54 protein-coding genes, 1 tRNA gene and 1 pseudogene (2 of these 56 running past the window's edge) are annotated in these 55,758 nt (G+C 67.2%); 22 read left to right on the top strand and 34 right to left on the bottom strand.

From position 1 onward, the window contains the following. Positions 1 to 567, top strand: partial view of an NAD(P)/FAD-dependent oxidoreductase gene (locus tag J3367_RS16825; protein ID WP_024351144.1) — the 3' portion only. The gene continues 555 nt to the left of window position 1, outside the view; only the last 567 of its 1,122 coding nucleotides appear in the window; the start codon falls outside the window, past its left edge; its stop codon occupies positions 565 to 567. Positions 568 to 671: 104 nt separating this feature from the next. Here the strand turns inward: J3367_RS16825 and J3367_RS16820 are convergent, their stop codons facing one another. The 12 genes from J3367_RS16820 to J3367_RS16765 form a co-directional block, all read right to left on the bottom strand. Continuing rightward, complete coding sequence (locus tag J3367_RS16820; RefSeq protein WP_024351143.1) at positions 672 to 1,772, bottom strand: YeeE/YedE family protein; 1,101 nt, start codon at positions 1,770 to 1,772, stop codon at positions 672 to 674. 219 nt (positions 1,773 to 1,991) lie between these two features. Next, positions 1,992 to 2,513, bottom strand: a complete 522-nt coding sequence (locus J3367_RS16815) for a hypothetical protein (RefSeq protein WP_051141601.1) — start codon at positions 2,511 to 2,513, stop codon at positions 1,992 to 1,994. 14 nt (positions 2,514 to 2,527) lie between these two features. Further along, positions 2,528 to 3,061 carry a DsrE family protein gene (locus tag J3367_RS16810; protein ID WP_024351141.1) on the bottom strand — a complete coding sequence of 178 codons (534 nt, stop codon included), beginning with the start codon at positions 3,059 to 3,061 and terminating at the stop codon, positions 2,528 to 2,530. A 68-nt stretch (positions 3,062 to 3,129) separates the two neighbouring features. Further along, positions 3,130 to 4,284 carry a c-type cytochrome gene (locus J3367_RS16805; protein ID WP_024351140.1) on the bottom strand — a complete coding sequence of 385 codons (1,155 nt, stop codon included), beginning with the start codon at positions 4,282 to 4,284 and terminating at the stop codon, positions 3,130 to 3,132. Then, positions 4,268 to 5,563, bottom strand: a complete 1,296-nt coding sequence (soxC, locus tag J3367_RS16800; RefSeq protein WP_024351139.1) for a sulfite dehydrogenase — start codon at positions 5,561 to 5,563, stop codon at positions 4,268 to 4,270. Before soxC ends, J3367_RS16805 begins: the two co-directional genes overlap by 17 nt. A gap of 76 nt (positions 5,564 to 5,639) precedes the next feature. Then, entirely contained in the window at positions 5,640 to 7,334 is a 1,695-nt protein-coding gene (soxB, locus tag J3367_RS16795; RefSeq protein ID WP_024351138.1) for a thiosulfohydrolase SoxB, read from the bottom strand. 101 nt (positions 7,335 to 7,435) lie between these two features. Then, positions 7,436 to 8,317 (bottom strand): sulfur oxidation c-type cytochrome SoxA, encoded by an 882-nt coding sequence (soxA, locus tag J3367_RS16790; protein ID WP_029703299.1) that lies wholly within the window; start codon positions 8,315 to 8,317, stop codon positions 7,436 to 7,438. Between the two features lie 48 nt (positions 8,318 to 8,365). Then, positions 8,366 to 8,692, bottom strand: coding sequence for a thiosulfate oxidation carrier complex protein SoxZ (gene soxZ / locus J3367_RS16785; protein ID WP_009209820.1), 327 nt, complete (start codon positions 8,690 to 8,692; stop codon positions 8,366 to 8,368). Positions 8,693 to 8,774: 82 nt separating this feature from the next. Continuing rightward, positions 8,775 to 9,230: a thiosulfate oxidation carrier protein SoxY gene (soxY, locus tag J3367_RS16780; protein WP_024351136.1), complete on the bottom strand. Its 456-nt coding sequence runs from the start codon at positions 9,228 to 9,230 to the stop codon at positions 8,775 to 8,777. Between the two features lie 12 nt (positions 9,231 to 9,242). Next, positions 9,243 to 9,701: a sulfur oxidation c-type cytochrome SoxX gene (soxX, locus tag J3367_RS16775; RefSeq protein ID WP_029703298.1), complete on the bottom strand. Its 459-nt coding sequence runs from the start codon at positions 9,699 to 9,701 to the stop codon at positions 9,243 to 9,245. A gap of 152 nt (positions 9,702 to 9,853) precedes the next feature. Further along, positions 9,854 to 10,438: a thioredoxin family protein gene (locus J3367_RS16770; protein ID WP_024351134.1), complete on the bottom strand. Its 585-nt coding sequence runs from the start codon at positions 10,436 to 10,438 to the stop codon at positions 9,854 to 9,856. A gap of 96 nt (positions 10,439 to 10,534) precedes the next feature. Continuing rightward, complete coding sequence (locus J3367_RS16765; RefSeq protein WP_024351133.1) at positions 10,535 to 11,269, bottom strand: cytochrome c biogenesis CcdA family protein; 735 nt, start codon at positions 11,267 to 11,269, stop codon at positions 10,535 to 10,537. A gap of 162 nt (positions 11,270 to 11,431) precedes the next feature. Between J3367_RS16765 and J3367_RS16760 the strand changes: the two genes are divergently transcribed. From J3367_RS16760 to J3367_RS16750, 3 genes are all read left to right on the top strand, one after another. Then, positions 11,432 to 11,815 carry a hypothetical protein gene (locus J3367_RS16760; RefSeq protein ID WP_024351132.1) on the top strand — a complete coding sequence of 128 codons (384 nt, stop codon included), beginning with the start codon at positions 11,432 to 11,434 and terminating at the stop codon, positions 11,813 to 11,815. 1 nt (position 11,816) lies between these two features. Beyond that, a complete protein-coding gene (locus J3367_RS16755; protein ID WP_024351131.1) occupies positions 11,817 to 12,194 on the top strand; it encodes an ArsR/SmtB family transcription factor in 378 nt (125 codons plus the stop codon). Positions 12,195 to 12,274: 80 nt separating this feature from the next. Then, complete coding sequence (locus J3367_RS16750) at positions 12,275 to 13,408, top strand: YeeE/YedE family protein (protein WP_029703294.1); 1,134 nt, start codon at positions 12,275 to 12,277, stop codon at positions 13,406 to 13,408. A gap of 1 nt (position 13,409) precedes the next feature. On the opposite strand, the gene J3367_RS16745 is transcribed toward J3367_RS16750, so the two are convergent. From J3367_RS16745 to J3367_RS16725, 5 genes are all read right to left on the bottom strand, one after another. Then, positions 13,410 to 14,312, bottom strand: coding sequence for an MBL fold metallo-hydrolase (locus tag J3367_RS16745; RefSeq protein WP_024351129.1), 903 nt, complete (start codon positions 14,310 to 14,312; stop codon positions 13,410 to 13,412). Positions 14,313 to 14,544: 232 nt separating this feature from the next. Beyond that, positions 14,545 to 14,621, bottom strand: a tRNA-Pro gene (locus tag J3367_RS16740). A 137-nt stretch (positions 14,622 to 14,758) separates the two neighbouring features. After that, positions 14,759 to 15,172 (bottom strand): Fur family transcriptional regulator, encoded by a 414-nt coding sequence (locus tag J3367_RS16735; protein ID WP_024351128.1) that lies wholly within the window; start codon positions 15,170 to 15,172, stop codon positions 14,759 to 14,761. Next, positions 15,169 to 15,993, bottom strand: coding sequence for a metal ABC transporter permease (locus J3367_RS16730; RefSeq protein WP_024351127.1), 825 nt, complete (start codon positions 15,991 to 15,993; stop codon positions 15,169 to 15,171). Before J3367_RS16730 ends, J3367_RS16735 begins: the two co-directional genes overlap by 4 nt. Then, positions 15,983 to 16,900 (bottom strand): metal ABC transporter ATP-binding protein, encoded by a 918-nt coding sequence (locus J3367_RS16725; RefSeq protein WP_024351126.1) that lies wholly within the window; start codon positions 16,898 to 16,900, stop codon positions 15,983 to 15,985. The genes J3367_RS16730 and J3367_RS16725 overlap by 11 nt, the downstream gene beginning before the upstream one ends. A 113-nt stretch (positions 16,901 to 17,013) precedes the next feature. On the opposite strand from J3367_RS16725, the gene J3367_RS16720 reads away from it, so the two are divergent. Beyond that, on the top strand, positions 17,014 to 18,084 hold the full coding sequence (locus J3367_RS16720; protein WP_421461815.1) for a zinc ABC transporter substrate-binding protein: 1,071 nt from the start codon (positions 17,014 to 17,016) through the stop codon (positions 18,082 to 18,084). Positions 18,085 to 18,133: 49 nt separating this feature from the next. On the opposite strand, the gene J3367_RS16715 is transcribed toward J3367_RS16720, so the two are convergent. From J3367_RS16715 to J3367_RS16685, 7 genes are read right to left on the bottom strand one after another with little or no spacing between them, the layout of a single operon-like run. Continuing rightward, positions 18,134 to 18,916, bottom strand: a complete 783-nt coding sequence (locus tag J3367_RS16715) for a crotonase/enoyl-CoA hydratase family protein (RefSeq protein ID WP_024351124.1) — start codon at positions 18,914 to 18,916, stop codon at positions 18,134 to 18,136. Positions 18,917 to 18,949: 33 nt separating this feature from the next. Further along, positions 18,950 to 19,816: a hydroxymethylglutaryl-CoA lyase gene (locus tag J3367_RS16710; protein ID WP_421461812.1), complete on the bottom strand. Its 867-nt coding sequence runs from the start codon at positions 19,814 to 19,816 to the stop codon at positions 18,950 to 18,952. Next, positions 19,813 to 20,475 (bottom strand): glutathione S-transferase family protein, encoded by a 663-nt coding sequence (locus J3367_RS16705; protein WP_024351122.1) that lies wholly within the window; start codon positions 20,473 to 20,475, stop codon positions 19,813 to 19,815. The genes J3367_RS16710 and J3367_RS16705 overlap by 4 nt, the downstream gene beginning before the upstream one ends. Beyond that, a complete protein-coding gene (locus tag J3367_RS16700) occupies positions 20,472 to 22,490 on the bottom strand; it encodes an acetyl-CoA carboxylase biotin carboxylase subunit (RefSeq protein WP_202814815.1) in 2,019 nt (672 codons plus the stop codon). The genes J3367_RS16705 and J3367_RS16700 overlap by 4 nt, the downstream gene beginning before the upstream one ends. Beyond that, positions 22,487 to 22,654: a hypothetical protein gene (locus tag J3367_RS16695; protein ID WP_155898498.1), complete on the bottom strand. Its 168-nt coding sequence runs from the start codon at positions 22,652 to 22,654 to the stop codon at positions 22,487 to 22,489. Before J3367_RS16695 ends, J3367_RS16700 begins: the two co-directional genes overlap by 4 nt. Positions 22,655 to 22,673: 19 nt before the next feature. Beyond that, positions 22,674 to 24,281 (bottom strand): carboxyl transferase domain-containing protein, encoded by a 1,608-nt coding sequence (locus J3367_RS16690; protein WP_024351120.1) that lies wholly within the window; start codon positions 24,279 to 24,281, stop codon positions 22,674 to 22,676. Continuing rightward, positions 24,282 to 25,445, bottom strand: a complete 1,164-nt coding sequence (locus tag J3367_RS16685) for an isovaleryl-CoA dehydrogenase (protein ID WP_024351119.1) — start codon at positions 25,443 to 25,445, stop codon at positions 24,282 to 24,284. A 433-nt stretch (positions 25,446 to 25,878) separates the two neighbouring features. Here J3367_RS16685 and J3367_RS16680 point away from each other — a divergent pair, with 433 nt between their 5' ends. From J3367_RS16680 to J3367_RS16660, 5 genes are all read left to right on the top strand, one after another. Continuing rightward, positions 25,879 to 27,237 carry a substrate-binding protein gene (locus J3367_RS16680; protein WP_024351118.1) on the top strand — a complete coding sequence of 453 codons (1,359 nt, stop codon included), beginning with the start codon at positions 25,879 to 25,881 and terminating at the stop codon, positions 27,235 to 27,237. Between the two features lie 188 nt (positions 27,238 to 27,425). Then, positions 27,426 to 28,439, top strand: coding sequence for a branched-chain amino acid ABC transporter permease (locus tag J3367_RS16675; protein WP_024351117.1), 1,014 nt, complete (start codon positions 27,426 to 27,428; stop codon positions 28,437 to 28,439). A 96-nt stretch (positions 28,440 to 28,535) separates the two neighbouring features. Next, positions 28,536 to 29,669 carry a branched-chain amino acid ABC transporter permease gene (locus J3367_RS16670; RefSeq protein WP_035695048.1) on the top strand — a complete coding sequence of 378 codons (1,134 nt, stop codon included), beginning with the start codon at positions 28,536 to 28,538 and terminating at the stop codon, positions 29,667 to 29,669. Between the two features lie 11 nt (positions 29,670 to 29,680). Further along, the gene (locus J3367_RS16665) at positions 29,681 to 30,436 is read left to right on the top strand and encodes an ABC transporter ATP-binding protein (RefSeq protein WP_024351115.1); all 756 of its coding nucleotides are present in this window, start codon (positions 29,681 to 29,683) and stop codon (positions 30,434 to 30,436) included. Continuing rightward, positions 30,433 to 31,209, top strand: coding sequence for an ABC transporter ATP-binding protein (locus tag J3367_RS16660; RefSeq protein ID WP_024351114.1), 777 nt, complete (start codon positions 30,433 to 30,435; stop codon positions 31,207 to 31,209). Before J3367_RS16665 ends, J3367_RS16660 begins: the two co-directional genes overlap by 4 nt. An 84-nt stretch (positions 31,210 to 31,293) precedes the next feature. On the opposite strand, the gene J3367_RS16655 is transcribed toward J3367_RS16660, so the two are convergent. The 7 genes from J3367_RS16655 to dctP form a co-directional block, all read right to left on the bottom strand. Beyond that, positions 31,294 to 32,676, bottom strand: a complete 1,383-nt coding sequence (locus tag J3367_RS16655) for an aspartate aminotransferase family protein (RefSeq protein ID WP_024351113.1) — start codon at positions 32,674 to 32,676, stop codon at positions 31,294 to 31,296. A gap of 61 nt (positions 32,677 to 32,737) precedes the next feature. Continuing rightward, on the bottom strand, positions 32,738 to 34,225 hold the full coding sequence (locus J3367_RS16650) for an NAD-dependent succinate-semialdehyde dehydrogenase (RefSeq protein WP_024351112.1): 1,488 nt from the start codon (positions 34,223 to 34,225) through the stop codon (positions 32,738 to 32,740). Between the two features lie 127 nt (positions 34,226 to 34,352). Continuing rightward, positions 34,353 to 34,847: an Lrp/AsnC family transcriptional regulator gene (locus J3367_RS16645; RefSeq protein ID WP_024351111.1), complete on the bottom strand. Its 495-nt coding sequence runs from the start codon at positions 34,845 to 34,847 to the stop codon at positions 34,353 to 34,355. A 79-nt stretch (positions 34,848 to 34,926) separates the two neighbouring features. Next, a complete protein-coding gene (locus J3367_RS16640; protein WP_024351110.1) occupies positions 34,927 to 35,370 on the bottom strand; it encodes a universal stress protein in 444 nt (147 codons plus the stop codon). A gap of 55 nt (positions 35,371 to 35,425) precedes the next feature. Beyond that, positions 35,426 to 36,703: a TRAP transporter large permease gene (locus tag J3367_RS16635; RefSeq protein ID WP_024351109.1), complete on the bottom strand. Its 1,278-nt coding sequence runs from the start codon at positions 36,701 to 36,703 to the stop codon at positions 35,426 to 35,428. A gap of 63 nt (positions 36,704 to 36,766) precedes the next feature. Next, positions 36,767 to 37,426 (bottom strand): TRAP transporter small permease, encoded by a 660-nt coding sequence (locus tag J3367_RS16630; protein WP_024351108.1) that lies wholly within the window; start codon positions 37,424 to 37,426, stop codon positions 36,767 to 36,769. Between the two features lie 106 nt (positions 37,427 to 37,532). Further along, positions 37,533 to 38,585: a TRAP transporter substrate-binding protein DctP gene (dctP, locus tag J3367_RS16625; RefSeq protein ID WP_244495440.1), complete on the bottom strand. Its 1,053-nt coding sequence runs from the start codon at positions 38,583 to 38,585 to the stop codon at positions 37,533 to 37,535. Between the two features lie 617 nt (positions 38,586 to 39,202). Here dctP and eutA point away from each other — a divergent pair. From eutA to doeB, 5 genes are read left to right on the top strand one after another with little or no spacing between them, the layout of a single operon-like run. Further along, entirely contained in the window at positions 39,203 to 39,979 is a 777-nt protein-coding gene (gene eutA / locus J3367_RS16620) for an ectoine utilization protein EutA (protein ID WP_024351106.1), read from the top strand. 4 nt (positions 39,980 to 39,983) lie between these two features. Next, positions 39,984 to 40,970, top strand: a complete 987-nt coding sequence (gene eutB / locus J3367_RS16615) for a hydroxyectoine utilization dehydratase EutB (protein WP_421461807.1) — start codon at positions 39,984 to 39,986, stop codon at positions 40,968 to 40,970. Further along, positions 40,970 to 41,962, top strand: coding sequence for an ectoine utilization protein EutC (eutC, locus tag J3367_RS16610; protein ID WP_024351104.1), 993 nt, complete (start codon positions 40,970 to 40,972; stop codon positions 41,960 to 41,962). The genes eutB and eutC overlap by 1 nt, the downstream gene beginning before the upstream one ends. Before the next feature lie 23 nt (positions 41,963 to 41,985). Further along, the gene (gene doeA / locus J3367_RS16605) at positions 41,986 to 43,167 is read left to right on the top strand and encodes an ectoine hydrolase DoeA (protein WP_024351103.1); all 1,182 of its coding nucleotides are present in this window, start codon (positions 41,986 to 41,988) and stop codon (positions 43,165 to 43,167) included. A 3-nt stretch (positions 43,168 to 43,170) separates the two neighbouring features. Continuing rightward, positions 43,171 to 44,175 (top strand): N(2)-acetyl-L-2,4-diaminobutanoate deacetylase DoeB, encoded by a 1,005-nt coding sequence (doeB, locus tag J3367_RS16600; protein ID WP_024351102.1) that lies wholly within the window; start codon positions 43,171 to 43,173, stop codon positions 44,173 to 44,175. Between the two features lie 21 nt (positions 44,176 to 44,196). On the opposite strand, the gene J3367_RS16595 is transcribed toward doeB, so the two are convergent. Both J3367_RS16595 and J3367_RS16590 read right to left on the bottom strand, forming a co-directional pair. After that, entirely contained in the window at positions 44,197 to 44,931 is a 735-nt protein-coding gene (locus J3367_RS16595) for a response regulator transcription factor (RefSeq protein WP_024351101.1), read from the bottom strand. Between the two features lie 39 nt (positions 44,932 to 44,970). After that, positions 44,971 to 46,836 (bottom strand): PAS-domain containing protein, encoded by a 1,866-nt coding sequence (locus J3367_RS16590; protein WP_421461803.1) that lies wholly within the window; start codon positions 46,834 to 46,836, stop codon positions 44,971 to 44,973. Between the two features lie 272 nt (positions 46,837 to 47,108). On the opposite strand from J3367_RS16590, the gene J3367_RS16585 reads away from it, so the two are divergent. From J3367_RS16585 to J3367_RS16555, 7 genes and pseudogenes are all read left to right on the top strand, one after another. Next, positions 47,109 to 47,930: an ABC transporter ATP-binding protein gene (locus J3367_RS16585; RefSeq protein ID WP_421461801.1), complete on the top strand. Its 822-nt coding sequence runs from the start codon at positions 47,109 to 47,111 to the stop codon at positions 47,928 to 47,930. After that, complete coding sequence (locus J3367_RS16580) at positions 47,927 to 49,909, top strand: AMP-binding protein (RefSeq protein ID WP_421461799.1); 1,983 nt, start codon at positions 47,927 to 47,929, stop codon at positions 49,907 to 49,909. The genes J3367_RS16585 and J3367_RS16580 overlap by 4 nt, the downstream gene beginning before the upstream one ends. Beyond that, positions 49,906 to 50,799, top strand: a complete 894-nt coding sequence (locus J3367_RS16575; protein WP_024351097.1) for a branched-chain amino acid ABC transporter permease — start codon at positions 49,906 to 49,908, stop codon at positions 50,797 to 50,799. The genes J3367_RS16580 and J3367_RS16575 overlap by 4 nt, the downstream gene beginning before the upstream one ends. Beyond that, positions 50,799 to 51,860, top strand: a pseudogene (locus J3367_RS16570) (branched-chain amino acid ABC transporter permease). The gene J3367_RS16575 and the pseudogene J3367_RS16570 overlap by 1 nt, the downstream one beginning before the upstream one ends. Positions 51,861 to 51,968: 108 nt before the next feature. Then, on the top strand, positions 51,969 to 53,201 hold the full coding sequence (locus tag J3367_RS16565) for an ABC transporter substrate-binding protein (protein ID WP_421461796.1): 1,233 nt from the start codon (positions 51,969 to 51,971) through the stop codon (positions 53,199 to 53,201). Positions 53,202 to 53,273: 72 nt separating this feature from the next. Continuing rightward, a complete protein-coding gene (locus J3367_RS16560; protein WP_421461794.1) occupies positions 53,274 to 54,107 on the top strand; it encodes an ABC transporter ATP-binding protein in 834 nt (277 codons plus the stop codon). Between the two features lie 55 nt (positions 54,108 to 54,162). Then, the gene (locus J3367_RS16555) at positions 54,163 to 55,401 is read left to right on the top strand and encodes a phenylacetate--CoA ligase family protein (RefSeq protein WP_421461792.1); all 1,239 of its coding nucleotides are present in this window, start codon (positions 54,163 to 54,165) and stop codon (positions 55,399 to 55,401) included. A 26-nt stretch (positions 55,402 to 55,427) separates the two neighbouring features. On the opposite strand, the gene J3367_RS16550 is transcribed toward J3367_RS16555, so the two are convergent. After that, a protein-coding gene (locus J3367_RS16550; RefSeq protein WP_421461790.1) for a 2-dehydro-3-deoxy-6-phosphogalactonate aldolase crosses the window boundary here: on the bottom strand, positions 55,428 to 55,758 show its 3' portion. 317 nt of this gene lie beyond the right edge of the window; only the last 331 of its 648 coding nucleotides appear in the window; its start codon lies beyond the right edge, outside the window; the stop codon is at positions 55,428 to 55,430.

The following is a 55,758-nucleotide window of genomic DNA, read 5'->3' as shown; positions in this document are numbered from 1 at the left end:
ACCCGCGACCGGGCAAGCGGCGAGGAGACCGAGATCACCACCGATCTCCTGGTCAATGCCGCCGGTCTGCATGCCCAGCGTCTCGCCGGCGCCATCGACGGCTTTCCCGCGGATCACGTTCCGGCCGCCACCTATGCCAAGGGCAATTACTTCGCCGCACCGGGACGCACGCCATTCGAGCGGCTGATCTATCCGGTGCCCGAGGATGGCGGGCTGGGTGTCCACCTCACCTTCGATCTCGGCGGCCAGATGCGCTTCGGCCCCGATGTCGAGTGGATCGACGGCATCGACTATGGCGTCGATCCTGACCGGGCGGCGGGCTTCTATGCGGAGATCCGGCGCTACTGGCCGGGCCTGCCCGACGATTCGCTGACCCCGGCCTATAGCGGCATCCGCTCCAAGCTGTCGGGGCCGGGCCAGCCGGCGGCCGATTTCCGCATCGACGGGCCACAGGTCCACGGCGTCGATGCGATGGTCAATCTGTTCGGGATCGAGAGCCCAGGCCTGACCGCGAGCCTGGCCATCGCCGATCATGTGGCCGACTGCCTGGGTCTGCCGAAGCAATAGCCGCTAGACGAACTTGGGTGCGACGCAAATCGACCGCGGCGGGTGCCGCCTCGGCGCGCGTCATGCTGATGCTGCCAACCTGACATCTGGGCGTTCCGGCCGGACTATTCGGCCGGCGAGAGCGATGCGTCGTGCAGCGTGTCCGCGGCGGGCGCCCGCTCCCGGTCGATGAAGCGATCCGCCAAAGCGGCGCCCACCACCATCGCGGCAAGGCCGACCAGTGATGAGACCGCCAGCACCGCGCCGCCGGTGAAGCCCGCGCCGATGGTGCAGCCGACCGCCAGGATGCCGCCGAAACCCATCAGGACGGCGCCGATCGTATAGCGCAGCACAGACGGCGTGCCGGGCTCGGAGAAGGTCGCGATGCGGAAATTGCCGAACAGGATTGCCGCGAGGAACGCGCCGACAAGCGTGCCGATCAGGACACCCTGATCGAGGCCAAAGAAGCTGTCCGGGTCGGTGGCAAGCGCACCGGTGGTGGCCAGCGGCCGGATATAGGACAGGCTCTCGGCCTGGATCGGCTCGAACACCTGCAGCGACAGGGTGTAGGTGAAGTACCAGCCGGCGACGACGCTGGCGCCGACGCCGATGCCGCCGATGAAACGCCAGACGGACACCTTCGAGACCAGCGCGAGGGCCAGCGCCGAAACGGCAAGGATCGCACCAATGGCAATGCCCGCTTCCTGGCCGAGGCCGGCATGGGCGAGGAGGTCGTTGCCGCCGATCGCCGCCGTGCTCCACAGGCCGCCCGCAGCATCCCGCAAGGGGACGAGGACGCCGCTATAGGTTGCCAGACCGACGATCGCGACAATCACCGACGTATAGATCGCGCGCAGATTGCCCGATGCCGCCAAGACGATCATCCGGGAGACGCAGCCGCGCGACAGCACCATGCCGAGGCCGAAGACGAGGCCGCCGATGATGGCGCCGGACAGGCTCTGGGCGGTGGAGAAGAAGCGCGTCTCGCGCACGTCGACATAGCCGTAATTGAGCAGAAGCTGGATGCCGAGCACCGCGACCGCGAAGCCGCCGGCCCAGACCGCCAGCGCGGACAGGCCACGCCGCCGGGTGAGATCCAGAACGGCCGAGCGCGTGCAGAAGGCGCTGCGCTGGGCGAAGATGCCGAACAGGCCGCCGACGACGGCGCCGCCGATCAGCGCGGTGGCGTTCTCGCCGACGAGATCGATCAGGGGAACGAAATCCATCGCCATATGTCCCGGTGCCGTTGCAATAGCTGGAACATATGCGGAGTTCGCGATGTATTCGCGCTACAGGAATGCGGGCCGGGGCTGCAGGCGGAAACAGCTTTGCGGCAAACGCCCGCTGCGTGGATTCTCGTTCCCCCCGGCAGGTATCGGTCAGGTTAGGGCGTTCTGGACCGCGCAGCTGCCGGCTGCTGAAGCCTAAAGGGCTGCGCCGGGCGGCTACGGCTTGACGATGGTGTAGCCGGTCTCGTCGAGGCGGATCAGCTCGGCGACGCCGGCTTCCACCTCCTCGGCGAAGGAGACGATCTCTGGCCGCTCGCCCTCGGCCTGCTCGAGCGAATCGAGCGTGTTGCCGCAGGCCACGAAGCCGACATTCGGCATGCTCTGGTCGAAGGAGGTCAGCCGGTCCATCACCGGGGTGCGCTCCGGCCGCAGCATCTCGATACCGGGGCCGTAGACGACGATGCGGATCTCCACCTCCTCGGCCTTGGCCGTGTAGAAGCGCGAGACATTGGCGGCGATATCGAGCGCCGACCGCATCGCCGCCTCGTCCTTGTCGGAGACCTGCAGCGCCAGCTTGTGCGTGACGAAGCCGCCGTCATCCTCGGCCTCCTGCGCTGCGGCCACCGTCACGGCCTGACCGGCCGCCAGCATGGCGGCAAAGGCGAAAACCAGACCGGCCAGCGCCGCGGTCAGCCGGGTGCGCCGGTGCGCGATCGGTGCGGGGGCGTTGCTGGCCATGGTCTCGCCTTTCGTTACTGAAGCTCGAGCTCGGGATATTTCGCGATCACGTCGTCGCGGTTCATCCGCGGCGTGAGCGCCGGATACATGTAGCTGTAGCCGGCATTCTCGTATTTCGCGATGTCGATCACCGCGGCCGGGACGACGGTGAACAGGTCGTAGAATTCGTCCGGCGCGTAGCCCCGCCCCTTGGCGGCGTTGCGGCAGATATGGAACTCGACTCCTTCGTCGGCCAGTTCCTTGACTGCATCATATACGTCCGGGAAGGCCGCGCGGTTGAGGCGCGAGAAGCCATGCAGTTCGTTGCCATGGGCGACGACGACGAATTTCGAGCCCTCGAAATCGCCGAACTCCTTGGCGGCCTTGATGTGGTTGCGGATGAAGCCGAGCGCCCGCACGCCGTCGAGCGGGGCATCGAAATTGAAATCGTAGAGCACCTTCTGCGCCTCGTACTGCACGGGCTCGAAGGACGATTTGTCGTCCGGACCGGCCTTGGCGGCGAGCGACGACGCGATCAGCGCGGCGGCGGCTAGGAGGGCGATTTTCATGGCGATGCCTTTCACTCGGGTCTGATCCGGGCCCGCAGGCCCGGCGCGGACCCCACCGGCCCCGCGTCTCAGTCGACGTTACCACCCGCCGGCCCGTCGGCGCCACTGTCCGGCGTCACGTCGAGAACCTGCGCCCGCGAGGTGATCGACACCGGCCCCGGCTTGCAGTCCGACATGCAGGGATCGGCATCGGCCTTGTAATGGGCCTCCGACGCGCGGTCGTCGGGGATGAAGGCACCAGCATTCGGCATCTCGATAGAGGTGAAGTTCTTGTCGGACAGTTCGAACTCTTCGTCGGTCACCACATCGTTCAGATAGAGGACATAGGCCGTCAGCGCGTAGACGTCGTCGTCGCTGAGCGACCGCGCATTGCCGAAGGGCATGGCCCGCCGGATGTAGTCATAGGCGGTCGACAGATGCGGCCAATAGGAGCCGACGGTCTTTTCGGGCCGTTCGCGGGTGAGCGTGTCCCGCCCGCCGGCGAGCACCGGCCAGCGGCCCCTGCCCTCGCCGAAATCGCCGTGGCAGGAGGCGCATTGCTCGGTGAAGATCACCTCGCCGTCCGCGACCGTACCGCTGCCGACCGGCAGTCCCTTGCCGTCCGGCCGGATGTCGATGTCCCAGGCGGCGACTTCCGCGTCCGTCGCGGCGCGGCCGATACGCATCGGGCCCGTGGACGATTCGCTATGCTGCGTTGGCGCGGTCGCCGACGCGGCGCTGCCGTGCGGTGATGCCTGCGCCACCGCGTCCGGCTCCGGCTCCGCTTCGGCTTCGGGCTGGGCGGGAGCATCCTCGGCAGGGGCCGGTGCCGCCTCGGCGGCCTGTTCAGCCGAGAAGGTCGCGAGATAGGCCAGGAGATCGGTGACCTCCTTGTCCTTCTTCAGGCCGGGAAACGCCATCTTATTGCCCGGCAGCATACCGCGCGGATCAGCGAGATAGGCCGCCAGCGTCTCGTCGTTCCAGACGAGCCCTTCCGCCCCGGCGGTCTTCACGACCGGCGAGTAATTGTAGTTGTCGAGGCCACCGGCGGCGCGACCGTAGAGGTCGTTCAGATGCGGGCCGATCTTGTTCTTCGCCCCCTCGCCGACATCGTGGCAGGCGCGGCAGCGGTTGAAGACCTTCTTGCCGGCCGTGGCATCCCCCTCCTGCGCCAGCACGGGCGCGGCGGACAGGCCGGTCAGGATCAGGGCAACGGCGAGGATCGTCTCAGGACACTTCGACATTCTCGAGCCCTCCCTCGGCGTTCAGGTGCCAGGTCTGGATGCCGTTGTTGTGGTAGATCGAGTTCTCGCCCCGCGCGGCCCGCAGCGCGGACTTCGTCGGCTGGACGAAGCCCTCCTCGTCCATGGCACGGGACTGCAGCAGCAGTTCGGAGCCGTCCCAGTCGAAATCGTAGTAGAAACGGTGCAGCGCCATCGGCAGGCTCGGCCCGTCGATCCGCGCCGCATGCCAGTTGCGGCCGCCGTCGAGGGACACGTCCACCCGCTTGATCCGGCCATTTCCCGACCAGGCGAGCCCGGTCAGCACGGTGCGGCCGCGGCCATGGGTGATCGGCGCCTGGGGGCTCGGATTGGTGATGACCGACTTCACCTCCATGCCCCAGGTGAATTTGCGCGCCGTGCCGTTCGCCAGGAGATCGGTGTATTTGGAGGTTTCCTCGCGCTGCTCCCAGGGCTGGTCGCCGACTTCCAGCCGGCGCAGCCACTTGACCCACATATTGCCTTCCCAGCCGGGAACGACGAGCCGCACCGGGTAGCCCTGTTCGGGCCGCAGCGCTTCGCCATTCATCTTCCAGGCGACGAGGCAGTCGTCGAGAGCCTTCTCCATCGGGATCGAACGGGTCATCGCCGCGGCGTCGGCGCCCTCGGCAAGCAGCCATTTGCCGGCGGTCTTCACTCCGGCCTCCTCCAGCAGGTAGCGGAGCGGCGTGCCGGTATACATGACGCAATGGACCATGCCGTGGGTGAACTGACAGCCATTGAGCTGGGCACCGCGCCATTCCATGCCGCTATTGGCGGCGCATTCGAGGAAGTAGACGCGGTTCTCGCGGGGGAAGCGCTTGAGATCCTCCATGGTGAAGACCAGCGGACGATCGACGAGGCCGTTGATCATCAGGCGATGCTCGTCCGGCGGCACCTCGGCGATCCCGGCATGGTGGCGCTCGAAGCAGAGGCCGTTCGGGGTGATGATCCCCTCCAGCTCGTGCAGCGGCGTGAAACTCACCGAACTCGTCGCATCGGCCGTCAGCCAGGAGACGTCACGGCGCACCACATGGGCCTCGAAGGGCGACGGCGTGCCGTAGGGCCGCGCCACCACGCCTTCGCCGAGATAGCGATTCCAGTCCTGGATTTCGGTGATCGCCGGATCCCCGCCGGCCGGGGCGGCGGCTGCGCTTCGCAGGCCCGCCAGCCCCGCGGCCGCGGTTCCGCCGATCGCAAGACCACGCTTCAGGAGGTTGCGGCGGGAGAGGCCGCGTTCGCTCGTTCCGGGTCCGTCGCTCATCCGCATTCCTCCCGACATATAAATATATGATATTTTGCATATATCATGCGGCAAGGCGCCTGTCGAGGCGCGGCTGTCAGCCCCGCACGGTCACGCTGCGGTTTTCGCTCGGCGAAATCTCGGGGTGGCCCTTCAGATAGCTCTCCACCAGATCCCAGATCGCCGGTCCCTCGGTGCCTTCGTTCACCGACGCCCAGCCCGCCACGACATAGTCGCGCCCGGCTTCGATCGGCTCCTGCGTGGCGAGGATGGTCATGTCGGAGATCCGCGATCCGATCTCCTTCGTCGGATCGATGCCGTAGCCGAGACCGCCGACACGGACCATGTCGCCGCCCTGCTGGTAGTAGGGATCGACGTTGAAGAGATTGTCGGCGACATCCTCCAGCACCGCCTTCAGCGTCTCGCCGCTCATCATGTTGCGGTAGACCTCCGGATAGGTCATGGCGCAGACGGTGTGCAGATCCTCGACGGTGATGTCGCTGCCGGCGGGGACGGACGTGCCCCATCTGAAGCCCGGCGACAGCGCGATCTCGGCGTCGCGCTCGGCCAGAAGCGCGTCGCAGATGACGTCGTCCCAGGTGCCGTTGAAATTGCCGCGCCGATACAGAAGCCCGTCGGTGTGGCCGATGACCCGCTGGAGCTCGTCCGCATAGGGCGCGCGGACCTCGTCGATGACGGCGGCCATCTCCGCATCCGGGGTGATCACGTCGGAGAAGACCGGGATCAGCCGGTAGCGGAAATCCTTCAGGCGTCCGTCGGCGATGTCGAGATCGAGGCGGCTGAGGAACTTGCCGTTCGAGCCCGAGGCGATCAGCAGCGTGTTGCCGACCTGCACCGGCTCGGGCAGCGCGTCGTGGGTGTGGCCGGTCAGGATGATGTCGATGCCGTCGACGCGCGAGGCGAGCTTGCGGTCGACGTCGAAGCCGTTGTGGGACAGGAGCACGACGAGATCGGCCCCGGCCGCCCTCGCCTCTTCCACATGGGCGGCGATCTGTTCGTCGCGAATGCCGAAGGACCATCCGGGGATCAGCCATGACGGGTTGGCGATCGGCGTATAGGGGAAGGCCTGGCCGATCACCGCGACCTTGGAGCCGCCGCGCTCGAACATCTTCCATGCCTCGAAGGCCGGCTCGTCCCATTCGCGGTCGAAGATGTTGGAGCCGAGGAACGGGAACGGCAGAGCGGCGATCGCCTCTTCCACCCGCTCGGTGCCATAGGTGAATTCCCAATGGCCGGTCATGGCGTCGGGCGCGATGACGTTCATGGCCGTGATCATGTCGGCGCCGGCGGTCTTGTTGGCCGTGTAGCTGCCCTGCCAGGTGTCGCCGCCATCCAGGAGCAGCACGTTGTCGTCGCCGCGCTCGGCCCGCGCCCGACGGACGATGGTCGCGATCCGGTCGAGACCGCCCATCCGGCCGTAGCGCGAGGCCAGCGCCGAGAAGTCCTCGGAGGTCAGCGCATAGGCGTCCGGCGATCCCGGCGCGATGTCGTAGAGCTTCAGGAAGTCCGCGCCGCTGACATGGGGCGGCAGCCCTGCGACCTCGCCGATGCCGATATTGACGGCGGGCTCGCGAAAGAAGACCGGCTTGAGCTGGGCGTGGATGTCGGTGACGTGGAGCAGCGTCAGATTGCCGAAATCGGGCGCGCCGAGCAGGGCATCCTCGCTCAGCGCCTGCTGGGCGGCAGCGCGGGACCAGCGTCCCGACAGACCGGAACCGGTGAGCGCCGCCAGCGCGACGGTCGCGGTCAGAAACTCACGTCTGGAGAACATGGCTCACCCCCGGTCCGGATCGCATGGGCGGGCCGGACTTGATTCCGTATCGAATTGTCAGATGCGCGAGGGGCGACCGCAGTCGCCCTCGCCGCGACTGGCTACTGGCGAACGGCCGGCGTCTCGACCGACAGGCCGCCACCGCGCCAAGCGGTGTAGACTTCCAGCGCCATCAGCTCGTCGGAGAAGGCCTTCGGGAACTCGGCCCGGGTGTCGCGAATGCAGCCGCGAAAGCGGTTGTGCAGCGACACGAGATTGGCCTGCTTCAGACGATAGGTCGGGAAGCCGTTGGTGTTGCCCTGGCTGAGGTGGTCGGCGCGGATATAGCGACCGTTATTGTCCTCGTGGCAGGAGGCGCAGGACAGGTTGAGCTGGCCGGTGCGCAGGTAATAGCGCTCCTTGCCCCGCTCCCACCAGCTCATCATCTCGCCGGCGGCCAGATCCACCTCGACGGGCGTTCCCAGTGACTGGTGCTTGATGAAGGCGGTCAGGTCCTTCTGGTCCTGGGCGTCGAACTTGTAGGGCTCGGCCTGCATATGTTCGGTCCGGCAGGCATCGATCTGCAATTCGACGTTGATCGGCCTGCTGTTCGCCGCGTCCCATTTGGGATAGCTGGCGCCAACGCCGGCCATGCTCTCCGAGGCGTCCTCGTGGCAGGTGGCGCAGGACTTGCCGGCGGCGCCCTCGACCGTGTTCCAGATATCCTCGCCACGCTCGACATTCAGCATGCCGGGATTCTCGAAGCTGTCGGACTCGACCTGACGCGTCTCGGCCTCGCGGTAGAGCCAGCCGGAGCGCACTTCGTCGAAGGGATGTCCTTCAGGCTCGCTCGGCGCGGGCGCGACGGTGATCATCTCCTGGCCGTCAATGGACAGGCCCTCGTCGACCGGGTCGGCGAGAGCACTGGAAACGAGCGCGAGACTTCCCAGGCAGGACACACTCAACAGGGCGATAACAGTCTTCTTCACGCAATTTCCTCCCATTTCGAGGCTCGGCGCCGGACCGACCGATACCGCTCCCCCGTCCGGCGTCTACTTGACCTCGATGGTCTGTTCGTCGGTGTAGGTCTCACCGTTGTCGTCCACCCAAGTGAACTTGAACGTCCCGCTTTCGGGCACCTTGGCGGTGAACTCGAAATAGGGGTTGGCCGACACGGCCGGCTCGATATCGCACTCGAACACCTTGGTTCCGTTGAACTCGCAGGTGAACTTGTTGATGATCTGCCGCGGGATCGGATTGCCGTCCTTGTCCTTGCGCTGGCCGGATTCCATCTCGTGGCTGATCAGGGTCTTGATGGTGATGACTTCCCCGGCGCTGGCGCTCTTGGGAACCTTCACTCTCGGCTTCGGCGTTGCCATGTCTCGTTCTCCTGGGGTGACCATCCGCCTAAGCGGGCCGGGTCACGCATCGATCCTCGTGGGTGAAGCGGTCGCCTCGGCGTCAGCCGCCGCAGCCGCCGATCGTCACCTTGACTTCCTTGCGATCCGAATAGGTCGAACCATCGCTCATCTTCGCGACGGCGATGACGTTCTGGGTCTTGGCCAGCCGGATGCGCGTCGTCGCGGCGGCGGCGCCGCTCATCGGCGTGAAGTGGAAGGTCGCGACCTCGGGATTGGGATTGCCCTCGGCGAAGATCGTGACCGATTCCACGTAGCTGTCGTCGGTCATCGGGCTCTCGACATCGACGGAGATCGGCACGGTGTTGCCGTTCTCGGCGATCTCGGGCGCCGTCAGGGTGATCTTGCCGCTCTCCGGCGTCTTGCCGCCGGTGAAGTCCGACAGCGCCTTTTCGGTCGCCTCGACCGTGGCAAAGGCCCGGCCCGGCGCGAAGGCGAACATGCCCGCCGTGGCCGCTCCGGCGGACAGGGCGAAAAGCTTGCGTCTCGTCACGTACATGGAATGTCCTTCCTATTCGCCCTTGAGCGTCGCCAGATAGGCGACGACGTCTTCGACCTGCTGGGCCGAAAGGATCGTCTTGCCCTGAAATTTCTCGGCCACGTCCACGCCGACATCCAGCGTGTAGAAGCCCGGCATGATGGTCTGCTCGCCGAAGATTTCCTTGGCGTTCGCGACGATCGCGCGGATCTGGCCCGGCTCCCATCGTTCGGCGACGCCATCGAGCGCCGGTCCGACATTACCGTGGAAGAGCTCGCTTTCGAGGTCCTGCACCATGTGGCAGGCAAGGCAGTTGCCGAGCCCGCGATTGGCGAAGACCTTGCGCCCCTCGACCGGGTCGCCCGGCTGACCGGTCAGCGAATCCGCCACCGCCATGTCCGCGAAGGACACATCGGCCGGGGCGGTTTCTGCAGCGAGTGCCAGCGGCGTCAGGGCCACGGACAATGCAAGGCTCAGCGCGAACGAACGCATCATGGACAAGGCTTCCTCCCGAATGTCGGCTTTGGGTAGCCGATCTGCTTCGATCCTGTCGACCCAGTAAAGCAGGACGGCGACATCAATTCAAGTATTGTTATTTTCGAATGTATTGTAGCAGTGCAATAATCTTGCTGCACTGCAGCAAGTCATTCGGTCGTTTCCATCGCCCCGCCGTCGGCCGCCAGCTTGCGCGCATGGTATTTCTGGAAGTGCTCGTCGCCCTCATAGCCCTTCTTGCGAACCCACTGGAACATATGCAGGAACGTCGACTTGCCGAAGGCGCCGGGCATGGTCGCGACAGCCGCCTCCCCGACGGTTCCGTCCTCCGGGGCAATTTCCGGCATGAACAGGATGGTCGGGGTGAAGACGACGCTCCAGCGGCGGGCCGCGGTCTTCTCCGACAGCAACGATCCGTCCAGATCGGTGACCTCCTCGTCGCCGAACATGTTGTACTGCACCACGTTGAAATTCGCCGTGATGTAGTCGCGCACCTGCGGATCGGACAGCACCTCCTCGTGCATCTTGCGGCAGTAGATGCAGCCGCGCTGCTCGAAGACGATGGCGAGGCGCTTGCCCTCCTCGCGGGCGGTCTCGATGTCCTCGGCGACGTCCCGGAACGACAGCGAGAACCAGGGCTGCTTGTGCAGGCCATCGTCGCCGATCTCGGCGGCGTGAGACAGCGTCATCGCGGCCAGAAACGCCACCAGCGACAGCATGAAGATCCGTGCCATATCGTCCTCCTCGACGTGCGATCATCCTTGGCGAGACCGACTGGAGGCCCCGCCTGCCCTGCATGCGCCCGCCGCCCCGGAGCGGCCGGCTTCCTTCTAGCCGATCGTCGCGAAGACCGGAAAGGTCTCGAGCAGCCAGTAGGAGATGGTGGCCATCTGTCCGGTGACGAACAGGATACCGGTGAACACCAGCGCGCCGCCCATGATCTTCTCGACCGTCGCCATGTGCCGGCGCATCCGTGCCGCGAAGGCCAGGAACCTTGTGGCGAAGGCGGCGGCCAGCAGGAACGGCACGCCGATCCCGATGGAATAGGTGGCCAGCAGCCCGGCGCCGCGCAAGGCGGTGTCCTGCGACCCGGCGACGAACAGGATTGCCGCCAGCACCGGCCCGACGCAAGGCGTCCAGCCGAAGGCGAAGGCGAGGCCGATGACATAGGCGCCGAGCGGCCCGGCGGGCTTCTGGGCGACGTTCACCCGCGCCTCGCGGTAGAGCAGCGACAGCCGGAAGACGCCGAGAAAGTGCAGGCCCATGATGATGATGATAATGCCGGCAACGACCGACAGGACATCGAACCATTGGGCGATCACCTGCCCGACCAGGCTCGCCGTGGCGCCGAGCGCGACGAAGACCGTGGTGAAACCGGCCACGAAGGCCAGCGAGGCCAGCATGATCTGCCGCGCCACGGCCGGTTCGGTGCCGCGTTCGCGAACCTGGTCGAAGCTCAGCCCGGCCAGATAGGCGAGATAGGGCGGAACGATCGGCAACACGCAGGGCGAGACGAAGCTGAGAAGCCCCGCCAGCAGTGCGGCGCCATAGCCGACATCGAGCATTTGGACGTTTCCGATTGCGAACTTATCTGAGGCCAGCAACGGTCGCCGGCTTGCTCCGGCGGGATCCGGCCATTAGATAGAAGAATGCATATGTTATCATCTATTGCAATTCCACTGACCGGGCGCCCGCGCCGCCCCGTTGGGCGATTCGGACGGTCGATCGTGGCCGCGGTCTTCGCATGGACGCTGCTGGGTGTGACCGCAAGCCCGTCCCTTGCCGCCGAACTCCTAATGCTGGAGCGGCCCGGCTGCATCTGGTGCGCGCGCTTCGACGCCGAGATCGCGCCGGCCTATCCGAAGACCGAGGCCGGCCGCACCGCGCCGCTGCGCCGGGTCGATGTCAGCGAGCCGTGGCCGGACGATCTGCAGCATATTGCACCGGAGCGGGTGACACCGACCTTCATTCTGGTCGACAATGACCGGGAGATCGCGCGGCTGCGCGGCTATCCCGGGGAAGACTTCTTCTGGGGCCTTCTCGACGACATGCTGGCCGACCTGCCGGCCAGGACCGCGGCTTCGCACGCACCGACCCGACCGAGCGAGTGACTTGAGCAATCTGACCAACTGGGCCGTTCCCAAATTCGATCCCTCGACCTCTCCGGAGGAGACCGAGGCGTTCTTCGCCCAGGCCCGAAAGGCGAGCGATCTCCTGAAGGCGATGTCGCACGAAACGCGGCTCGTCATCCTGTGCCTGTTGTCGGAGAAAGAGCGCTCCGTCGGCGACATCGAGTCGATCCTGTCGATGCCCCAGGCGGCGGTGTCGCAGCAGCTCGCCCGGCTGCGCTTCGACCGGCTGGTCAAGACGCGGCGCGAGGGGCGCACGGTCTATTACAGCCTCGCCAGCGAGGAGGTCACGTCGCTGATCGGGACGCTGTACGAATTGTTCTGCGCGCCCGTCAGAGGCGCGCCGGACGCGCCGCGCTGAGCGTCTTCGGCGGGTGAGTAGCCCGCCGGGTACGACGGCGATCGGCTTGTAAGCGCTGCGGGCCGGGCATAGGCTCGCAGATGGATGCGCCCCTCGGGCGCTCGGGAGGCACCGACATGCTGGTGGAAAGCGGCCTTGCGCTGCCGCTGGCGGGACTGCTCGCCGGCACGGCGATGGGCTATGTCGCCCGCAGACATCATTTCTGCACCCTCTCGGCGCTGGAACGACGCTGGTACGCCGGCGACGACAACGGCCTGCGCGCCTGGGGCCTCGCCATTCTCGTCGCTATCCTGCTCACCCAGCTTCTCGTCCTTGCCGGGCAGTTCACCCCGGAGCAGAGCTTCTATCTCACCCCCGCCTTCGGCTGGACCGGGGCGATCCTCGGCGGCCTCGCCTTCGGTGTCGGCATGGCACTGGTCGGCACCTGCGGCTTCGGCGCGCTGGTGCGGCTGGGTGGCGGCTCGCTGCGCGGGCTGGTGGTCATCATCGTTCTCGGCCTGTCGGCTCTCGCCGCCCAGCGCGGCATTCTGGCGCTCGGCCGCGTCGCCCTCGTCGATTCGCAGGCCTACGACCTGACCCGGCTCGGGGCGCCCGACCAGACGCTCGGCGCCGTCGCCAGCGCGCTTGCCGGCCGCGACCTCAGATGGCTGATGAGCCTCGTCGTCCTCGCGGCGCTCGGCACCTGGGTCTTCCGCTCCGCCAGTTTCCGCGCCGACCGCGGCAAGCTCCTCGCCGGCATCGTCATCGGCGCGGCCGTGGCCTTCGGCTGGCTGGCGACGACGCATGTCGCCGGCCTCTCCTTCGCGCCGGTGCAGGTGGAAAGCGCCTCCTTCGTGGTACCGCCCGGCGACCTGATCTTGCAGATCGTCGCCTATACCGGCGTCCTCCCCGATTACGGCGTCGGGCTCGTCCTCGGCGTGGTCATCGGCGCGGCGCTTGCCGCCTGGCGTCGCGGCGATGTGCGCTGGGAAGCCTGCGACGACGCCCGCGAGCTGTCGCGGCACCTCGTCGGCGCCATGCTGATGGGGGTGGGCGGCGTGTTCTCGCTGGGCTGCACGATCGGCCAGGGCATCTCGGCCGCCTCGTTGCTCACCATCTCGGCGCCGATCGTGCTGATCTCGATCGCCATCGGCGCGCGGCTGGGCCTCGCCTATATTCTCGAAGGCTCGATCCGCCACGCCTTCCGCGGCATCGAGCGGCGGCCGGCCGAATAGCTCACGCTTCCGGCACGAAGCGATAGGCGTTTCCGTCCGCCTCGACACGGCCCAGCCCGCCCTGCGGCAGGTGGAAGCCGACGAAGCGCAGCCTGTCGGCCGCCAGGCGGTCGAGCAGACGGCGGCGGGTCGCCGCGCCCATCTCGGGGTCCTGGTCGGCGCCCCATGGCAGATCCGGCCGTGCGAAAGAGACCGGGTCGTTGGAGATGGCGTCGCCGACCACCATCGCCGGCGCATCGAGGCCGTGCAGCACGAAGGCGCAATGGCCCGGCGTGTGCCCGAACGCCGCCATCGCCTCGACGCCGGCAACGGGCTCGGAACCGGCGTCGAACAGCGTGGTCCTCTCTTCGATGGCATCGAAGCGGCTGCGCGCCCCGACCACGAAGCTCTGCCGCTCCTCCGGCAATCCGGTCAGCGCCGCCTCGGAGCGCCAGAAATCCCACTCGGTGCGACAGACGTGAAAGGCCGCCCCGGGAAAGGCGACCTCGTCGAAATCGTCGAGGACGCCCCAGATGTGATCGGGATGGGCGTGGGTGAAGATGACGTCGGTGATCGCGCCGGGGTCGATGCCCGCCGCGTCGAGACTGTCCGGCAGGCGGCCGGCGCTCGGCATGAAGTTCGGGCCGGAGCCGGCATCGAACAGGACCAGACGCTCGCCGCTGCGGTAAAGGGTCAGATTGCAGGGCGGCGTCAGCACCGCCCCCTCGCCCGTCGCCGGAAGACCGAGTTGCCCGCGATCCTCGTCCGGCAGGCGGGACAGGAGAAACGACGCCGGCAGTTCCAGATGACCGTCGCTGAGTGTCGCCAGCGGATCGGCCGGCGATGCCGCGCGGACCGTACCCCCGGCCGCGATCGCGCCGGCCAGGGCGGCCCCGCCAACCATCAGATTGCGTCGCGTGATCATGGCATCCTCCCGTCAAACCCGTTGGCCGCATTCATACATGCGCTTTTCACGATGTATAGGCGTCGAGAGAGGGCCGAGCCCGCGTGCGTTGCCCTGGCCGTCGCGGGGCAAAGGCGCGAAACGCCTGCGCCGGCAGCTTCCGCGCACGCCGCAGAACAGCGACTGAACGTCTGAGAGAATGATCGGGAAATCGTGCGCTCGACGAAGACTAACACCGTCTTCGGAGAAGTGCTGGTCGGAGTGGCAGGATTCGAACCTGCGACCCCCTCGTCCCGAACGAGGTGCGCTACCAGGCTGCGCTACACTCCGTGACCTGCGCCGCGGTGTATAGCGACGGTGTCCTTCGCCTGCAAGCGCAGATCACGCATTCTGTCGTGCAAATTTCGCATTTTCCGCCGGCGGTGCCGGCAAGGTGATCGCGGCTTCCCGGTCGGGCCCCGGACGGCTCAGGTTCCGGCCTCGTTCCGGCTGCATTCGGCGCAGCGGCCGTTGATCTCGATCGAGGTGCGCACCGGCCGGAACCCTTCCGATTCCGCCCAGCCCTGCAGCCTCTCGCAGATCACATCGTCGGAGAATTCCCAGACGCGGGCGCAGGATTCGCAGATGCCAAAGGCGATCATGGCGCTGCCGTGATGTTCGCCCGGATGGGTGCAGGCGACGAAAGCCTTGCGGCTGTCGATCCGGTGGATCAGGCCGCAATCGATCAGCTTGTCGAGGGCGCGATAGACCTGCAGCGGCGCGCGAAACCCCTCGTCGCGCAGACGATCGAGGATGGTGTAGGCGCTCAGCGGTTCGTCCGCCCCGTCGAGCGTGTCGAAGACGAGGCTCTGGTTGCGGGTGAGATTCGGTCGGGCGCTCATCGCGATGCCTCCGCGGCCGGGTCGCGCGCTGCGCCGCGCAGCGGCCAAGGCAGCAGGCTGACAAGGAACAGGACGAGCGCGGCGACGACGATGGACGGGCCCGACGGCGTGTCGAAATGCAGCGAGCCGAAGAGGCCGCCCGCCGCCGCCGCCGCGCCGATTCCGGCGGCCAGCAGCGCCATCAGCTCCGGCGTCGCGGCGAAGCGCCGGGCGGTGGCGGCGGGGATGATCAGCAGCGAGGTGATCAGCAGGATGCCGACGATCTTCATGGCGATGGCGATGACCAGCGCCATCAGCAGCATGAACAGGAAGCGGGTCCGCTCGGGCGAAAGGCCCTCGGCCTCGGCGAGCTCCGAACTGACCGTCGACGCCAGCAGCGGGCGCCACAGGAACAGCATGCTGACGAGAATCACCACCCCACCGAGATAGATCGCCAGGAGATCGACGCGGGAGACGGCAAGAATGTCGCCGAAGAGGAAGCCCATCAAATCGATCCGCACCCAGGTCATGAAGGCGATCAGCACCAGTCCGAGGGCGAGCGTGGAATGGGACAGGATGCCCAGCAGCGCATCGGTGGAGAGCCCGCCACGCCGCTGCAGGAGGACCAGCGCGGCGGCGACGATCGCGGCGACGCCGAAAACGCCCAGCATCAGGTCGATCTCGAAGGCAGTGGAGAGGGCGACGCCGAGCAGCGCCGAATGGGCCATGGTGTCGCCGAAATAGGCCATGCGCCGCCAGACGACGAAGCAGCCGAGCGGGCCCGCGACCAGCGCGATGCCGATGCCGGCGAGCACCGCGCGGACGAAGAAATCATCGAGCATCGACGGGCTCCTTGCTAGTCGTGCCCGCGTTCTCGGCTTCGGCCGGTGACGCGTGCGGCCCGTGGTGATGATGGTCATGGCCGGCGTGGTGATCGTGCGCGCCACGGTGCCCGGTGACGGGGGTGCATTCGTCGCCGATGGTGCCGTCGGCGAAGCGCACCCGCCCGTCGGGCAGATGGGCATGATCGTGATGATGGGCGTAGATCGCCAGCGTCTCGGCGGCGCGGGGTCCGAACATGCGCTGATAGGCCGGCGAGGACGCGACCGACTGGGGCGAGCCCTGGCAGCAGACATGGCCGTTGAGGCAGACCACCGTGTCGGTCTTGGCCATCACCACGTGCAGGTCGTGGGAGACCAGCAGGATGCCGCAGCCCTCGCTGTCCCGGATGTCGGAGATCAAATCGTAGAGTGCCACCTCGCCGGAAAAGTCGACGCCCTGCACCGGTTCGTCGAGGACCAGGAGATCGGGCTTGCGCAGCATGGCGCGGGCCAGCAGCGCCCGCTGGAACTCGCCACCGGACAGGTGATGCACTTCCGAGCGTGCCAGATGCCCGATGCCGACGCGCGCCAGCGCCGCCTCGACGGCGGACCGCGTGGCCGGTTTGGTCAGGGTCATCAGCCGTTCGACGCTCAGCGGCAGGGTCCAGTCGATGGACAGCTTCTGGGGGACATAGCCGATGGTCAGCTTCGCGGCGCGGCGCACCGTGCCCTCGTCCGGGGTCAGCACGCCGATGGCGCTGCGGGCCGTCGTCGACTTGCCGGAGCCGTTCGGCCCGATCAGCGTGACGATCTCGCCGCGCCGCAAGGTCAGGTCGATGCCGCGCACCAGCCAGCGGCCGGACCGGCGCACGCCGACCCCCCGCATTTCAACCAGGGCGTTCGGTTCCGTCGGAGGCTGGTGGCGCATGCGATACCTGCGAATGAGGGCTTGTCGGGCGATATGGCAGACGTTATAGCATTACGCAAGCCAGACGTTATGACATAACATATCGCTCCGTTTTGACACTGGAAGGTTCTCCCATGCGCATGCTTCGCCTCCTGCTTCTCGCCAGCGCCACGTCGCTGGCCTCCTTCGCGCCGGCACAGGCCGAGGCGCCCAAGGTCATTGCGTCGATCAAGCCGGTCCATTCGCTCGTCTCGTCGGTCATGGCGGGCGTCGGCGAGCCGACGCTGCTGGTCGCGGGTTCGGCGTCGCCGCATACCTACGCCATGAAGCCGTCGGATGCCGCAGCCCTGCAGGACGCCGACATCGTCTTCTGGGTCGGCGATGCGCTGGAGACGTTCCTCGTCAAGCCGATCGGAACGATGGCGAGCGACGCCACCAGCGTTGAACTGGTCGACACGCCGGGCCTGGAAACACTGCCCTTCCGCGAGGGCGGTCCGTTCGAGGAGCATGAGGATGAGGGAGACGACAAGGCCGGGCATGAGGGCCGTGAGCATGGCGAGACCGGCCATGAAGACCATGCGCAGGCCGACGGCGACCACAAGGACGGAGGGCACGCCGGGGAAGTGGATGCTCATGCCGGTCACGAGGGCGACCATCGCGCGGATGCGCATGACCACGGTCATGGCGAGCTGGACATGCATGTCTGGCTCGACCCGCTGAATGCTCGCGCCATGACCGCGCATATTGCCAGCGTCCTGGCGGATGCCGACCCCGAGAACGCCGCCACGTACCAGGAAAATGCCAAAGAGCTCGACGCGCGGCTGGCAGGGCTGATCGCCGAGATCGACGGGCAGCTCGCCGAGGTCCGCGGCACGCCCTTTATCGTCTTCCACGACGCCTACCAGTATTTCGAGCACCGCTTCGACGTGAAGGCGGCGGGCTCGATCACCGTCAGCCCCGATCGGCTTCCGGGCGCCCAGCGGATCGCCGAGATCCAGGCGAAGGTGCGCGACAGCCGCGCTGCCTGCGTCTTCGCCGAACCCCAGTTCGAGCCGCAGCTCGTCGACGTGGCGATCGAGGGATCGGCGGCGCGTTCCGGCGTGCTCGACCCGGAAGGCGCAGACATCCCCGAGGGGCCGGAGCTGTATTTCACCCTGATCGGCAATCTGGTCGGCTCGCTGCGGAGTTGCCTCGCGGGCGAATAGACCGACCAATCCGCGGCCGCGCCACGAGGCGGCCGCAGACCGGACGTCGTCAGCCGGCGAAGGCGGCAGCCCGCTTGTCGAAAAAGGCGCCGACGCCCTCACGGGCATCGGCCGTCTCCCAGGTGTCGGCCAGCCGGCGGGCGGTCTCCTGCAGCGTCGCATCGTCGATGACCGGACCCAGCGACCGGGCCAGGGCCTTCGACGCCGCCACCGCGGCGGGCGAGCAGGCGAGATAGGGCGTCACTTCGGCTGCAATCGCGGTATCCAGCTCGTCCGCCGGAACCGCCTTTGCCAGCAGCCCGAGATCGACAGCCTCGGCCGCGCCGAACAGCCGGGCCGACATGAAGACCCGGCGGGCCCGGCCCTCGCCCATGCGGACCAGGACGTAGGGCGAGATCGTCGCCGGGATCAGGCCGAGCTTCGCCTCGGTGAAGGCAAAGCGCGCCGCGTCGCTGGCGATGGCGACGTCGCAGACCGAGATCAGCCCGAGACCCCCGCCGAAGGCCTGGCCGTTGATCCGGCCGATAAGGGGTTTGGGCAATTCGTTCAGCGCCCTGAGCATGCCGGCGAGTTTCATCGCCTCGGCGATGCGGTCCTCGCGGGTGGCGGCGAACTGGGCCTTCATCCAGTTCAGATCGGCGCCGGCCGAAAAGCTGCGCCCTTCGCCGGTCAGGACGACCACCCGCACCGCCGGATCACCCCCGAGCTGGCGCGCCGCCGCGTGCAATTCGCCGATCATCGCCGCATCCATGGCGTTGTGGCGCTCGGACCGCGTCAGGGTGAGCGTCGCGACGCCCCTCTCGTCGGTGTCGATGCGGATCGTGTCGGTCATGGTGTCTCCCCGACCCTGCCGGCCGTCATGCGATCAGGCGTCCGCGGGCTCGGCCGGCCGCAGCGTGCGGGCGAAGGCGGCGGCCTCTGCCAGCGCGGCGGGGTCCAGCCCGGTTTCGAAGCCGCGCTCCCGCAGCAGCGCGTCGACCTTCAGCGTGTCGACATTGCCCTTGGCGCCGGGCGCATAGGGACAGCCGCCCAGTCCGCCGACGGCGGCATCGAAGGTTCGCAGGCCGAATTCCAGGCTGGCGGCGATGTTATCGAGCGCCCGGTTGGTGGTGTCGTGGTAGTGCCCGGCGATCCGCCCGGCCGGCGCGACGTCCAGCACCGCCGTCAGCATCGCGGCGATGGTCTCGGGCGTGCCATGGCCGATCGTGTCGCCGAGCGAGACCTCGTAGCAACCCATGGCGAGCAGCGCCTCGGTAACGGCGGCCACTGCGCCCGGTGCAACCGGTCCCTCATAGGGGCAGTCGGTGACACAGGAGACATAGCCGCGCACCGGTACCCCCGCGGCCCTCGCCGCCTCCGCCACCGGGCGGAACCGTTCGAGGCTCTCGGCGATCGAACAATTGATGTTCTTGCGGCTGAAGCTCTCCGAGGCCGCACCGAAGATCGCCACTTCGTCGGCTTTCGCCGCGCGCGCCGCCTCGAAGCCGCGCAGGTTGGGCGTGAGCGCCGTATAGGCGATGCCCGGCCGCCGGGCGATGCCGGCCAGCACGCTTGCTGCATCGGCCAGTTGCGGCACCCATTTCGGCGAAACGAAGCTGGTCACCTCGATCTTGGCGAAACCGCAGGCGGACAGGAGGTCGACGAGCCGGATCTTGTCGTCCGTGGCGATCAGGCGCTTTTCGTTCTGCAGCCCGTCGCGCGGGCTCATCTCGAAGAGGGTGATGTCGGTCATGACGGCTCAAAATAGCGTTCGCGCGTATAGATGCGATGGGCCGCATCCGGGGCCGGCAGCGCGGCACGGAAGGCCGGCCGCTCGGACAAACGCGCATAATAGGCCGCGACCTGCGGAAACGCGGCGAGGTCGGTGAACAGCCGCGCGATGTGGATGCTGTAGCCGACCCCGACATCCACCGCCGAGAAGCCGGACGCCAGCAGGTGGTCGCGGCCCTCCAGCCGGTCCGCGACAACGCCGAGCGCCTTTTCCAGACGCCGCGTCTCCAGCTTGACGAGGGTCGGCGATTGCAACGCCGGATCGGTGATAACGAGGATCTGCTGGGTCAGGCTCGCCACATGCACCGAGACGGTCTCGGCATAATGCAGCCATTGCAGCCATTCGGCCCGTTCCGGCGTGCCGGGCGCCCGCCAAAGGCCGGAGTCGCGGCCATGGGTCTCACAGAGATATTCGGCGATGGCGCCGCTTTCGAACAAAGTCACCGGCCCGTCGATCAGAGCCGGCACCCGGCCCAAAGGATGGACCGCAAGGTAGGCGGGATCGCGCAACTCGCGGCCGAAAGGATGGACGATCACGTCCGCGTCCAGCCCCAGCTCGTGGATCAGCCAGAGCGAGCGCATCGAGCGCGCCTCGTGGCAATGGTGGAGGGTGAGGGTCATCCGGCCTCCGGTTCCAGCGCCAGAAGCAGCGCGCCATCCTCGACCTGATCGCCCTCGGCCACCAGCAGTTCGGCGACCTTGCCGTCGCGCGGGCTCTTCAGCGTGTGCTCCATCTTCATGGCCTCGAGCACGATCAGCGCCTCGCCCTTCGTCACCATGGCGCCGGCCTTCACGGCCACCAGCTTGACCAGACCCGGCATCGGGGCGGCGACGCGGTCGCCGCCGGCGCCCTCGTCGGCATGGGCCATGGCGCTGTAATCGGCGAAACGATGGGCCGCCCCGTTGAGGAAGACGGTCAATGCGTCGGGCTCACGGGAAATTGCGGCGCCGAAGACGCGGCCATCGGCCTCGATGCGGATCGTGTCGCCGCCGGGAGATTCGGCCAGCACCAGCTCCAAAGCCTCCCCCTCGGCTGCGACCGAGAAGCGACCCCTGCCGAGATCGGAGACGATGAGGTCACGGCGGGTGTTCCCCTCGCCTTCGAAGCGCGCGGCCTGCCGGGCAACGCCCCAGGCGCGAAAGCCGCGCAGGCGTGCCCAGGGATCGGCGTCCCGATCGCCTGACTCGTCGCCGGCTGCCGGGACATGGCCGAGCTGCGCCAGCGCGGCGATTGCCGCGGCTTCGGTGGAGCGGCCTTCCGGCGCGGTCAGCGCCTCCTGGTCGCGGCCGATCAGGCCGGTGTCGACGTCGCCGGCGGCGAAACCCGCATGGCTTGCCAGCCGCGACAGGAAGGCGACATTGGTCACCGACCCGGCAATGCGGGTTTCGGCCAGCGCGGCGCGCAGCAGCCCCAGGGCACTGGCGCGGTCGGGCCCGTGGACGATCAACTTGGCGATCATCGGGTCGTAATGCGGAGTGATCCGGTCGCCTTCCCGCACTCCCGTATCGATGCGGGCGCCGGTCGCCGGAAACCGCAGATGGGTCAGCGTGCCGGTCGCCGGCAGGAAGCCGCGCGCCGCATCCTCGGCATAGATCCGCCCCTCGAAGGCGTGGCCGTCGATCGCCAGATCGGACTGGGCGAAGGGCAACGGCTCGCCGGAGGCGACGCGCAATTGCAGCTCGACCAGATCCAGCCCGGTGATCGCCTCGGTGACCGGATGCTCGACCTGCAGGCGGGTGTTCATCTCCATGAACCAGAACCGGTCCGGCCGCAGCCCGTCGGACGCGTCGACAATGAACTCGATCGTGCCGGCGCCGGCATAACCGATCGCCTTGGCCGCCGTGACCGCCGCCTCGCCCATGGCGGCGCGCATCTCGTCCGGCATGCCCGGCGCCGGGGCTTCCTCGATCACCTTCTGGTGGCGCCGCTGCAGCGAACAGTCGCGCTCGAAGAGATGCACCGCGTTTCCGTGGCTGTCGCCAAAGACCTGGATCTCGATATGCCGCGGCTTCTCGACATATTTCTCGATCAGGCAGTGGGGATCGCCGAAGGACGCCTCCCCTTCCCGCCTCGCCCCCTCCAGCGCGGCGCGGAACTCCACCGGATCGTCGACCCGGCGCATGCCCTTGCCGCCGCCGCCGGCGCGCGCCTTGATCAGCACCGGATAGCCGATCCGGTCGGCCTCGCCGGCCAGAAACTCGGGGTCCTGCTCGTCGCCGTGATAGCCGGGCACCACCGGAACGCCGGCCTCGTGCATCAGCCGCTTGGCGGCATCCTTCAGGCCCATAGCCCGGATCGCCGAAGCCGACGGACCGACGAAGATCAGCTCCGCCGCCGTGACGGCGTCGACGAAATCCGGGTTCTCGGACAGGAAACCATAGCCCGGGTGAATGGCGTCCGCGCCGGTGCGGCGGGCGGCTTCGATGATCCGGTCACCGCGCAGATAGCTGTCGGCCACCGCCGCGGGGCCGATCCGCACCGCCTCGTCGGCCATGGCGACATGCATCGCATCGCGATCGGCGTCGGAGAACACAGCGACGGTACGGATGCCAAGCCGCTTCGCCGTGCGGATCACCCGGCAGGCGATTTCACCACGATTGGCGATGAGGAGAGATCGGATTGGTGCAGGCATCATGCGATCTCCGGCAGATTGGACCAGCTATTATTCAGTGCGCGCGCCGCCGCGTCAGCCAAGTTAGCGCCGAATGCCATTTCCACAGAGAGACGATTCCGCCCGGCACCCACACCGAGGCTTTCGAGCATCGTCTCGTCGAGCTGCAGAATGACCGGGTGTTTCATCGTCGCTTCCGATGTCAGATCACATCCGGAACAGGCCGAACCGGGTCTCCGGGATCGGCACGTTCAGCGAGGCCGAGAGCGACAGGGCCAGGATCTCGCGGGTCCTGGCAGGATTGACGATGCCGTCGTCCCAGAGGCGTGCGGAAGCGTAGAGCGGATGGCTCTGGCGCTCGAACATCTCGATCGTCGGGCGCTTGAACTCGGCTTCCTCCTCGGCCGACCATTCGCCGCCGTGCCGCTCGATGCCGTCGCGTTTCACCGTCGCCAGCACGCCGGCCGCCTGCTCGCCGCCCATCACGGCGATGCGGCTGTTCGGCCAGGTCCACAGGAAACGTGGGCTGTAGGCCCGCCCGCACATGCCGTAATTGCCGGCGCCATAGGAGCCGCCGATCAGCATGGTCACCTTGGGCACCGAAGTGGTGGCCACGGCGGTGACCAGCTTGGCGCCATGCTTGGCGATGCCGCCGGCCTCATAGGCGCGGCCGACCATGAAGCCGGTGATGTTCTGCAGGAAGACCAGCGGGATCCTGCGCTGCGAGCAGAGCTCGACGAAATGCGCACCCTTCACGGCGCTCTCGGCGAAGAGCACGCCGTTGTTGGCAACGATGCCGACCGGGATGCCGCAGACATGGGCGAAGCCGCAGACCAGCGTCGGCCCGTAGCGCGCCTTGAACTCGTCGAAGCGCGAGCCGTCGACGATGCGGGCGATGGCCTCGCGCACGTCGTAGGGCGTCTTCGGATCGGCCGGCACGATGCCGAGCAGTTCGTCCGGATCGTAGGCCGGCGCCTCGGGCGCCTGCAGTTCCACCGTGAACGGCTTCGGCCGGTTCAGATTGGCGACGGCGCGGCGGGCGAGTTCCAGCGCGTGGAGATCGTCGTTGGCCAGATGGTCGGCGACGCCGGACAGCCGCGTATGAACGTCGCCGCCGCCCAGATCCTCGGCCGAGACCACCTCGCCCGTGGCCGCCTTCACCAGCGGCGGGCCGGCGAGAAAGATCGTGCCCTGGTTGCGCACGATGATGGTCTCGTCGCTCATCGCCGGCACATAGGCGCCGCCGGCGGTGCAGGAGCCCATGACGACGGCGATCTGAGGAATGCCCTTCGCGGACATCTGCGCCTGATTGTAGAAGATGCGGCCGAAATGGTCGCGATCCGGGAAGACCTCGTCCTGGTTCGGCAGATTGGCGCCGCCGGAATCGACCAGATAGACGCAGGGCAGGCCGTTCTGCTCGGCGATCTCCTGGGCCCTGAGATGCTTCTTCACCGTGGTGGGAAAGTAGGTCCCGCCCTTCACCGTGGCGTCGTTGGCGAGCACCATCACCTCGCGGCCCGCCACCCGGCCGATGCCGGCGATCATGCCGGCAGCCGGCACCGCGTCGTCATAGAGCCCGTGGGCGGCGAACAGGCCGACCTCCAGAAAGGGCGAGCCGGGATCGAGCAGGCCCTCCACCCGGTCGCGCGGCAGCAGCTTGCCGCGTGACAGATGCCGCTCGCGGGCCCTGTCGCCGCCGCCCGCCATGGCGGCCTCGGCGGCCACCTCGACCGCCTGCATCTGCCGGGCCATGGCCTCGCGATTGGCCGCGAAGGCGTCCGAGCGCGGCGAGATGGACGAGGTGAGGACCGCCACCTACGCGGTCTCCCGGAACAGTTCGCGGCCGATCAGCATGCGGCGGATCTCCGACGTGCCGGCGCCGATCTCGTAGAGCTTGGCGTCGCGCAGCAGCCGGCCGGTCGGATAGTCGTTGATATAGCCGTTGCCGCCCAGCGCCTGGATTGCCTCCAGCGCCATCTGGGTCGCCTTCTCGGCGGCATAGAGGATGCAACCGGCGGCGTCCTTGCGGCTGGTCTCGCCACGATCGCAGGCCGCCGCTACCGCGTAGACATAGGCCCGGCAGGCATTCATCGTGACATACATGTCGGCGAGCTTGCCCTGCATCAGCTGGAACTCGCCGATCGGCTGGCCGAACTGCTCGCGCTCGTGGACATAGGGCACGACGACGTCGAGGCAGGCGGCCATGATGCCGAGGGGGCCGGCGGAGAGCACCACGCGCTCGTAGTCGAGGCCGCTCATCAGCACCTTTGCGCCGCCGCCCTCCTCGCCGAGGATGTTCTCGTAGGGCACCTCGCAATCCTGGAACACCAGTTCGCAGGTGTTGGAGCCGCGCATGCCGAGCTTGTCGAGCTTCTGGGCGGTCGAGAAGCCGGCCATGTCCTTCTCGATCAGGAAGGCGGTGATGCCGCGCGGGCCGGCATCCGGATCGGTCTTGGCGTAGACGATCAGGGTCGAGGCGTCGGGACCGTTGGTGATCCACATCTTGGTGCCGTTGAGGACGAAGCGGTCGTTGCGCTTGTCGGCCCGCAGCTTCATGCCGACAACGTCCGAGCCGGCGCCGGATTCCGACATGGCGAGCGATCCGACATGCTCGCCCGAGACGAGCTTCGGCAGATATTTCGCCTTCTGCTCGGCAGTGCCGTTGCGCCGGATTTGGTTGACGCAGAGATTGGAATGGGCGCCGTAGGACAGGCCCACCGAGGCCGAGGCGCGGGAGATCTCCTCGATGGCGACGCAATGGGCGAGATAGCCCATGGCCGAGCCGCCATATTCCTCCTCCACCGTGACGCCGAGGAGCCCGAGGGCGCCGAGCTCCTTCCAGAGTTCGTTGGGGAATTCGTTGGTCCGGTCGATCTCCGACGCGCGGGGGGCGATCCGCTCCTGCGCGAAGCGGCGCACCATGTCGCGCAGCGCGTCGATCTCCTCGCCAAGCGCGAAATTCATGCTCTTGTCGAACATCGTCCTGTTCCTCCCTGACCCCGACCGTCCTGAGGACGGGCGTTCGGGATCGACCGCGAATCGTGCCGATCTCATCCCGGCTGCCGGCATTGGCGGCGAAGGTCTCCCCTCCCCGTGCGAAGGTCAACTCGCCAGCCGGTCGCAGCGACCGCCATGCGTCATCCGGCGGGCCCGGCCCGACGCCGGCTCGCGCCCCGCCAGCAACCGGCCAGTCGTGGTGCAGATTGATATTGCTGCATTGCAATATTGCGCTGCATTATCGCACGGAGGGACAATATAGGACAGACGTCGAAGCCGGTTCATCCGAAAGTACTATAGTCGAAAACCGCGGACTCGTGGACGATGCGCGTCATCCGGCGGGATCTGGGGCGGACGATCGACATGTCGTGCTGTCTGCCGCTACGGCCGGAATGGGATAATCGGGAGGTGACCAATGGCATTTTACAAGGACGGATGGACCCGTCGTCGACTGCTGACGACCGGCGCCGGCATCACGGCCGGTCTCGCCATGCCGCATGTCTTCACGCGCGGGGCCTGGGCGCAGGATCAGGCATTCTGCAACAACCCGTCCGGTGGCACCGTGACGCTCGGCTTCAACGTGCCGCAGTCCGGTCCGTATGCGGATGAAGGCGCCGACGAGCTGCGCGCCTTCCAGCTGGCGGTCAAGCACCTGAACGGCGAAGGCGACGGCGGCATGTTGTCGACGATGCAGCCGTCCAACCTCAAGGGCAACGGCATCCTGGGCAAGAAGGTCGCGTTCGTGACCGGCGACACCCAGACCAAGTCCGACGCGGCCCGCGCCTCGGCCAAGCGCATGATCGAGGCCGACAAGGCGATCATGATCTCCGGCGGCTCGTCCTCGGGCGTCGCCGTTGCGGTGCAGTCGCTCTGCCAGGACATGGGCGTGATGTTCATGGCCGGCCTGACCCACTCCAACGACACCACCGGCAAGGACAAGCGGCGCTACGGCTTCCGCCACTTCTTCAACGCCTACATGTCCGGCCAGGCGCTCGGCCCGATCCTCGCCGAGGAATATGGCAAGGACCGCCGCGCCTACCATCTGACCGCCGACTACACCTGGGGCTGGACCCAGGAAGAGTCGATCAAGAACGCCACCGAAGGGCTGGGCTGGGAGACGGTGGAGGCCGTTCGCACCCCGCTCGGCGCCGGCGACTTCTCGCAGTATCTGACGCCGGTCCTGAATTCGGGCGCCGACGTCCTGATCCTGAACCATTACGGCGGCGACATGGTCAATTCGCTGCGCCAGGCCGTCACCCAGTTCGACATGCGCTCCAAGCAGGTCAACGGCAAGGACTTCCAGATCGTCGTGCCGCTGTTCTCCGAGCTGATGGCACAGGGTGCGGGCGAGGCCGTGAAGGGCATCCTGGGCACCGCCAACTGGGACTGGAAGCTCGACAACGCCGCCACCAAGGCGTTCTCGAAGTCCTTCGGCGAGGAATACGGCAGCCCGCCGTCGCAGGCCGCCCACACCTGCTACGTCCAGACGCTGCTCTACGCCAACGCCGCCGAGACCGCCGGCACCTTCTATCCGCCGGAGCTGATCAAGGCGCTGGAAGGCTTCGAGTTCGACGGCATGGGCAATGGCCCGACGCTCTACCGCGCCGAGGACCACCAGTGCTTCAAGGACGTGCTGGTGGTGCGCGGCAAGCAGGAGCCGACCAACCAGTTCGACCTGATGGAGATCGTCAAGGTCGTGCCGCGCGACGACGTGACCTACGACGCGTCGATCTTCGGCGGCGAGCTCGGTCCCTACGACGCCAAGGAATGCTGATCGCATCCTGACCCGATCAGGTCGCCGGCAGACATGCCGGCGACCGTCCAGCATCGCAGACATCAAGACGACAGGCGCCGGCCCAGCGGGCGACGGCGACACGAGGCAATCGAACTGCCGCTCGCCAGGGCCGCGCGTATCGACCCCGACAATTCAAAGCGGCAATGCCAGGAGCGACCAAGGGGCACATGGACGCCATCATTCTTCAGATCCTCAACGGTCTCGACAAGGGCGGGGCCTATGCGCTCATCGCCCTCGGCCTGACCCTGATCTTCGGTACGCTCGGGGTGGTCAATTTCGCCCACGGCGCCCTCTTCATGCTCGGCGCCTTCTGCGCCGTCGCCTTCTCCATGGTCCTGTCGATCTCCGAGCGCGTGCGCGACGAGAGCGTGACCTTCTTCGAGGCCTACAAGGAAGTCCCCTATCTGGAGATCTGGTTCGGCGACACCGGCCGCACGATCCTCGACTGGTCGGTCCCCTTGTCGATCCTCGTCGCGATCCCCTTCATGCTGCTCGTCGGCCTGGCGATGGAGCGCGGCCTGATCCGCTTCTTCTACAAGCGCAGCCATGCCGAGCAGATCCTCGTGACCTTCGGCCTTGCCATCGTCCTGCAGGAGATCGTCAAGCACTATTTCGGCGCCAATCCGATCCCGATGACCGCGCCCCCGGCCTTCGCCGGCAGCGCCGACATCGGCCAGTGGTTCGGCATTCCCGGCCTAAGCTATCCGATGTGGCGCATCGTCTACTTCCTGTTCTCGCTGGCCATCATCGGCGCGGTCTTCGCCTTCCTGCAGCTCACCACCTTCGGCATGGTGGTCCGGGCCGGCATGGCGGATCGCGAGACGGTGGGCCTGCTCGGCATCAATATCGGCCGCAAGTTCTCGATCGTCTTCGGCCTCGCCGCCGTCGTCGCCGGGCTGGCGGGCGTCATGTACACACCGATCCTGTCACCCAACTACCATCTGGGCATGGACTTCCTGGTGCTGTCCTTCGTGGTCGTCGTCGTCGGCGGCATGGGGTCGCTCGGCGGCGCCGTGGTCGCCGGCTTCCTGCTCGGCATCCTGCAGTCCTTCTCCTCGATGACCGAGATCAAGGCGATCCTGCCGGGCATCGACCAGATCATCATCTACCTTGTCGCCGTCGTCGTCCTGCTGGTCCGCCCGCGTGGACTGATGGGCCGCAAGGGCGTCATGGAGGCCTGATCGATGAACAGCGCCATCACCTCGACCGACCTCGGCGGCACGCCGCACGAGACCACCCGCAAGACCCGCGACTCGCGGCCGTTCTTCGCGACCACCATGGGCGACTACGCCTTCACCGCGATCTTCGCGGCGGCCGTCCTGACCATGCCGATCTGGCTCGCGCCGATCGGCGCGGGCTACCCGGACATCCTGCAGAAATTCGCGATCTTCGGGATCTTCGCGATCGGCTTCAACATCCTGTTCGGCTTCTCGGGCTATCTGTCCTTCGGCCATGCGGCCTTCCTGGGCACCGGGTCCTACGCCGCGGTCTGGATGTTCAAGCTCCTGTCGATGAACGCGATCTTCGCGATCCCCTTTGCGATCATCGTCGCCGGGCTCCTGGCCCTGGTCATCGGCTTCGTCTGCCTGCGCCGCGCCGGCATCTACTTCTCGATCCTGACGCTCGCCTTCGCGCAGATGTCCTACAACCTCGCCTATTCGGTGCTGACGCCGATCACCAACGGCGAAACCGGACTGCAGATCTCCCGCTCCGATCCGCGGCTGATCGACCGGGCGCTGGGCGAAGTCGGCGCGGGCCTGCCCAAGCCGAACTTCTTCGGCATCGAGCTGCAGGGCTATCCGGGCTTCTATTTCTGCGCGATCCTGCTGGTCCTCGGCTTCTTCCTGGCGCTCAGGATCCGCAACTCGACCTTCGGCATGATGCTGTTCGCCATCAAGTCGAACCAGAACCGCATGGGCTATACCGGCTTTGCCGCCCGCCCCTATCTGCTCACCGCCTTCGTCATCTCGGGCATGTATGCCGGCCTCGCCGGCGGCCTCCTGGCGGTCACCGATCCCCTCGCCGGCGCCGACCGGATGCAGTGGACGGCGTCGGGCGAGGTCGTGCTGATGACCATTCTCGGCGGCGTCGGCACGCTGCTCGGTCCGGTGATTGGCGCGGCCGTGATGAAGTATCTCGAGCAGATCTTCTCGTCCTTCAATGACGGCTTCCTCTATCGCAGCTTCGACTTCCTGCCCGGCTGGGCACAGAACCTGGCGGTCGAGATCACCAGCCCCTTCGTCGGCGAAGGCTGGCACCTGACGCTCGGCCTCCTGTTCATGGTCATCGTCATCTTCCTGCCGGGCGGGATCATGGAGGGGCTGCGCCGCATCGGCGCCCTGTTCCACAAGCCCAAACCGGCTGACGGGTCCACCGGCGACACCGCCGCTGCCCGCGCGAACCACGAATAGAAAGAGCCGGCATGGACATTCTCACCATCAACGGCGTCAGCAAGCGCTTCGGCGGCCTGAAAGCCCTCGACGACGTCAATCTCAGGGTCAAGGAAGGCACGGTCCACGCGATCATCGGGCCGAACGGCGCCGGCAAGTCGACCCTGCTCAACACGCTGGTCGGGCGGATCGTGCCGGACGAAGGCACCGTCGAGTTCAACGGCGCACCGCTGCTCGGGCACAATCCGTACGAGATCAACCAGGCCGGCATCGCGCGGGTGTTCCAGACGCCGGAGACCTTCGCCGAGCTGACGGTCATGGAAAACGTCATGATCCCGGCTTTCGCCCGCAAGGACGGCGCCTTCAAGATCAATCTCTGGGGGCGCGCCAACGACCGGCGTGTCGTGCTGGAGGAGGCCGAGGAGATCCTCGAGGATCTCAACCTGGCCGCCCAGCGCCACCAGCGGGTCGATTCCATGTCCCGCGGCGACAAGCGGCGGCTGGAGCTGGCGATGTGCCTCGTCCAGAGGCCGAAGCTGCTGCTCCTCGACGAGCCGACCGCCGGCATGTCGCGGGCCGACACCAACAACACCGTCGATCTCCTCAAGGCGATCGCCAAGCGCGGCATCACCAAGGTCATCATCGAGCACGACATGCATGTCGTGTTCTCGCTGGCCTCGACCGTCAGCGTGATGGCGCAGGGCACGGTGATCGCCGAAGGCACGCCGGAGGCGATCAAGGCCGATCCGCGCGTGCAGGAAGCCTATCTGGGGGGAGCCCATCTATGAGCGACACGATCGACGCCGTCCGGCCGCATGGTCGCAGCGCCCGGGCCGAGTCCGTCCGGTCCGAGGGCCAGCCCTTCTTCGCCGCCCGCGACCTGCACGCCTATTACGGCGAGAGCTACATCGTGCAGGGCGTCTCCTTCGAGGTGCGGGAGGGCGAGATCGTCGCCCTGCTCGGCCGCAACGGCGCCGGCAAGACCTCGACGCTGCGCACCATCGCGCGGGCCGGTTCGCCGGAGCTGAAGCATGGCGAAATCTGGCTAGACGGCCAGCCGCTGCACACAATGCAGGGCTACGAGGCGGCCCGGCTCGGCGTGCAGCTGGTGCCCGAGGACCGGCGGATCATCGCCGGCCTGACGGTGGAGGAGAACCTCAAGCTCGCGCAGATCGAGCCGCCCATCGGCTGGTCGCTGGAGCGGATCTACGAGCACTTTCCCCGGCTGGCCGAGCGCCGCACCCAGGAAGGCATCACCATGTCCGGCGGCGAGCAGCAGATGCTGGCCGTTGCCCGGGCGCTGGCCCGTGATGTCAAGCTGCTGCTGCTGGACGAGCCTTATGAGGGGCTGGCGCCGGTCATCGTGCAGGAAATCGAGCGCATTCTGGAAGAGATCAAGCAGATCGGCATCACCACGATCCTGGTCGAGCAGAACGCCATCGCCGCGCTGCATCTGGCCGACCGGGCGATCATCCTGGAGATGGGCGAGATCGTCTTCGACGGTACCGCCCAGCAGATCATCGACGACAAGGAAATGCGGCTGCAATATCTCGCCGTCTGACCCGTCGCCTCAAGCCGACAACGAAAAAGCGCCCGGCGGCAACGCCGGGCGCTTTCGGTTTTTGGGCGACGGACGCCGGCGGGATCAGCCGAGCTTGGCTGTCACCGCCTCCACGGCATCGGCGGTGCGCTCCACCACCATGTCGGCCTCTTCGCGGGTCAGGACGAAGGGCGGCGCAAAGCCGAGGATGTCGCCTTCCGGCATGGCCCGGCCGATGACGCCGCGCTCCAGCAGTGCCGCCGCGATCTGCGGTCCGACCTTCAGCGACGGGTCGAAGAACTTGCGGTCATCCTTGTCCTCGACAAACTCCACCGCGGCCATCAGGCCGTCGCCCCGAACCTCGCCGACATGGGCGTGGCCCGCCAGCGCGTCGGCGAGGCCCTTGCGGAAATGCGCGCCGACGGTGCCGGCATTCTCAACGAGGTCGAGCTTGTCGATCAGTTCGAGATTGGCGACGCCGGCGGCCGCACAGAGCGGATGCGCCGAATAGGTCCAACCATGGCCGATCGGGCCCATCTCGTCGGAGCCCCGGACGAGAACGTCCCAGACCTTGTCGGAGATGATGCTGCCCGACAGCGGTGCATAGGCCGAGGTCAGGCCCTTGGCGATGGTGATGATGTCCGGCTTGATGCCGTAATGCTCGGAGCCGAACATCGTGCCGAGACGCCCGAAGCCGGTGACCACCTCGTCGGCGACCAGCAGGATGTCGTATTTTGCCAGCACGGCCTGGATCTTCTCCCAGTAGCCGGCCGGCGGCGGGACAATGCCGCCGGTGCCCAGGATCGGCTCGCCGATGAAGGCGGCGACCGTGTCCGGCCCCTCGGCGAGGATCATCTCCTCCAGCTTGTCGGCGCAATGCTGCGAGAACTGCTCCTCGCTCATCGAGCGGTCTTCGCGGCGGAAATAATACGGCGCCTCGGTGTGCAGGATCGGCGCGCGCGGCAGGTCGAAGGCGTTGTGGAACAGCTTCAGGCCGGTGAGCGAGCCGGTCATCACGCCCGAGCCGTGATAGCCGCGCCAGCGCGAGATGATCTTCTTCTTCTCGGGCCGGCCGAGGATGTTGTTGTAGTACCAGATCAGCTTGATGTTGGTCTCGTTGGCGTCCGATCCCGACAGGCCGAAATAGACCCGGCTCATGTGGTCCGGCGCCCGGTCGATGATCATCTTGGCAAGCTGGATCGACGCCTCGGAGCCGTGACCGACATAGGCGTGGTAATAGGGCAGCTTGTGCGCCTGCGCCGCGATCGCGTCGGCGATCTCGGTCTGGCCGTAGCCGACATTGACGCAATAGAGTCCGGCAAAGGCGTCGAGGCTTTCACGGCCGTTGGTGTCGACGATGGTCGCGCCCTTGCCGCCGGCGATCACCCGGGTCGGCGTCTCCCCGCGGGCATGGCTGCCCATATGGGTCGACGGGTGGAAGAAATGATCGCGGTCGAAGGCGGCGAGTTCGTTGTTCCGGTCGAGCATTATCTGCTCCTTTCCTGACTGTATGCGTCGTGACTGAATGCGGATCTGTCGAAAGCGGCGGTCAGCCGATGTCCTGACAGACATATTTGAGGTCGGTGAAGGCTTCGAGGCCGTGGCGGGCCCCTTCCCGGCCGATGCCCGACTGCTTGACGCCGCCGAAGGGGACCGGCGCGCCGGTGATCTTGACCCGGTTGACGGCGACCATGCCGTATTCGAGCGTCGCGGTCATGCGGGCGATCCGCGCGGCGTCACGCGTCACCAGATAGGCGACGAGGCCGTATTCGGTGTCGTTGGCGCGGGCCAGAACCTCGTCCTCCGCGTCGAAGGGGGTGACGGCGGCGACCGGGCCGAAGGTCTCCTCATGCATGATCAGCGCGTCCTCCGGCACATCGGCCAGTAGCGTCGGCCGGTAGAAGAGCGGCCCAGCGGCATCACGGCCACCGCCGGCGAGGCAGCGGGCGCCGCGGCCGACGGCGTCGTGCACCTGCGCCTCGACCTTGGCGATGGCGCGGGCGTGCATCAGCGGGCCGATCTCCGTGCTGGCATCGAGGCCCGGCCCGACCGCCAGCGCCTCGATCCGCGCCTTGAAAGCGGCCAGGAACGGCTCGTAGATCGAGCGCTCGACATAGATGCGGTTGGCCGCCAGGCAGTCCTGCCCGGAGGTGGCGAACTTGGCGTCCATGGCGATGTCGACGGCCCGGTCGAGATCGCTGTCGGCGAAGATCATCAGCGGCGCGTGGCCGCCGAGTTCCATGATCAGCCGCTTGACCGTCGGCGCGGCCTGCGCCGCGATCAGCCGGCCGATCTCGGTCGAGCCGGTAAAGCTCATGGCCCGCACGCGGCTGTCCTCGCAGAGGCGGCCGACGATCGTCGCGGCATTGCCGGTGACGACGTTAAAGACGCCGGCCGGCATGCCGGCGCGTTCGGCCAGCGCCGCCAGCGCCAGCGCCGAGAACGGGGTTTCCGACGAGGGATGGGCCACCGTCGTGCAGCCGGCGGCGAGCGCCGCGGCGGCCTTGCGGGTCAGCATGGCCGCCGGGAAGTTCCACGGCGTCACCAGACCGACGACGCCCAGCGGCACCCGGGAAAGCGTCATCTGGGCGTTCGGCAGATGGCTGGTCAGCCCCTCGACAGCGATGCGCCGCGTCTCCTCGGCATAATAGTCGACGAAGGACGCGGCATAGTCGATCTCGCCGCGGGATTCGGCCAGGGGCTTGCCCTGCTCCAGCGTCATCAGGAGCGCCAGATCCTCACGCGACGCAAGGATCAGATCATGCCAGCGCTTGAGGATCCGCGCCCGCTCCTGCGGCAGCAGGGCGCGCCAGGCCGGCAGGGCGGCTTCGGCCGCGTCGATCGCCCGGCTGGTATCTTCCGCGGTCAAAGCGGGGATGAACCCGAGGGTCTCGCCGGTGGCAGGATCGGTGACGGCGACGGTCGTTTCGCTGGTGATCCAGCGCCCGCCCAGAAAAGCCGCCTGGACGAACAGCGTCGCGTCGTCCAGCGCGGCCAGAGGGTGAAGGGTGTCGAGATGGCGTATCGCTGCAGACATGGCGCTCTCCTGTTCCGTCAGGAGAACGCTATCGCGTTCGCAGGCGAGACGTCGGCCATAGATCGGCCCGGGAAGCGAATTCTCTCCTGCCGAAGGGCCCTTGCGGCGATGGCTCGTCGCCCGCGCCTCAGCGCGCCGAGTCGGCGATCATCTGGATGGGGATCGGCGCCTTCTTGATCGACGTCATCACCGGATAGCTGAAGTAGCGCTTGACCCCGGAGCCGTTCGACAGAAGCCGGTCGATGATCGCCTGGTAGCTGGCGAGATCGCGGGTGACGAACTTGCAGAGATAGTCGAAGCCGCCGGACACCGAGAAGCACTCGACGATCTCCGGCACGTCGCGGATCGCCGCCTCGAAGGCCGCGAAATCCTCCGTGCGGTGGCTCTCGATCTCCATCATCACGAAGAGAACGGTGAGCGGCCCGTAAGTGCTCTCGGCGATCATCGCGCCGTAGCCCTCGATGATTCCGGCTTCTTCCAGCCGGTTCAGCCGCTCCCAGCAGGGCGTCGGCGACAGGTTCACGCGCTCCGCCAGCGTCGCCTTCGGAATCCGCCCCTCCGACTGGAGGATGGTCAAGATCTTGATATCGCGGTCGTCCAGCTTGATGCGGCCCGGTGGCATGGCGAGTCCTGGTCCGAAGAGGTCGATCCCCTTCAATAGACTGCCGGTTTGGCCGGCGTCCACCGCCGAGTGACGGGTGTCAGCGTACGATCAGGCAATGCTGGGGGGCGAGCGAGGCCACCTTGTGGGACACCGAACCGAGGAGAAAGCCCTCGATGTCGCCATTACCGCGGGCGCCGAGCACGATCAGGTCGCAGTCATGCTGCTTGGCAAAGGTCACGATGGCGCGCGAGGGCTGGCCGCGCTTGGCATAGGCTGTGACCTCCTCGACGCCGGAATCGAGCGCCCGGGCCTTGGCGGCCGCGGCGATTTCGCTGGCGTAGGTCTTGAGGGAATCGTCCGGTCGCTCGGCCGGCTGCTTGACCCGGACCATGGAGAGCGAGGCTTCCAGCGGCGAGTGATGCCGATAGACGCACAAGGTGATCAGGCGCGCGCCAAAGAGCCGGCACATCTCGGATGCCACGTCGAGGGCGCGCGTGGCCATGGGGGAGCCATCCACGGGCACGAGGACCGTCTTGTACATGCATCGCCTCCAGGAGCGGTTCGGATCGTGTCGACAGGCCCCGGCCCTTCGCGGCCTAGCGGAAGGCCAGATCGCGAAGGAACAACGCCAGCGGCGGCCATGCGATGAGCAACGCACTGACCAGGAGCAGGATGAAGATGAACGGCGGCGTACCGCGGATCACCTCGATATAGGGACGTTTGAAGATCGCGATCGCCGTGAAGATATCGCAGCCGAAGGGCGGCGTGGCCGACCCGATCGCAACCTGCAGCGTGATGATCACGCCGACCAGCACCGGGTCAAGCCCGAGACCGGAGACGAGCGGCGAGAAGATCGGCACCAGCACCAGAATGACCACGATCGGGTCGACGAACATGCAGCCGACGAAGAAGGCGATCGAGATCGCGATCAGCACGCCGACCGGCCCGGCTTCGGTCAGGCCGATCGCCCCGAGGAGCATCTGCGGGATCTGCTGGAACGAGATGACCCAGGAGAACGCCGCGCCGGCCGCGACGAGGATGAACACCACCGCGGTGATCAGGCCGGTCGACTTGGCGATGTCGAAGATGTCGCTCAGCTTCAGCGAGCGGAAGATCACCATCTCCAGAAGCAGCGCATAGCCGACGCAGACGGAGGCCGCCTCGGTCGGGCTGAAGATGCCGCCATAGATGCCGCCGACGACGATCAGCGGGAAGCCGAGCGGCCAGATCGCCGCCACCATCGCCTGGCCGCGCTCGCGCCAGGTGGATTTCGGCTCGGTCTCGAGATTGTGCATCCGTGCGTAGATCACGGCGTAGATCGAGAACAGGAACAGGATCAGAAGGCCCGGGCCGACACCGGCGATGAACAGTTCCGAAATCGAGGTACCGGACACGACACCGTAGATGATCATCGCGATCGACGGCGGGATCAGCATGGCGATGTCGGAGGAATTGATGATCAGCGCCAGGGTGAAGCTGTCGCTGTAGCCGGCCTTCAGCATGCGCGGCCGCAACGGACCGCCGACCGCGACCACGGTCGCCTGGGTCGAGCCGGAGACGGCGCCGAACAGGGTGCAGCTCATCGCCGTCGCGACGCCCAGACCACCGCGCATATGGCCGACGAAGCGCATCACCATGTCGATCAGCCGGTCGGCCGAATGGCCCTTGGTGATGATGTCCGCGGCCAGGATGAACATCGGCACGGCGACCAGCGCGGCCGGCCGGATGCCGGCGATCATCTGCTGGACCATGATCTCCGGCCCGATGGGCAGGAAGAAGAAGAACCCCACCAGTGTCGCCATGAGCAGCGGCACCATCATCGGGAACCCCAGAAGCAGGAGAACCACCATGGTCGAAAGCATCGCAGTTGCCATGGATTTCCTCTGGTCAGAGCGCGCGGCGGCGGATGTTTAAGCAGGTCGACGGCGGTGGCGGCGTCAGATCTGAGTTTCGGTGTCTTCGTAGGAATCGACCACGGAGACGGACAGGTAGATTTCCGGCCGGGTCAGATTGGCCAGGGCCGTCAGCACGTACTGGATGCCGGTGATGACGAAGCCGATCGGCAGCCAGACGAGGGTCACGTAGATCGGCAGGCGTAGCACCGGCGAAATCCGGCCGGTGTCGAAGACGCTGACGACGTAGAACCAGGAGAACCAGGCGAGGATGAACATGGTCGCCGCGGTGACCAGCGCGATCACGATCATCAGGGCGCGGCGCGCCGGATCGGGCAGCTCGTCATAGATCGCCGACATGCGGATATGGCGGCCATGGCGCGCGGCGAAGCCGATGCCGGCAAAGGTCACCAGGATGACCAGGAACTGGTTGAGTTCCTGCGAGAAATAGAGGCTGCGCCCGAAGGCGAACCGACCGATGACATTGGCGACCGAATTGACCGCCATCATCAGGATGCCGGCCGTCAGGATGACGGATTCCAGCACCGCGATCGACCGGTCGAGAATCTGGAAGGGCTTGAGAACGCCGGAAAAGCCGCTTTCGGGCGCGTCCGTCTTGTTCGTCGAGGAATCCTCGGAGGGCCTCGGGCCACCCAGACTTTCGGCGGGGGCGTCCGGGTCGGTCGACGGGTCGGGTCGGTTCATCGGCGTTCCATCCTATGGCGCCACACATATGCTGCCGCGCATGATGATAGCGCGGCAGCAGCTTTCGGCGACCGGCGAACGCACCGCCGGCCGGATTCCTGTCGGATCAGCCGCCGCTGCCGACCCGCTCCTGCGAGGCCTTGATGTCGGCCTCGAAGCCGTCGAGCACGGCCTTGCCGCTGTCGCCCGTCATCTCGACGAACTTCTCGCGGACCTGCTCGGCTGCCTTGCGGAACGGCTCGCGCTGCTCGTCGGTCAGGCGCGTCACCGTCATGCTCGGCTTGGCTTCCTGGATCTTGGCGAGCGCCTCGTCCTCGAGACCCTTCTGGTAGTCGATGATGTAGTCGTAGGCGGCATCGGCCGCTTCCGTGACGAGCGCCTTGTCCTCGTCGGACAGGCCGTCATAGAAGCTCTTGTTGGCCGCCACGGCGGTGGTGAAGGTGTTGTGGCCGGTGAAGGTGATATGATCGGTCACCTCGTACATCTTCGTGGATTCCACGAAGAACATCGGGTTCTCCTGGCCCTGGATCATGTTGAGCTGCAGACCCGAGAAGGTCTCACCCCAGGGCAGCGGCGTCGCCGTCGCGCCGAAGGCGTTGTAGGTCTCGACGAGCAGCGGCGTGGTCATCACGCGGAACTTCACGCCCTCCAGATCGGCCGGCGACGTCACCGGCTCCTTGGTCGTCATCACGACCTCGCCTTCCGGGAACATGTCGATCAGGTGCAGGCTCTGCGCCTCATAGAGCTCGGCCAGATCCTCGTTGATCGTCGGCGACGTCTTGTAGAAATCCGCCAGCACGTCCGGGTCTTCCGGCAGCACGTAGGGCATCAGGAAGACCTGCAGCTCGGGGATCAGGCTGCCGGTGAAGCCCGGCGAGGCATCGACGAACTGGATGGCGCCCATCTGGGCCAACTCGGTGGTGTCGGCGGACTCGCCGAGGGTGCCGAACGGGAAGATGGCGACGGTGTGGTCCGAATTCGCCTCGATATGCTCCTTGAACTTCGTGGCGTAGACGCCCTGAACCTCTTCCAGCGCTTCCTCGATGGCGTATTTCCACTCGGCGGCGAAAGCCGGGCCGGCCAGAAGGGTCAGCGCGGTCGTGGCTGCCAAGGTCTTGGCCACCAGATTGCGGCGGCGCGTCTTCATCGGATTGGTCATTCAACGATCTCCGTTTCTCGGTTCGACGACAGGAGGTCAACAAACCATAGCATTCGAAATCAGCAGGAAAAGCGTAGCCCGCGAAAAATCCGCCGACGGCGCACGATCGGCAATGGAAATCAGGATCATCGCCGGCGAGATCAGTCGATCTCGGATATTTCGCCTGCTCATCACAGGGTTCGATTGCACGAACCGTCGTGAAGCACCGGGCTCCTGCTTGAAGGGAGCCCAAGCCTGCACATCGACGACCGTCAGTCAACGTTCGCATCCTCTGGATCGCCGAAGATCAGCTTCCGAATATTATCGCGCCGTGTCGAGCGAGCGTTCGCCCGAATGCGTTCGGGCCGGCAGCAGAATACACTTCTGGCGCCAGCGAAAAAGGATGGTTCGCCTAATTGCCGGGCATGCCCAAGGCGTGATCATTTGAGCGCTGTAACGTCGGGGAACAAGCGGTTCGCGGGTTGACCGGGGCGAAGGGAAATGCGCCTTTTCGGCTCCGGGTCGCCCGGTCCGGCTTTCACCCTCGGCACCTTGCGCATGCACCGGCGGCGACGGGTTCGCAGAGAGCATCAGGCCATGGCGACAAAACTCTGTTTTCCCTGTTGAAAGTTTCTGCCATGAGCGTCCCGATCACCACCTCGGACCTGCCTCTCGCGCTCGATGAGCGGGCCTGCGAGCGCCGTGTCGGCCTGATTCTTCTGGCGACCGACCAGTCCACCGAGGCCGATTTCACGCGCATGGTCGCCTCCGACACAATCCACGTCTTCGGCACCCGGATCGAGTTCGCCAATCCCACCACGACGGAGAACCTGCGGGCGATGAAGCCGCGCCTCGCCGCCGCGGCCGGCCTGCTCCTGCCGGGCGAGGCCTTCGACGTGATCTGCTTCTCTTGCACCTCCGGCACCGTGCTCATCGGCGACGACGAGATTGCCGCGGCGATCCATGCCTCCAAGCCCGAAGCTGCCGTGGTGACCCCGCCGGCTGCCGCCGCCATGGCCCTGCGCGCCCTCGACGCCCAGAAGATCAGCGTCCTGACGCCCTATGTCGTGCCGGTCGGCGAACTGATGGCGGATTATTTCGTCGATGCCGGCTTCGCGCTGGAAAGCTTCACCTGCCTCGAGATGGAGGATGACGGGGACATGGCCCGGATGTCGCGGGCCAGCCTGGTCGAGGCAGCCGTCGCCGCAACCGCTCCGTCCGCCGAGGCCCTGTTCATCTCCTGCACGGCCCTGCGCTCGGCCGCCGCTGTGCCGGAGATCGAGGCGCGCATCGGCCGGCCGGTCGTCACCAGCAATCTGGCGACGGTCTGGGCGACGCTTGGCCATTGCGGCGCCCTCGCCGCACGACCGGACGCCGGCCGCCTGATGGCGCGGTCCCTGCCCGCCGCCGCGTAACGCCATGGGGATCGTGACGCTCACCGACATCGAAGCTGCGGCCCGCCGGATCGAGGGCCGGATCCGGCGCACGCCGGTCGATCTCTCGCCGAGCCTGTCCGACCGGGCCGGCGTCCCCGTCCATCTGAAGCACGAGCACCGGCAGATCACCGGCGCCTTCAAGCTGCGCGGCGCGACCAACGCCCTGCTGCAGTTGACGCCAGAGCAGCGCGCGAAGGGCGTGACCGCCGCCTCGACCGGCAATCACGGCCGGGCGCTGGCCCATGCGGCGGCCGCCGAGGGCGTTCGCTGCATCGTCTGCATGTCGGCGCTGGTGCCGCGCAACAAGCTCGATGCCATCGCCGCGCTGGGCGCCGAGACCCGGATCGTCGGCCGGTCGCAGGACGAGGCCCAGATCGAGGTCGACCGCCTCGTCGCCGAAGACGGCATGACCAATGTGCCGCCCTTCGATCATCCGGCCATCGTCGCCGGCCAGGGCACGATCGGGCTGGAAATCGTCGCCGACCTGCCGGACGTCGAGACGGTGCTGGTGCCGCTGTCGGGCGGCGGCCTCGTCGCGGGCATTGCCGCGGCGGTGAAGGGCCTGCGCCCGGATGTGCGGGTGATCGCCATCTCCATGCGCCGCGGCGCCGCCATGCAGGCGAGCCTCGCCGCCGGCCATCCGGTCGAGGTCGAGGAACTGCCGACCTTCGCCGATTCCCTCGGCGGCGGCATCGGCCTCGGCAACGCATGGACCTTCGAGGCCGTGCGCAGCCTCGTCGACGAGGTGGTGCTGCTCGACGAGGCGGAGATCGCCGCCGGCATCCGCCACGCCTATGCCGAAGAGCGCGAGATCGTCGAGGGCGGCGCCGCCGTCGGCATCGCGGCGCTTCTGGCCGGCAAGGTGCAGCCGAACGGGCCGACGCTGGCGCTTCTGTCGGGCCGCAACATCGACATGCAGTTGCATCGCGCCATCCTCAATGGGGCGAACACGCTGGAGGAGGCTGCCTGATGCCACAGATGCGCATCCTCACCGAAACCGATCTGCGCCGGCTGGTGCCGCTCGATCTGGAGGCCATCGCCGCCGTCGAGGGCGCCTTCGAGGCGCTGGCGACCAAGGCGGTGGCGATGCCGCCGATCCTGCGGCTCGACATTCCCGAGCATCACGGCGAGGTCGACGTGAAGACCGCCTATGTGCCGGGCCTTTCGGGCTTTGCCGTCAAGATCAGCCCGGGCTTCTTCGACAATCCGAAGCTGGGCCTGCCGAGCGTCAACGGCATGATGGTGCTGCTGTCCTCCACCACCGGGCTGGTGGAGGCGCTGCTGCTCGACAACGGCTATCTGACCGACGTGCGCACGGCCGCCGCCGGTGCGGTCGCCGCCCGGCATCTCAGCCGGCCGGATTCCAGCATCGCCGCAATCTTCGGCGCCGGCGTCCAGGCGCGGCTGCAACTGAAGGCGCTGACCCTGGTGCGGCCGATCACCGAGGCACGGATCTGGGCCCGCGACGCCGGCAAGGCGGATAGAGCGGCGGCCGAGCTTTCGGCGGAGCTGGGGATCGCGGTCACCGCTGTTGCCGACGGCGAGCGGGCCGTAGCCGGCGCCGACATCGTGGTGACGACGACCCCGTCGGAGACGCCGATCCTGATGGCGGGCTGGCTGGCGCCCGGCCAGCACGTGACCGCCATGGGCTCCGACGCCGAGCACAAGAACGAGCTCGATCCGGCCGCCATCGCAGGCGCCGACCTCTATGTCGCCGACAGCCTGTCCCAGACCCGGCGGCTCGGCGAACTTCACCACGCGATCGCCGCCGGCGCGGTCCCTGCGGATGCGCCCTTCGCGGAACTCGGCGCCATCGTCGCCGGCCGCAATGCGGGCCGTCCCTCGCCCGAGGCGTTGACGATCTGCGATCTGACCGGCACCGGCGTCCAGGACACCGCGATCGCCACACTGGCCAGCGACCGCGCCGTCGCGGCCTCTGCCGGCACAACCTTTACCAGCTGACCCCTCCGACCACAGGTGCACCCATGCGTGAGCCGCGATTCAAGTTTACCCGACCGGAATATGCCGAGCGGCTGGAGAAGACCCGGGCGGCCATGGCCGAGAAGGATATCGAACTCCTGTTCGTGTCGGACCCGTCGAACATGGCGTGGCTGACCGGCTATGACGGCTGGTCCTTCTACGTCCACCAGGGCGTGCTGGTACCGCCGGAGGGCGACCCGGTCTGGTTCGGCCGGTCGCAGGACGCCAATGGCGCGCGGCGCACCGCCTATATCGGCAACGACAACATCGTCGGCTATGCCGACCACTACGTGCAGTCGTCCGAGCGCCACCCGATGGATTTCCTCGCCACGGTGATCAAGGATCGCGGCTGGGCGAACCTCTCGATCGGCGTCGAGATGGACAATTACTGGTTCTCCGCCGCCGCCTTCCTGTCGATGCAGACCTATCTGACCGAGGCGCGCTTCGTCGACGCGACCGGCCTTGTCAACTGGCAGCGGGCGGTCAAGAGCACGCAGGAACTGGAATATATGCGCATCGCCGGGCGCATCGTCGGCGCCATGCACAAGCGCATCCTGGAGAAGGCCGAGCCGGGCATCCGCAAATGCGATCTCGTCGCCGAGATCTGGGACGTCGGCACCCGCGGTGTTGACGGCTATGGCGGCGACTACCCGGCCATCGTGCCGCTGCTGCCCTCGGGCCTCGACGCCTCGGCGCCGCACCTGACCTGGGACAATCTGCCGATGGAGCGCGGCGAAGGCACCTTCTTCGAGGTCGCCGGCTGCTACAACCGCTATCACTGCCCGCTGTCGCGGACGATCTTCCTCGGCAAGCCGCCCCAGAGCTTCCTCGACGCCGAGAAGGCGACGCTGGAGGGCATGGAGGCGGGCCTCGAGGCGGCCAAGCCCGGCAACACCTGCGAGGATCTGGCCAATGCCTTCTTCGCGGTGCTCAAGACCTACGGCATCATCAAGGACAACCGCGCCGGCTATCCGATCGGCCTGTCCTATCCGCCGGACTGGGGCGAGCGGACCATGAGCCTGCGGCCCGGCGACCGCACCGAGCTGAAGCCCGGCATGACGTTCCACTTCATGACCGGCATCTGGCAGGAGGACATGGGCATCGAGATCACCGAGTCGATTGCCATCACCGAGACCGGCTACGAGCTTCTGGCCGACGTGCCGCGCCAGCTCTTCGTGAAGGACTGAGCCATGCGGCAGGACAATCTGGCGCCCTCGCCGCTGGTGGCGACGGTCGATTTCCAGGCCGACGGCATCCAGCACGGCTTCCTGCGGATGCCCTACAGCCGCGACGATTCGGCCTGGGGCTCGGTGCTGATCCCGATCACCGTCGCCAGGAATGGCGACGGCCCGACGGCGCTCCTGACCGGCGGCAATCACGGCGACGAATATGAGGGGCCGATCGCGCTCTTCGACCTCGCGCAGCGGCTGACCATGGAGGAAATTACCGGCAGGGTCATCATCCTGCCGGCGATGAACTATCCGGCTTTTCGCGCCGGCACGCGGACCTCGCCGATCGACAAGGGCAATCTGAACCGGCTGTTTCCCGGCTCCCCCGTCGGCACGCCGAGCCAGAAGATCGCCGACTACGTCACCCGCTACCTGCTGCCGATGGCGCATGTCGTGCTCGACTTCCATTCCGGCGGCAAGACGCTGGACTTCCTGCCCTTCGCCGCCGCCCATGCGTTGGACGACAGCCGTCAGGAAGAGGAGTGCATCGCCGCCGTCGCCGCCTTCGGCGCACCCTGGTCGGTGAAGATGCGCGAGATCGATGCGGTCGGCATGTTCGACACCACGGTCGAACAGCTCGGCAAGGTGTTCGTGACGACCGAACTCGGCGGCGGCGGCACGGCGACGGCCCAAAGCGCCGGCATCGCCAAGCGCGGCACCGCCAATCTCCTGCGCCATGCCGGCATCCTGTCGGGCGCGGTCGAGGAACGGCCGACCCGCTGGCTCGACATGCCGTCGGACGATTGCTTCACCTTCTCGGAGATCGACGGGATGATGGAGCCGCTGGTGGATCTGGGTGACGCGGTCCGCAAGGGCCAGCCCATCGGGCGGGCCTGGCCGATCGACCGCACCGGCGTCGCGCCCTACGAATATACCGCCAAGATGGACGGCATCCTCGCGGCAAGGCACTTCCCCGGCCTCGTCAAGGCGGGCGACTGCATCGCCGTGCTCGGCGTCACCGACTGAGGACGTGCGAGGGTCGAGCGGTCAGCCGACCCAGTCGACCCGCGTCGCGAAGACATAGCCGGCGCCATAGACGGTGCGCACATGGACGGGCTTCTTCGGGTCCTCGTCCAGCTTCTTGCGAAGCCGCGAGACGCGCACGTCGACGCTGCGGTCGAAGGCCTCCTCGCCGCTGGCCGAGAACAGCTCCAGCAGGAAGTCGCGGCTGAGCACCCTGCCCTGCGCTTCCAGGAAGGCACGCAGGAGCTCAGCGTCGGAGCGTGACAGCGGCTGCTCGGCGCCGCCGGGCGCGCGCAGGGTCAGCGAGCCAAAGTCGGCCCGCCAGCCGGCGAATTCGGCAATGTCGGTCCGCGCCGTCGCGCTGGCGCGCAGCGTCGGGGTTGCCTCCCGGTTGCGCGACGTGCGCCGCAGGACGCTGCGGATGCGGGCGGCCAGTTCCAGCGGCTCGACCGGCTTGGTGAGGTAATCGTCGGCGCCGCTTTCCAGCCCCCGCAACCGGTCGTCCAGCGCCCCACGGCCGCTGACGATGACGATCGGCAGGCCGTGCCGGCCGAGTTCGTCCTTCAGAAGCGCGAGGCCGTCGCCGTCGGGCAGGCCAAGATCGACGATGCACAGATCCGGCGGCGCGGCGCCGAGCTGGCGGCGGAAATCGGCGATCCGCTGGAAGGTCGCGACCACGAAGCCCTGCTCGGTCAGCTCGCGCGCGAAGACAGCGGCAAGATCGCGGTCGTCCTCGAGAATGAAGATGCGCTTATGCATCCGTCGTCACCCTCCGGAGACGGCTCGGGTCCGGCATCGTCAGCCCCCCGCCGTGAAGGCGGAGACGATGGCCCGCCGCTCGAACGGTTTCTGCAGGACGCGCACCCGCGGCGAGAGATCGGCCCGTATGCCGTCCTGGCCGAAGCCGGTCATCAGGACGATCCGCTTGCCCGGATGGCGCCGTTCGATCTCGGCGGCGAGGTCGACGCCCGACATGCCGCCCGGCATGGTGATGTCGCTGAGGACGAAGTCGATGCCGTCCACCGCTTCGAGAAGCTGCAACGCCTCGGCCCCGCCGCTCGCCTCGATCAGACGGGCCCCGCAGCCGAGGAGATCGCGGCGCAGCACGGTACGGACCTCCTCGTCGTCGTCGACCAGCAGCACGAAGCGGTCCCTCAGCCCGTCGGAGCAGTCCAGGCCCGCATCGCTTACGGCTGCGGCCTCGTCTTCTGCCGGCACCTCCGCGGCAGGCAGGCGCAGGGTGAATATCGTGCCCTCTCCGGGGGCGGTGTCGAGCGCCACCGTGCCGTGCGAGGCGGTGACGAAGCCCTGCACCATGGTCAGGCCGAGACCGGAGCGTTCGGTGCCGGTCTTGGTGGAGAAGAAGGGTTCGAAGATCTTTCGCCGCGTGGCCTCGTCCATGCCCTTGCCGTCGTCGGCGACGACGATCACGACGGTGCCGCTCGCCGCGTCGTTTTCCGCCGCCACCCGGATACGGCCGCCGGTCAGGCAGGCATCGGCGGCGTTGACCACGAGGTTGATCAGGCTGGCTTCGAGCTGGGCGGGATCGACGAAGGCGTGGGGCGTGCCGTCGATCTCCACCGCGATGCAGGTACCGTCATGCAGCGACGGGCGCACCAGTTCGACGATGGTGCGGATCGTCTCGCCGATATCGACCACGGCGGGCTCCAGCGGCTGGCGCCGCGCGACCGCCAGAAGCCGCCGCATCAGGTCGGCACCGCGGCGCGTGGCGCGGATGGCCGGCTCCAGCATCTCCGCTTTCAGGGCCGGGTCGTCGATCCTGGCGACGAGCGGCGTCAGATTGCCGAGAATGATGGTCAGGAGATTGTTGAAGTCATGGGCGATGCCGGACGAAAGCTGGCCGAGCGTTTCCATCTTCTGGGCCTGCAGAAGCGCCGCCGCGGCCTCCTTCTCCTTAGTGACGTTCACCGTCAGCACGTAGAAGCCGCGCGGCGTGCCGTCGGGGTCGCGGTCGGGCCGGAGAAAGGTGCGCGTGTCGAGAACCCGCCCGTCCGGAAAGGCGATCTCCTGGTCGAAATCGAGCGCCTCGCCGGTCTTGGCGCGGGCGAAGAACGGCCGCACGCGGGCCATGGTGGCAGCGCTCAGCACTTCGTCATGGCGCCGGCCGGGAATCGCATCGGGTGACAGGCCGTAGGCCCGGGCGAAGCGGCGATTGACGAAGCGGAACACCTCGTCCCGGTCGAGATAGGCGATGCCGGCCGGCACCTCGTTGGCGATCAGCCGCAGCCGCTCCTCGCTGCGGCGCAGGTCCTCGGTCTGGCGCAGGAGCCGCTGCTCCAGCCGCAATTCGCGCCGGCGCTGGTCGGTGATGTCGGTATAGACCGTGGCAAAGCCCCCCTCGGGCAGCGGCCAGCCGCTGACCCGGATGACGACGCCGTTCGGCCGCGTGCGCTCCAGCGTGTGCGGCTCGAAACGCCGCGCCGCCGCGACCCGGTCGGCGACCATGGCCTCGATGTCGCCATGGCCGTATTCGCCGTGGGCCGCATTGTGGCGCACGATCGTCTCGAAATGCGTGCCCGGCTCGGCCAGCGCCTGCGGCAGGCCGACCAGTTCGACCAGCCGGCTGTTGGCGAAGACCAGCTTCAGATCCGGACCGAACAGGGTGATTCCCTGATCGAGCCGGTCGAGCCCGGCCATCAGCATGGCGAGCGTCCCCGCCTGCCCCCGCTCGGATGCCGCGACGCACGCGCCCGTCTGTCTCTCTCCCAACGCCGCCGATGCCTCCCTGTCCGGCCACGCGGCAGCCTAGCAAGGCGCAACCGCCATTGCATCGCTTCTGGAAAAACTCTCGCAACAATTGCCTGCCAGCGTGACACAGTGCCCTCGGGAGCGGGCATCGAAACGCGGGTCGCACGGCGCAGCAGCCGGTGCCCTGCGGACAGGTCGGCGGGCAGAGGCCGACGGGAGGATGAATTGTGACGTCAGGCGAACGCCTCCTGGAGGTCCGTGATGTCTCGCTGCGCTTCGGCGGCGTGCGCGCCCTGAGCAATGTCAGCTTTCACGTCGAGGCCGGCGAGCTGTTCTCGATCATCGGGCCGAACGGCGCCGGCAAGACCTCGATGCTCAACTGCATTTCCGGCCGCTACAAGCCGACCGAGGGCGACGTCCTCTACAAGGGCGGCTCGCTGCTGAAGCGCTCGATCAACGATCGCGCCCGCCTCGGCATCGGCCGCACCTTCCAGAACCTCGCGCTGTTCGGCCATATGAGCGTCCTCGACAACATCCTCGTCGGCCGCCACCACCGCCTGAAGAACAACCTCTTCACCGGCACGGCCTACTGGGTCGGCGGTGCCCGCACCGAGGAACTGGCCGAGCGGCGGCGGGTCGAGGAGATCATCGACTTCCTCGAGATCCAGCATGTGCGCGGCGAGCCCGCCGGCACCCTCTCCTACGGGCTGCGCAAGCGGGTCGAACTGGCCCGCGCCATGGCGATCGAGCCGGAACTGATCCTGCTCGACGAGCCGATGGCCGGCATGAACCTGGAAGAGAAGGAAGACATCGCCCGCTACGTCGTCGCGCTGAACCAGGAATTCGGCATGACCATCGTGATGATCGAGCATGACATGGGTGTCGTCATGGACCTGTCGGACCGGGTGATCGTGCTCGATTTCGGCAAGGTGATCTCCGCCGGCACGCCCGACGCGGTGCTGGCCGACGAACACGTCAAGCGCGCCTATCTCGGCGAGGACGACGAGACGCTGGACGCGCTGGCCGCCGAGACCGGAGAACCGGCATGACCGCCCCCCTCGCTGTCAGCGGATCGGAGCTGCCTTGGCCGGACGACACGCCGGAGGTGAAACAGGCCGCCGGTCTGGACACCCTGCCGAAGCTTCTCGCCCACAACGCCCTCCTGCACCCCAAGGCCATCGCCCAGCGCGAGAAGGAATTCGGCATCTGGGTGCCCTATGACTGGGAGAGCGTCGAGACGCATGTCGCGCGCATGGCCGTCGGCTTCGCCGGCCTCGGCCTCGGGCCCGGCGACATTGTCGCGCTGATCGGCGACAACCGGCCGGAATGGGTCTGGGGCGAGGTCGCCGCCCATGCCTGCCGGGCGATGAGCCTCGGCATCTATCGCGACGCGCTGGAAGAGGAGATCCGCTACCTCTTCGACTATGCCCAGCCGAAGATCGTCGTCGCCGAGGACGAGGAGCAGGTCGACAAGCTGCTGGCGCTCGGCGACGCCATCCCGAGCGTCGTCGCCATCGTCTACACCGACCCGCGCGGCATGCGGAAATACGACGATCCGCGGCTGATCCCCATCGAGACGCTGGAGGCGGCCGGCAAGGACGCGCTCGACCTCTCGCCCAATCTGTGGCGCGACATGGTCGGCGCGACGCGCGGCGACGACGTCGCGATCCTGTGCACCACCTCCGGCACCACGGCCCATCCCAAGCTCGCCATGTGGACCGGCACCGCCTTCATCGGCCATGCGGCAAGCTATCTGCGGGCCGATCCGCGCGGGCCGGACGACGAATATGTGGCGGTGCTGCCGCTTTCATGGGTGATGGAACAGATGTATTCCGGAACCTGGAACTTCCTTGCCCGGATGAAGGTGAACTTCCCCGAGGAAGAACAGACCACCATGGCCGACCTGCGCGAGATCGGGCCGACCTTCGTCCTGTTCTCGCCGCGCGTCTGGGAGACGGTCGCCGCCGACATCCGCGCCCGGATCATGGACAGCAAGCGCTGGAAGCGGGCGATCTACGACTGGGGCGTCGCCAAGGGCATGGCCGCGGTCGCGCATGGCGGCCATTCGGGCGCCGCCGACCTTCTCCTGTTCCGGCACCTGCGCGACCGGCTCGGCTTCACCAATCTGAAATCCGCGGCCACCGGCGGCGCCGCGATGGGGCCCGACACCTTCCGCTTCTTCCAGGCCATGGGCGTGCCGCTGAAGCAGCTCTACGGCCAGACCGAGGCGATGGGCGCCCATACCATCCACAAGGACGGCGAGGTCGACAACGAGACGGTGGGCTATCCGATGCCCGGCTGCGCGCTGAAGATCCGCGACCCCGATCCCGAGGGGCTCGGCGAGGTGCTGGTCAAGCATCCCAACATGATGAGCGGCTACTACCGCAACGAGGCCGAGTCCGCGGCCAGTCTCGATGCCGAGGGCTGGTTCCAGACCGGCGACGCCGGCTACCTCACCGACAAGCGCCATCTCGTCGTCATCGACCGGATCAAGGATCTGGCGACGACCGCCAGGGGCGTGCGCTTCTCGCCGCAATTCATCGAGAACAAGCTGAAATTCTCGACCTATGTCGCCGAGGCCGTGATCCTCGGCAACCGGCGGGACTATCTGACCGCGATGATCTGCATCCGCTTCCCGATCATCTCGAAATGGGCGGAGGAGCGGCGGATCTCCTTCACCACCTATTCCGACCTCGCCGCCCGCCGCGAGGTCTACGACCTCCTGCGCGCCGAGGTGGAGCGGGTCAACGCGACGCTGCCCGCCCAGCAGCGGATCGCCCGGTTCCTGCTTCTCTACAAGGAGCTCGACGCCGACGACGGCGAGCTGACCCGCACCAAGAAGGTCCGGCGCAGCGTGATTGCCGAGAAATACGAGGACATCATCGCCCGCCTCTATTCCGGCGCCGACCACGTCGACGTCGACACGGTGATCCACTTCCAGGACGGCTCGAAGCAGCGGATCGTCACGACGCTGCCGATCGAGACCCTGGTACCGGATGCGGGCCACAGGCAGGAGGCAGCCGAATGAACACCGAACTCCTTCTCCAGCTCGTCATCAACGGGGTCATCGTCGGCATGCTCTACGGCATCGTCGCGATGTGCTTCGTGCTGATCTACAAATCGACCCAGGTGGTGAATTTCGCGCAGGGCGAATTCGTCGTCCTCGGCGCTTGGGTGTGTCTCGCCCTCGTGGTCTCCCTCGGCCTGCCCTTCTGGCTGGCCTTCATCTTCTCCCTCGTCTTCATGACGCTGTTCGGCATCCTGGTGCAGGTGCTGCTGCTGCGCCCCCTCGTCGGCGAGCCTGTGATCTCGGTCATCATGGCGACCATCGGCCTGTCGATCTTCATGCGGGCGCTGATGAACTGGATCTTCGGCAACAACGCGGTGCGCTTCCCGCAGGTCTTCGACCGGAGCACCGTCTCCATCGGCGGCCTCAACGTCGAGACCGCCTATCTGATGAGCCTCGTCCTGTCGCTCATCGTCATGGTGATGTTCTTCTGGTTCTTCCGCTATTCGCGCTGGGGGCTCGCCATGCGCGCCACCGCCTACAACCAGCAGGTCGCCCAGTCGCTCGGCGTCAATGTCGGCCGCGTCTTCGCCATGGCCTGGGCGATCTCGGCGGTGGTCTCGGGCATCGCCGGCGTCGTCATCGGCCTCGTCAGCGCCGTGTCCAACTCGCTGGCGATCATCGGCATCAAGGTGTTCCCGGCGGTCATCGTCGGCGGCCTCGACTCCATCGTCGGGGCGATCGTCGGCGGGCTGACCATCGGGCTTCTGGAGAACCTCGCCGAATTCGTCGACGGCCAGTATTTGCAGGTCGGCAACATGTACCAGGTCGCGCCCTTCTACGTCCTGATCGTGATCCTGATGATCCGTCCCTACGGGCTGTTCGGCACGCCCGACATCGAGCGCATCTGATGGCCCACGTTCCCAATCCGCGCCCGGCCGGCGACTTCCGCACCAGCTACAAGGCGGACCAGTCGCTGTTCCGCACCCATTTCGAGCAATGGGCGGTGGTCACCCTCGTCGTGCTGGTGGCGCTGATGCCGCTGGTCTTCGGCGGCTATGTCCTGTCGCAGATGATCCTGATCGGCATCTACGGGATCGCCGCTCTGGGCCTCAACGTCCTCACCGGCATGACCGGGCAGATCTCGCTCGGCCACGGCGCGTTTTTCGGCTTCGGCGCCTTCGCCTCGGCCTGGATCGCGTCGAAGGGCATCCCGGTGCTCATCGCCATCCCGCTCGCCGGCCTGATGACGACGGCGGTCGGCATGATCTTCGGCATTCCGGCGGCGCGGCTGAAGGGCCTGTATCTGGCCATCGCCACCCTGGCCTCGCAGTTCATCCTGGAGGATTTCTTCGGCCGGGCGGCGTGGTTCACGGGCGGCCCCTACGGCTCGCTGGCCGAGACCGCGACCCTGTTCGGCTTTCCGCTGAACACCGACGAGCGCTATTTCTACCTCGTCCTGTTCTGGGTGGTGATCTGCTTCCTGGCGGTGGCCAACCTCGCCCGCACCCGCGACGGCCGGGCGCTGGTGGCGGTGCGCGACCATTATCTCTCGGCCGAGATCATGGGCATCAACCTGACCCGCTACCGGATCATGTCCTTCGGCATCTCCAGCTTCTTCGCCGGCATCGGCGGCGCCCTCTACGGCCATTATCTCGGCTTCGTCTCCGGCGAGGGCTTCACCATTCTCCTGTCGATCGAGTTCCTGGCGATGATCATCATCGGCGGCCTCGGCTCGGTCTCGGGATCGCTGCTCGGCGCGGCCTTCATCCTACTCCTGCCGCAGGTGATGGAGATCTTCGCCAACGGCCTCGCCGACGTGTTTCCCGCCATCGCCTAGGGCACCGCCTACATCAAGCAGATGTCGGTGGGTGCGGCGATCATCCTGTTCCTCGTGCTCGAGCCGGAAGGGCTTGTCCATCGCTGGCGGCTGATGCGAGCCAGCTGGAAGCTCTTCCCCTTCTCGCACTAGCCATCCCGCCCCGAACCCGGCGTCAGACCGGACGGGGCACCCCGGGTCCGGCGGGCTTCGCGGCACCGCCGCCTTCGGATCGAACCAGTCCGCGAACGGGAGGAAGACATGACCAAACTGAAGATCCTGGCCGGCGCGGCGCTTGCCGCCGGCACCATGCTCGGCACCGCGCAGGCGCAGGACAGCGTGCTCGTCGGCCATCTCGCCGACTATACCGGCCCGACCTCCTTCGTCGGCAAGCAGTATGCGCCAGGCGTGACCGACGCCTTCAAGCAGATCAACGCCGATGGCGGCATCGACGGCACCATGGTCGAGCTCGACACGGTCGACTACGCATACAAGGTCCCCGAGGCGATCTCGCTCTACAAGCGCTGGATCGGCAACGGCATGGTCGCGCTGCAGGGCTGGGGCACCGCCGACACCGAGGCGCTGATCACCTTTATCACCCGCGACGAGATCCCCAATATCTCCGGCTCCTATTCGGCGCATCTCACCGATCCGAGCGGCAAGAACCCCAACACCAAGCTGCCGGCACCGTTCAACTTCTTCTACGGGCCGTCCTATTCCGACGCCTGCCGGGCGCTGGTGCAGTGGGCCTCCGAGGACGCCAAGGCGAAGGGGATCGACAACCCGACCTTCGTCCATACCGGCGACAACCATCCCTATCCGAACGCCCCCAAAGAAGCCTGCGCCGCCTATGCCGAGGAGCTCGGCATGACCGTCGCGCCGCCGGTGGTGGTGCCGCTGGCGCCGGGCGACTTCAAGGCCCAGTGCCTGACCATCAAGGATACCGGTGCCCAGTACGTCTACATGGGCAATCTCGGCGGCTCGGTCGTCTCGCTGATCAAGTCCTGCAACACGGTCGGCGTCGAGGCGACCTACATGGGCAACCCCTGGGCCGGCGACTACCAGACGGTGGAAGCGGCCGAGGCGCAGAACCTGATCTTCCCGACCTCGACGCCGTTCTACGGCGCTGACGTACCGGGCATGGCTCTGGTCAAGACCATCCTCGAAAACGGCGGCGGGCAGGTCGGGGACCGGCCGACCCACCATTACCTGCGCGGCGTCTGCGCGGCCTACTACATGAAGGAAGCCATGGAGTGGGCGAAGGCCAATGGCGGCATTACCGGCAAGGGCATCCGTGACGGCATGTACCAGAAGAGCGAATGGGTGCCCGAGGGGCTGGAAGGCGTGTGCCTGCCCTCGACCTGGACGCCCGAGGATCATCGCGGCCTGATGACCGTGGCGATCAACTCCGGCTCGATGACCGACGGCAAGGCGGAGATCGAGGAGATCGCCGAGATCCACCTGCCGCGCCGCGACGACTGGCTCGGCCAGTAAGCCCGGCCGCATCGGCCGGGGCGCTTGCCGCCCCGGCCGGCCGCACCCAGGGAAACGAAAAGGGTCGCCCCCATGACCGTCGCAGAGCCGCTCTCCGCTCCCCAGCCCGCAACGGCGCCGACCGAGGACATTCTCGCCCTCAACAATGTCGAGGTGGTCTTCAACGACGTCATCCTCGTCCTGCGCGGCATGTCGATGGCTGCCAAGCGCGGGCAGATCACGGCGCTGCTGGGGGCCAACGGCGCCGGCAAGTCGACGACGCTGAAGGCGATCGCCGGCCTGCTGCACACTGAGGACGGTGCCATCACCCGCGGCTCGGTCTCCTATGAGGGGCAGGACATCACCCGCATGTCGCCGGACCTGAAGGTCTGCAACGGCATCTTCCTGGTGATGGAAGGCCGCGGCATCGTCCAGGACATGACGATCACCGAGAACCTGCGGCTCGGCGCCTTCACCCGTCCGAAGGCCAATATCCGCGAGGAGATCGAACAGGTCTACGAGTTCTTCCCGCGGCTGCGCGAGCGCAGCGGCCTGGCCGGCTATCTGTCCGGCGGCGAGCAGCAGATGCTGGCGATCGGCCGGGCGCTGATGGCCAAGCCGAAGCTGATCCTGATGGACGAGCCGTCCATGGGCCTGTCGCCGCTGCTGGTGAAGGAAGTGTTCGGCATCATCCGGCGGCTGAACCGCGAGCTCGGCATCTCGATCCTGCTGGTCGAGCAGAACGCCAACATGGCGCTGAAGGCGGCGGACTACGGCTACATCATGGAGAACGGCAAGATCGTCCTCGACGGCACCGGCGCCGAGCTCGCCGACAACGAGGACGTCAAGGAATTCTACCTCGGCGGCGGCGAGCGGCGCTCGTTCAAGAACGTCAAGAGCTTCCGCCGGCGCAAGAGATGGCTGTGACGGCGCCCCGCGCCCTGCCCCCGACCTGCACAGAACGATCCCGGAAGGCTCCGGCATGAGCGACTATTTCGACGACCGCGAGACCCGCGCCCCCGCCGCCCGCGAGGCCAACCTGTTCGAGCGGCTGCGCGTACAGTTGCGGCATGCGATCGCCACGTCGCCGCATTACGCCGGCAGCCTCGCCGACATCGATCCCGACACCATCGGCAACCGGGCGGCGCTCGCCGCCCTGCCGGTTCTCTACAAGTCCGACCTGATCGAGATGCAGGAGGCGCACCCGCCCTTCGGCGGGCTGACGCCGCAGAGCGCCGGCGGCTTTCGCCGGCTGTTCCTATCGCCCGGCCCGATCGTCGAGCCGGAGGCGGAGCACGAGCACTGGCGCATGGCCCGGGCGCTCCATGCCGCCGGCTTTCGCCGCGGCGACATCCTCGCAAACTGCTTCGCCTACCATCTGACGCCGGCGGGCTTCATGTTCGACCACGCCGCCGCCGCGATCGGCTGTGCGGTGTTTCCGGGCGGCGTCGGCAATACCGAGACGCAGGTCGAGGCCTTCGCCCGGCTTGGGGTCGGCGGCTATATCGGCACGCCGGACTTCCTGAAGATCATCCTGGAAAAGGCCGACGCGTCCGGCGTGGCACTGGGGTCGGTGACCAGGGCGCTGGTCAGCGGCGGGCCGCTGTTTCCCAATCTGCGGCAATGGTACGCCGAGCGCGGTATCGCGGTGCGCCAGTGCTACGGCACCGCCGAACTCGGCCTGATCGCCTATGAGGCGGCCGGCCCCGGCGACGGCATGGTGATCGACGAGGACGCGCTGGTGGAGATCGTGCGCCCCGGCACGGGCGATCCGGTTCCCGACGGCGAGGTCGGCGAGGTCGTGGTGACCACCTTCAACGCCGCCTACCCGCTGATCCGCTTCTCCACCGGCGACCTGTCGGCGGTGATGACCGGGCAGAGCCCGTGCGGGCGCACCAACCGCCGGCTGAAGGGCTGGATGGGCCGGGCCGACCAGACCACCAAGGTGCGCGGCATGTTCGTGCATCCGCGCCAGGTCGCCAACATCGTCCGGCGCTTCCCGCAGATCGCCCGGGCGAGGCTGGAGGTCGGCGAGGATGGCGGCCGCGACACGCTGCTTCTGCACATTGAAAGCGCCGAGCGCGGCGAAGCCTTCGCAGAAACGGTGGCCGAGGCGATCCGCGCCGAATGCCGGGTGCGCGGCGAGGTCGCCTTTGCCGAGGCCGGCGCCCTGCCCAATGACGGCAAGGTCATCGACGACAAGCGCGCCCTCGGCGTTTGAGCCGGGGGGCGTTGTCTAGAGGACGCCTACTGCGCTGCGGGGAACGCCGCGTCGTAGGCGGCGACCGCCTTGTCGGCGCGTGCGCGCACCGTCGCCGCATCGTCGCCCGGCTTGTAGAGCGACGAGCCGAGCCCGAAATGCCGGACGCCGATGGCGCCATAGGCGGCGAAATCCGCTTCCGAGACGCCGCCGACGGCGCCCACCGCGAGGCCCTTGGGCAGCACGGCGCTGATCGCCTTTATGCCGTTCGGCCCGAGGACGTTCGCCGGGAAGAATTTCAGCGCCGACGCGCCCGCCGCCGCCGCCGCCAGCGCCTCGGTCGGGGTGAATACGCCGGGCATGGTCACCATGCCGTGG

This window comes from Aurantimonas sp. NFXS3 (assembly GCF_049132005.1).
Lineage (GTDB): Bacteria > Pseudomonadota > Alphaproteobacteria > Rhizobiales > Rhizobiaceae > Aurantimonas > Aurantimonas coralicida.
Note: the sequence above shows the minus strand (reverse complement) of the source record. Positions and strands in the feature narration are given on the sequence as shown.

Coding starts and splice junctions, on each gene's coding strand:
- J3367_RS16765 (WP_024351133.1), bottom strand. CDS start 11,269: ATGCTCGATGTCGGCTATGGCGCCGCACTGCTGGCGGGGCTTCTCAGC.
- J3367_RS16630 (WP_024351108.1), bottom strand. CDS start 37,426: ATGAACCGACCCGACCCGTCGACCGACCCGGACGCCCCCGCCGAAAGT.
- eutA (WP_024351106.1), top strand. CDS start 39,203: ATGAGCGTCCCGATCACCACCTCGGACCTGCCTCTCGCGCTCGATGAG.
- J3367_RS16720 (WP_421461815.1), top strand. CDS start 17,014: ATGCGCATGCTTCGCCTCCTGCTTCTCGCCAGCGCCACGTCGCTGGCC.
- J3367_RS16565 (WP_421461796.1), top strand. CDS start 51,969: ATGACCAAACTGAAGATCCTGGCCGGCGCGGCGCTTGCCGCCGGCACC.
- soxY (WP_024351136.1), bottom strand. CDS start 9,230: ATGTACGTGACGAGACGCAAGCTTTTCGCCCTGTCCGCCGGAGCGGCC.
- J3367_RS16815 (WP_051141601.1), bottom strand. CDS start 2,513: ATGGCCAGCAACGCCCCCGCACCGATCGCGCACCGGCGCACCCGGCTG.
- J3367_RS16665 (WP_024351115.1), top strand. CDS start 29,681: ATGGACATTCTCACCATCAACGGCGTCAGCAAGCGCTTCGGCGGCCTG.
- soxZ (WP_009209820.1), bottom strand. CDS start 8,692: ATGGCAACGCCGAAGCCGAGAGTGAAGGTTCCCAAGAGCGCCAGCGCC.
- J3367_RS16700 (WP_202814815.1), bottom strand. CDS start 22,490: ATGATGCCTGCACCAATCCGATCTCTCCTCATCGCCAATCGTGGTGAA.
- soxB (WP_024351138.1), bottom strand. CDS start 7,334: ATGTTCTCCAGACGTGAGTTTCTGACCGCGACCGTCGCGCTGGCGGCG.
- J3367_RS16725 (WP_024351126.1), bottom strand. CDS start 16,900: ATGCGCCACCAGCCTCCGACGGAACCGAACGCCCTGGTTGAAATGCGG.
- J3367_RS16560 (WP_421461794.1), top strand. CDS start 53,274: ATGACCGTCGCAGAGCCGCTCTCCGCTCCCCAGCCCGCAACGGCGCCG.
- J3367_RS16635 (WP_024351109.1), bottom strand. CDS start 36,703: ATGGCAACTGCGATGCTTTCGACCATGGTGGTTCTCCTGCTTCTGGGG.
- J3367_RS16705 (WP_024351122.1), bottom strand. CDS start 20,475: ATGACCCTCACCCTCCACCATTGCCACGAGGCGCGCTCGATGCGCTCG.
- J3367_RS16750 (WP_029703294.1), top strand. CDS start 12,275: ATGGATGCGCCCCTCGGGCGCTCGGGAGGCACCGACATGCTGGTGGAA.
- J3367_RS16745 (WP_024351129.1), bottom strand. CDS start 14,312: ATGATCACGCGACGCAATCTGATGGTTGGCGGGGCCGCCCTGGCCGGC.
- J3367_RS16670 (WP_035695048.1), top strand. CDS start 28,536: ATGGGCGACTACGCCTTCACCGCGATCTTCGCGGCGGCCGTCCTGACC.
- doeB (WP_024351102.1), top strand. CDS start 43,171: ATGCGGCAGGACAATCTGGCGCCCTCGCCGCTGGTGGCGACGGTCGAT.
- J3367_RS16650 (WP_024351112.1), bottom strand. CDS start 34,225: ATGTCTGCAGCGATACGCCATCTCGACACCCTTCACCCTCTGGCCGCG.
- J3367_RS16715 (WP_024351124.1), bottom strand. CDS start 18,916: ATGACCGACACGATCCGCATCGACACCGACGAGAGGGGCGTCGCGACG.
- J3367_RS16805 (WP_024351140.1), bottom strand. CDS start 4,284: ATGTCGAAGTGTCCTGAGACGATCCTCGCCGTTGCCCTGATCCTGACC.
- soxX (WP_029703298.1), bottom strand. CDS start 9,701: ATGCGTTCGTTCGCGCTGAGCCTTGCATTGTCCGTGGCCCTGACGCCG.
- J3367_RS16735 (WP_024351128.1), bottom strand. CDS start 15,172: ATGAGCGCCCGACCGAATCTCACCCGCAACCAGAGCCTCGTCTTCGAC.
- J3367_RS16595 (WP_024351101.1), bottom strand. CDS start 44,931: ATGCATAAGCGCATCTTCATTCTCGAGGACGACCGCGATCTTGCCGCT.
- J3367_RS16685 (WP_024351119.1), bottom strand. CDS start 25,445: ATGTTCGACAAGAGCATGAATTTCGCGCTTGGCGAGGAGATCGACGCG.
- J3367_RS16675 (WP_024351117.1), top strand. CDS start 27,426: ATGGACGCCATCATTCTTCAGATCCTCAACGGTCTCGACAAGGGCGGG.
- J3367_RS16575 (WP_024351097.1), top strand. CDS start 49,906: ATGAACACCGAACTCCTTCTCCAGCTCGTCATCAACGGGGTCATCGTC.
- doeA (WP_024351103.1), top strand. CDS start 41,986: ATGCGTGAGCCGCGATTCAAGTTTACCCGACCGGAATATGCCGAGCGG.
- J3367_RS16555 (WP_421461792.1), top strand. CDS start 54,163: ATGAGCGACTATTTCGACGACCGCGAGACCCGCGCCCCCGCCGCCCGC.
- J3367_RS16730 (WP_024351127.1), bottom strand. CDS start 15,993: ATGCTCGATGATTTCTTCGTCCGCGCGGTGCTCGCCGGCATCGGCATC.
- dctP (WP_244495440.1), bottom strand. CDS start 38,585: ATGACCAATCCGATGAAGACGCGCCGCCGCAATCTGGTGGCCAAGACC.
- J3367_RS16810 (WP_024351141.1), bottom strand. CDS start 3,061: ATGAAAATCGCCCTCCTAGCCGCCGCCGCGCTGATCGCGTCGTCGCTC.
- eutB (WP_421461807.1), top strand. CDS start 39,984: ATGGGGATCGTGACGCTCACCGACATCGAAGCTGCGGCCCGCCGGATC.
- eutC (WP_024351104.1), top strand. CDS start 40,970: ATGCCACAGATGCGCATCCTCACCGAAACCGATCTGCGCCGGCTGGTG.
- J3367_RS16640 (WP_024351110.1), bottom strand. CDS start 35,370: ATGTACAAGACGGTCCTCGTGCCCGTGGATGGCTCCCCCATGGCCACG.
- J3367_RS16680 (WP_024351118.1), top strand. CDS start 25,879: ATGGCATTTTACAAGGACGGATGGACCCGTCGTCGACTGCTGACGACC.
- J3367_RS16590 (WP_421461803.1), bottom strand. CDS start 46,836: ATGCTGATGGCCGGGCTCGACCGGCTCGATCAGGGAATCACCCTGTTC.
- soxC (WP_024351139.1), bottom strand. CDS start 5,563: ATGAGCGACGGACCCGGAACGAGCGAACGCGGCCTCTCCCGCCGCAAC.
- J3367_RS16695 (WP_155898498.1), bottom strand. CDS start 22,654: ATGAAACACCCGGTCATTCTGCAGCTCGACGAGACGATGCTCGAAAGC.
- J3367_RS16655 (WP_024351113.1), bottom strand. CDS start 32,676: ATGCTCGACCGGAACAACGAACTCGCCGCCTTCGACCGCGATCATTTC.
- J3367_RS16660 (WP_024351114.1), top strand. CDS start 30,433: ATGAGCGACACGATCGACGCCGTCCGGCCGCATGGTCGCAGCGCCCGG.
- soxA (WP_029703299.1), bottom strand. CDS start 8,317: ATGGGAGGAAATTGCGTGAAGAAGACTGTTATCGCCCTGTTGAGTGTG.
- J3367_RS16645 (WP_024351111.1), bottom strand. CDS start 34,847: ATGCCACCGGGCCGCATCAAGCTGGACGACCGCGATATCAAGATCTTG.
- J3367_RS16710 (WP_421461812.1), bottom strand. CDS start 19,816: ATGACCGACATCACCCTCTTCGAGATGAGCCCGCGCGACGGGCTGCAG.
- J3367_RS16820 (WP_024351143.1), bottom strand. CDS start 1,772: ATGGATTTCGTTCCCCTGATCGATCTCGTCGGCGAGAACGCCACCGCG.
- J3367_RS16580 (WP_421461799.1), top strand. CDS start 47,927: ATGACCGCCCCCCTCGCTGTCAGCGGATCGGAGCTGCCTTGGCCGGAC.
- J3367_RS16770 (WP_024351134.1), bottom strand. CDS start 10,438: ATGGCACGGATCTTCATGCTGTCGCTGGTGGCGTTTCTGGCCGCGATG.